Below are 56,035 nucleotides of genomic sequence, written 5' to 3'. Positions count from 1 at the left end.
CGCCGCATCGCGCTCGTGGGTTTCGAGCACCCGGCGCAGTTCGTCGATTTCTTCGACCGTCATGCGTTCAGCCGCCAGACGGCACGCCATGCCTTCCAGGGATTCGCGAATTTCGTAGAGTTCCAGCAGTTCGGCGTGGCTCAGCGACACCACCCGCGCCCCGACGTGCGGCACGCGAACCAGCAGGCGCTGGCCTTCCAGACGGTGAATGGCCTCACGCAGCGGCCCGCGGCTAATGCCGTAGGTGCGCGCCAGCTCCGGCTCGGAGATCTTGCTGCCCGGGGCGATCTCGCCCTTGACGATGGCCGCCTGAATACGTCGGAAGACGTTTTCGGAAAGTGTTTCCGAGTCGTCCTGAATCGTGACCGGGGGATCGAGTTGATCCAGCATATTGTCGACACCTTGAAAACCAATGCCGCAAAAACTAGCGAATATGGCCGTTCACGTCAAAGGATAATTCGATATTGTCGACAATCGTCTAATAACCACGCTGCACCATAAGGAAGCAACACCTCAAGTTATAGCCGCCGGCCAGCGCTGGCGCCATAAACCCACCGTGCTAGAATGCCGCCCGCATTTGCTTGTCATCTGCATTGCCTGTCATAAAAAGCAGATAGGCATACGAGGGAGCTTGTGCAGCAATGCCAGGGCCTTGAATTGAAGAACGGACCGCTGCGCACCAGGATTTATGAGACTCAAGCCCTTCACCACATTCCTTTGTCTTTTTGGCCTGCCAGGTTTCGCCGCGGCAGGGGAAAAGACTGTGTACGGCCTCAATGAGTACGCTTCGCTGGACGGCATCAATCTGGAAGTCGCCGCCAAACTCGACACCGGGGCGAAAACCGCTTCGCTGAGTGCCCGCGACATCAAACGTTTCAAACGCAATGGCGAATCCTGGGTGCGCTTCTATCTGGCTATCGACGCCGCGCATTCGCACCCGATCGAACGACCGCTGGCCCGTGTCAGCAAGATCAAGCGCCGGGCCGGTGACTACGACCCGGAAGAAGGCAAAAAGTACACCGCCCGTCCGGTCATCGAGCTGGATATCTGCATGGGTTCGGCTTTACGCAGCATCGAAGTGAACTTGACCGACCGCAGTGCCTTCCAATACCCGCTCCTGATCGGCTCCGAAGCGCTCAAACGCTTCGATGCGCTGGTCGATCCCAGTCTTAAATACGCTGCTGGCAAACCCGCCTGCGCCACCGACGCACATACCGCAGAGTAATTCCAATGCGCTCTCTTACCCTCCATCTGAAACTGCTGATCGCCATCCTGGTGGTGCTGGGCATTTCAGTTACGGCCTATCAGATTTTCGTGCTCGGAATTCCGGTGACCGAAGACGCTACCGACGACTTGTGGAACATCGACGCCAAGGTCGAGTTCGTCGCCAATGCCAAGGATCCGATCAAGATTCAGATGTTCGTACCACCGTTGAGCCGCGACTACGTGAGCCTCAACGAGAGTTTCATTTCCAATAATTACGGCGTGGCGGTGAACCGTGTCGACGGCAACCGCAAGGTCACCTGGTCGGCGCGTCGGGCCAAGGGCAACCAGACCCTTTATTACCGACTGGTGCTGACCAAGCGCTACAGCGGCGAAAAGTCCAAGGTCAAAGGCCCGACCTTCCGCGACAGCATCGCCGTCGAAGGCCCGGAAAAAATCGCCGCCGAAGCCCTGCTCGCGCCGATCCGCCAACACTCGGCAGACGTTGAAACCTTCATCGGCGAAGCCATCAAGCGCGTCAACAACCTTAACGACGACAACGTGAAACTGCTGCTGGGCGGCGATCCGTCCACCGCGAACAAAGCCAAAATCGTCGAGTTGGTACTGTCCATCGCCCACGTGCCGATCGAAAAGGTCCACACCATCCGCCTGGTGGCCGACCAACCACAGATGCCTGAACTCTGGTTGCGCAGCTTCAACGGCACCGACTGGCTGTACTTCAACCCGGAAACCGGCGAACAGGGCCTGCCCACCGACCGCTTGCAGTGGTGGACCGGCGATGAAAACCTGATCACCGTCGATGGCGGCAAAAAAGCCACCGTCACCTTCAGCCTGAACAACAGCGAAATGAACGCCATTCGCCTGGCCAAGCTGACCGACGAAAATTCCGACGCCAACTTCCTCGAATACTCGCTGTACGGCTTGCCGCTGCAAACCCAACAGACGTTCATGATCATGGTGATGATCCCGATCGGCGTGCTGGTGATCCTGATTCTGCGCAACCTGATCGGCATTCAGACACTCGGCACCTTTACCCCGGTGCTGATCGCCCTCGCCTTCCGGGAAACCCAGCTCGGTTTCGGCATCGTGCTATTTACGATCATCACGACGCTGGGGCTGTCGCTGCGCTCCTACCTTGAACATTTGAAGCTGCAAATGCTGCCGAGGCTATCGGTGGTGCTGACCTTCGTGGTGGTGCTGATCGCGGCGATCAGCCTGTTCAGCCACAAACTCGGCCTGGAACGCGGCTTGTCGGTGGCGCTGTTCCCGATGGTGATTCTGACCATGACCATCGAACGCCTGTCGATCACTTGGGAAGAGCGCGGGGGCGGCCATGCCATGAAAGTGGCGATCGGTACCCTGTTCGCCGCCTCTTTGGCGCACCTGATCATGAGCGTGCCTGAGCTGGTGTACTTCGTGTTCACCTTCCCGGCGATCCTGCTGATTCTGGTGGGCTTCATGCTGGCCATGGGTCGCTATCGCGGTTACCGCCTGACCGAACTGGTGCGCTTCAAGGCTTTCCTCAAGAAGGCTGACGCCTGATGTTCGGTCTCTGGAAAACCTGGAAAGCCCTGGAGGCCCGGGGCATCATGGGGATCAATCGGCGCAACGCAGACTACGTGCTCAAGTACAACAAGCGCAGCCTGTACCCGATCGTCGATGACAAGATCATCACCAAGGAGCGCGCCATCGCCGCCGGCATCCACGTGCCGGAGCTGTACGGGGTGATCTCCACCGAGAAGGAAATCGACAACCTCAGCGAGATCATCGGCGGGCGCACCGATTTCGTGGTCAAACCAGCCCAGGGCGCCGGCGGTGACGGCATTCTGGTGATCGCAGACCGCTTCGAGGGCCGCTATCGCACGGTGTCGGGCAAGATCATCAGTCACGAGGAAATCGAGCATCAGATTTCCAGCATCCTGACCGGCCTGTATTCGCTCGGCGGTCACCGCGACCGCGCGCTGATCGAGTACCGCGTGACCCCGGACCAGATCTTCAAAAGCATCAGCTATGAAGGTGTGCCGGACATTCGCATCATCGTGCTGATGGGCTATCCGGTGATGGCCATGTTGCGCCTGCCGACTCGCCAGTCCGGCGGCAAGGCCAACCTGCACCAGGGCGCCATCGGCGTCGGTGTCGATCTGGCCACAGGCCTGACATTGCGCGGCACCTGGCTGAACAACATCATCAACAAACACCCGGACACCACCAACGCCGTGGACGGCGTGCAACTGCCCTACTGGGACGGTTTCATGAAGCTCGCGGCCGGCTGCTATGAGCTGTGCGGGTTGGGTTACATCGGTGTCGACATGGTGCTCGACCAGGAAAAAGGGCCGTTGATTCTTGAGCTTAACGCCCGGCCCGGGTTGAACATTCAGATCGCCAACGATTGCGGGCTGACGTTGCGTACCCACGCGGTCGAAGCACGGCTGGAAGAATTGAAGGCTCGTGGGGTTGTTGAGACGGTTCAGGAGCGGGTTGAGTTCGTTCAGGAAATGTTTGGGCATATTCCAGCGGTTGAGGGCTGATCCAAAACCGAGTCGCCCCCTTCGCGAGCAAGCCCGCTCCCACATTGGATCTTCGGCGTCACGTATATCCAATGTGGGAGCGGGCTTGCTCGCGAAGACTGACTCCCAAGCACCACAGCCCTCAACCCTGTCGCCAATCTACCAATCCCCGACTTACCCTCTAGGAGCAAATCCTGCAGAGGACTACAATCGCTCCCCCGCCTCGATGGCTGATCTGCCCTGCCCATGCTGACCTGTTCCGTACACCCGCTGCCCTATCGCGCCAACCCCGCCGAATACTTCGCGGCGATTCGTCATGCCCCCGGTGCCGTGCTGCTCGACAGCGGCCGGCCGAGCGCCGAGCGTGGGCGTTTTGACCTGCTCAGCGCCTGGCCGCTGGAACAACTGGCTGTGTTACCGGATGAAAGCGGCAGCCATTTCCTGCAACGCCTTCGCGACACTCTGAAGCGACTCGGTAAAGCCTCTGCTCCTTTCGACCTGCCTTTCGCCGGTGGCCTGATCGGTTATCTGAGCTATGACTTCGGCCGGCATCTGGAAAACCTGCCGAGCCAGGCACGGGACGATCTGCAATTGCCCGACGCACGTTTCGGGCTGTACGACTGGGCTCTGATCAGTGATCACCACCTGGCCACCAGCCAACTGGTGTTCCACCCGGCGCTGATCGACAGCGAGCGGCAGCGGCTGCTCGAATTGTTCACGCAACCTGCACCTCAGAAAATCGAGCCTTTCAAACTGGACAGCCCGATGAGCGCCGACCTGAGCGCCGACGACTATCGACAAGCCTTCGAACGCATTCAACAGTACATTCAGGCCGGCGACTGCTATCAGGTCAACTTCGCCCAGCGCTTTCGTGCGCAATGCCAGGGCGATCCATGGGCTGCGTACTGCGCGCTGCGGGCGGCATGCCCGACACCTTTTTCCGGTTTCCAGAGCCTGCCCGACGGCGACGCCGTGCTGAGCCTGTCGCCAGAGCGTTTCGTCAAAGTCAGCGAACGCCACGTCGAAACCCGCCCGATCAAAGGCACCCGCCCCCGCGGTCTGACTGCAGTTGAAGATGCGGCGAACGCCGCCGAACTGCTGGCCAGCCCCAAGGACCGCGCGGAAAACCTGATGATCGTAGATTTGCTGCGCAACGACCTCGGTCGTACCTGCCGCATCGGCTCGGTGCGGGTGCCGGAGTTGTTCAGCCTGGAAAGCTACCCGAACGTGCATCACCTGGTGAGCAGCGTTACCGGCGAGCTTGCGGATAACAAGGATGCGCTGGACTTGATTGCCGGCAGCTTCCCCGGCGGCTCGATTACCGGAGCGCCAAAGATTCGCGCGATGCAGATTATTGATGAGCTGGAGCCGACCCGTCGTGGATTGTATTGCGGTTCATTGCTGTACCTGGACGTGCGCGGCGAGATGGACAGCTCCATCGCCATCCGTAGTTTGCTGGTCAAGGATGGACAGGTGTGCTGCTGGGGTGGCGGCGGGATCGTCGCGGATTCGGACTGGCAGGCGGAATATCAGGAATCGATAACCAAGGTGAAGGTGTTGCTGGATACTTTGCGAGGCCTTTAAAAGCTTCGCGGGCAAGCCTCGCTCCTACAGGATTTATGTCGTTCGCCGGAAATCCTGTAGGAGCGAGGCTTGCCCGCGAAGACGTCCTCGAAAACGACTACAAATTCAACGCCCGATTCGAAGCCTTGATGAACTCCTGCTTCAACTCCACAAAGCTGTGCACCGCCGGAAACTGTGGAAACTCACGAATCACATTGTCCGGCGCATGGAACAGAATCCCGGCATCCGCCTCGCCCAGCATCGTCGTATCGTTGTAGGAATCCCCCGCCGCGATCACCCGATAATAAAGGCTCTTGAAGGCCAACACTGACTGACGCTTTGGATCTTTCTGACGCAACTGATAGCCCGTGACCCGACCGGCATCGTCGGTAATCAGACGATGACAAAGCAAGGTCGGGAAGCCCAGCTGACGCATCAGCGGTTGGGAGAATTCGTAAAAAGTGTCCGACAGAATCACCACCTGAAAGCGCTCACGCAGCCAGTCGACGAATTCGCTGGCGCCTTCCAGAGGCTTTAGCGTGGCGATCACTTCCTGGATGTCGGAAAGCTTCAGGCCGTGCTCGTCGAGAATCCGCAAGCGCTGCTTCATCAACACGTCGTAGTCGGGAATGTCCCGAGTGGTGGCCCTGAGGGAGTCAATCCCGGTTTTTTCGGCAAAGGCGATCCAGATTTCCGGGACCAGCACACCTTCAAGATCCAGACAGGCAATTTCCACAAGACACTCCCATTTTGTACTGTTTATTGAGTCGAGCGAGCAAAAGGACTGCCGAACTCTAGCGACTCGCCCTGCTCTGTGCAACGCAGAGGGCGCACCAGCCACCGCAGGATTTTGTTACCATCAGGCATATATAGAGCGCCCAGCGCCACCGACCTGTAGGAAGCCGCCCTGATGAGCCCATCGTTCGATGTCGTGGAACTCGCCACGACCTATGCCAACAAATCCGCCCAGGACATCCTGAAACTCGCGTTCGCCGAGTTCGGCGATGACCTGTGGATATCTTTCAGCGGCGCCGAGGATGTGGTGCTGGTGGACATGGCCTGGAAGCTGAACAAGAACGTCAAGGTGTTCAGCCTCGACACCGGCCGCTTGCACCCCGAGACCTATCGCTTTATCGAACAGGTGCGCGAGCACTACAAGATCGATATCGAAGTGGTATCGCCGGACTACACCAAGCTCGAACCTTTCGTGAAGGAAAAGGGCCTGTTCAGTTTCTACAAGGACGGTCATGGCGAGTGCTGCGGCATCCGCAAGATCGAGCCGTTGCGTCGCAAGCTATCGGGCGTGACCGCCTGGGCCACCGGCCAGCGTCGGGACCAGAGCCCGGGCACCCGCAGTGCGGTCGCGGTGCTGGAAATCGATACCGCGTTCTCCACCCCGGAACGCACTCTGTACAAATTCAACCCGCTGGCGCAAATGACCAGCGAAGAGATCTGGGGCTACATTCGCATGCTGGAGCTGCCGTACAACAGCCTGCATGAGCGTGGCTTCATCAGCATCGGCTGCGAGCCTTGCACCCGTCCGGTGTTGCCGAACCAGCATGAGCGCGAAGGTCGTTGGTGGTGGGAAGAAGCCACGCAGAAAGAATGCGGGCTGCATGCCGGGAACATCATCAGCAAATCCAAGGCTTAAAAATCACAGTCTTAAACCGCGTTATCGTTCATCGCGGGCAAGCCACGCTCCCACAGGTTTTGTGTCGTTTACATCATTACTATACGACTCAAAACCCTGTGGGAGCGGGCTTGCTCGCGAAGGCCGCACCTCGGTTCTAAATCAGACTCACAGCGCACTGAACCGCTGCCCCAACCCCTGCTCCGCAAACTGCTCAATGATGAAATCGACAAACGCCCGGGTCTTGCCCGGTAGCAGTTTGTGCTCGGCGTAATAAATGGAGATGTTGCCGTCATCGACGTACCAGTCAGGCAACACCCGCTGCAACGTCCCCGCCTCCAGATAACCCACGGCAAACGGCATGCTCACCAACGCAATGCCTAACCCCTGAGCCGCCGTGGCGCAGGCGGCTTCCGAATCGCTCATGGTCATCCGCGCCTTGAGCGTTAGCGGGCTGTGTTGCCGGGCGCGACTGGTCAACTGCCAGGAACGCACGCGCCCCGTCTGCGGCGAGCGTATCAAGATACCGTCGTGGTGTTTGAGGTCGTCGGGCTCGATGATCGTTTCGTGCCCTGCGAGGTACTCGGCTGAAGCCACCAACACCCGATGGGCGGGCGTCAGCTTGCGCGCCACCACGCCTTGGGGCAGTTCGAATCCGCCACCAATCGCCGCATCGAAACCCTGGCCAATCAGGTCGACCTGGCGGTTATCGAAATGCCAGTCCGGGTTGATCGCCGGAAAGCGCCGCAGAAACTCGCCCAGCAACGGCACGATGTACAAGCGCCCGAACACTGTGCCCATGCTGACTTTCAATGTGCCGGCGGGACGTCCTTCGGCGCTGGCCAGGTTGGCCACGGCATTCTGGATCGTGTGCAGGCTGGCGCTGACTTCGCCGAGAAACAGCTGACCGGCCTCAGTCAGCGTCAGGCTGCGCGTACTGCGCTGGAAAAGCCGCACACCCAGTCGCGCCTCCAGCTTGGCAACGCTCTTGCCCACCGCCGCCGGCGTCAGGCTCAAGCGCCGCGCCGCTTCGGCGAAGCTGCCAACCTCGGCGCTACGCACGAAGCATTCGATACTGCTGAAGGTTTCCATAAGCGTCACTATAAACTTCTGGTTTACACAGACTATAGCAATGACGGTCTACCCGCGAAGTAGTGCGAAGCCGATACTCGACTCCGACAACAAGGCAGCCCGCCTTGAATTTCTGGAGATCGACATGACCACTCAACACCTCAGCGGTAAAGTAGCTCTGATTCAAGGCGGTTCACGCGGCATCGGTGCTGCCATCGTCAAACGCCTGGCCGCCGAAGGCGCTACCGTCGCCTTCACTTACGTCAGCTCCACCGCAAAAGCCGAAGAGTTGCAAAACAGCATCACCAGCGCCGGCGGCAAAGCCTTGGCCATCAAGGCCGACAGCGCCGATGCCGTCGCGATTCGCAATGCCGTTAATGCCACCGTCGAAGCCTTCGGTGGCCTGGACATCCTGGTCAACAACGCAGGCGTTCTGGCCATCGCGCCGCTGGAAGACTTCAAACTTGAAGACTTCGACCAGACCCTGGCGATCAATGTGCGCAGTGTGTTCATCGCCACTCAGGAAGCGGCCAAGCATATGACCGAAGGCGGTCGCATCATCAACATTGGCAGCACCAATGCCGAGCGCATGCCCTTCGCCGGTGGAGGCCCGTACGCCATGAGCAAATCGGCGCTGGTCGGCTTGACCAAAGGCCTGGCCCGCGACCTCGGCCCACGGGGTATCACCATCAACAACGTGCAACCGGGCCCGGTCGACACCGACATGAACCCCGCCAGCGGCGACTTTGCTGAAAGCCTGATCCCGCTGATGGCCGTGGGTCGTTACGGCAAAGTGGAAGAAATCGCCAGCTTCGTCGCTTATCTTGTCGGTCCCGAAGCCGGCTACATCACCGGTGCCAGCCTGACCATCGACGGCGGTTTCGGCGCCTGATACAGGTCACTGTGGGAGCGGGCTTGCTCGCGAAGGCGTCGTATCAGTCGACATTGATGTTGCCTGACACTCCCTCTTCGCGAGCAAGCCCGCTCCCACATCAGATAGGTGTCAAGCCCACTCAAGTGCCGGCAGGCCACATGCGCTGGGCTTGAACGCCTTCAATGTACGAAGAATGCCATCGGCGTGTGCGTACTTTTCGTCGGCCATCGCCGCATCCGGGATCGCAATCGCCGTCATCCCCGCCGCTTTCGCCGCCGTGACACCGAACGGCGAATCCTCGAACACCAGGCAATCCTCAGGCGCGACACCCAGGCGCCGCGCCGCCGTCAGGAAGATATCCGGCGCCGGTTTGGCCGCGCCCACTTCCGGGTCGTCAGCGGTGACGATGAAATCGAACAGCGCAAACCACTCACGGTGCAAGGTGGTTTTCTGGCCGAACGACTGACGTGAAGAACTGGTGCCCACCGCAATAGGAACGTTGTTGGCCTTCAAGTGCCTAACCAGCTCCTCTGCGCCAGGCATCGCCAGCGCCGTCGGAAAACGCTCGCGCATCAACGGTTCGCGGATCACCAGAAACTCTTCGGCTGTAATTGGCAGGTCCAGTGCCTCGACCACATAGCGCGCCAGATCACCCGCGCCACGACCGATGATGTTCTGTTTGACGCTCCAGTCGAAGGTCCGGCCATAACGCCCGGCAATAATGGACGTGACCTCGGTGTAAATGCCCTCGGTGTCCAGCAACAAGCCGTCCATGTCGAAAATCACGGCCTTGATCGGGCCGAACTCATCCAAGGGTGCATTCATCGCATCTGATCCGTTTTCTCATGACATCCCAGGAGCGGCTAAGGCACGCCGGGGCCGTGATGGATTAAAGGGTTCAGCAGCATAGCGAGCGCGGTTGGCAGAGAGCAACGGGCAATGTCTGGCGGACACAAAAAACTGTGTCGGGACGCCCGCGATGATTTAGCGATTTCCCCTACACCAAACACCTCCTTTCCCGACTTCTTTTCTCGTTGATCCCCCGCAAAGTCCTGCGCTCCAGATTAATCAGCGCGAGGGACTGCGAATGTTCGAACCTGACAAGGTCCTGGCCTTGAACAATGCCATCGGCTTACTGGTGGTCGCCGCCATGAACCCGGAGCAGCCGGACGTCGAAGCGTTGCTCGGTGATTTTCGACTCTGCCTCAACGACTACGAGGCCTGGGCGGAAAACTTCTGGACCGGTGGGGCGCTGAATGTCGAGCAGGTATTCAAGGTCGGCAACGAAGTCTGGCTCAGTGCTCCGAAGGACTCCACTACCCCTGTCAGTTCAACGCTCGCCATGTGCCCCGCCAGCGGTCCGTTGACCCTGGTTCATATGTTTGAGGCTGCGCGTTTCGTGCCGATCGGCGATACGCCGGTGATGCTCGAACCGGTTATCTCGCAGCGTAATGGTGAACTGACGTTCGGTGAGCCCGTCCACGAAACCATCGGCCCCAGCGGCATCCTCGAAATCCCCGACTGCTGGCGCGGCCAGCGTTATCGCATCACCTTCTTTCCCACTGTTTGCACTGATCACGTCAAAGCGCTCTATGCCTCCTATCAAGGCGTGATCAGCGAGCTGGAAGGCTGGTTGCGCAATGAATGGTCGAGCGAATTCGAGCCCTTATGGGCAGGTTTCTCCGAGGCAACCTTCACTCAGCGCTACGGCCTGCTGCAACAGGCCGACTGGCGCGGCCTTGAGCGTGCGCTGCAGGGTTTGTGGGATGACGTGAAGCAGGTCTACGCCCTGGTGGCAGATCTGCAAGCCAATAGCGAAAAACTCCTTGAGTACCTGACCCAGGGCGAGCTCGAGACGCTGCTGAATGCCTCGGCTGAAGCCATCGCCAATGTGTTGCTGATGTTGAGCGATGAGCCGTTGATGTTCATCCATCTCGCCGCCTTCATCAGTTGGATGAAGATGTTGCCGCCGCAGTACATCGCTGAAGTCGTGGCGCAAATTCGTACAGAACTGTTGATCAGTTTCCTGCTGGTGCGCCTCACCGGCCCTACGGGCCTGAAGCTCGGCATGAGCGCCAAAGTACTGGACAAGATCAAGTCCCGGCAGGCGCGACAGTGGTTGGCGGCGGCCAGTTTGCGCCTGGCCGAACTAACGGCCAAATCTGACCTGACAGCCCACGCTGGCGTGCTCAAACCGCTCGTGGTCAGCGCGCGGAATGCACCACTGAAACCGGCGCCGACGGTTCCGCTACAGATCCGTGCCGGCGACTCTCCTGTTGTACAGGTGAACAATCCGGTTGCCATCGCTCGCGACAAGTCCAACGCCATGACCCGGCTGGGGCGTCACGAACCTCACGACGATGCATCGAGTCAGGCGAAAAACCCCAACGGCGACAGCGCCGATTGCGCGGCACTGACCTGCACCAACGGCTGCCCGGTGTCGATGGTCACCGGTGAAGAGCTGCTGACCCTCACCGACGGTTCGCTGGATGGGCTTCTGCCGTTTGCCTTTACCCGGTTGTACCGCACCAGCGCGGCGGAGATCGATTGCGGGCTGGGCTGGGGCTGGAGCCATTCGCTGGCACAGCGGTTGGAGCTGAACGATGAACAGGTCGTCTGGATCGACCATGAAAACCGTCGCACCACCTTTCCGTTGCCGAGCGTCGAGCGCCCGGCGATTCATAACAGTCTGTCGCGGGCAGCGATTTTCCTTGGGAATGAGTCGGAAGAGTTGATTCTCGCGTTGGCCGGCGAGACGAGCCGGTTCTATCACTTTCGAGAGGGTCGCCTGACGGCGATCAGTGATGCCTACAACAACCGTATCCACATCACTCGCGACCGTCAGGATCGCATTCAACGCCTCGATAACGGCGCCGGTCGTTCCCTGCTGTTGCGCTACGAGCGCAGGCACCTCGTCGCCATTGAATATCAGTCGTTTCATCCCACCGATGCCGTGGGTGAAGCCTGGCATACAGAGCAGACGCTGGTTTTCTATCGCTACGACGCCCGCCAACGCTTGATCGAAGCGACCAATGCCGCCGGTGAAAGCGAGCGTTACGATTACGACGACCAGCACGTGATTCTGCAGCGGCAACTGGCCGGTGGCGCGAGTTTCTTCTGGGAGTGGGAAAGGTCTGGCAAGGCCGCGCGATGTGTGCGGCATTGGGCGTCGTTTTCCCAGATGGACACGCGTTATGTCTGGGACGACCAGGGCGGCGTCACCGTCCAGAACCTCGATGGCAGCCAAGAGGTTTATGTCCACGATGATCGGGCGCGGCTGGTGCGCCGGGTCGAGCTGGATGGCGGCGAACACCTTAAGGCCTACGATGACAATGGCCGGTTGGTAGCCGAACAGGATCCGCTCGGGGCGATCACTGAATACCGTTACGACGAAGTCGGACGGTTGGTCGCGCTGGTTCCGCCGCAAGACGAGCCAACATCCTACGAATACCGCAATGGTTTCCTGCACGCGCGCTATCGCGGCAAAGCGGTGTGGAAGTATCAACGCAATGCCCAGGGGGATGTTACCGAAGCCACCGATCCGGACGGCCAGGTCACTCACTACCACCACGACGCTCAGGGGCGTTTGCTGTCGATCCGCTTCCCGGACAACAGTCGGCATGTCTTCATCTGGAACAGGCTGGGACAACTACTCGAAGAGACCTTGCCGGACGGCAGTCAGCGGCGCTTTTCCTACGATGCGCTAGGGCGGCAGCTGACCCGTCAGGACGAACACGGTGCGCTCACCCAGTATCAATGGGATGCCGTCGGGCGACTGGTTCAGATGACCCGTCCCACCGGCGCCAGTCGCGCCTTCAGCTACAACGCCTATGGCAAGATCACCGCCGAGCGCGATGAACTGGGCCGCGTCACGCGCTATGAATATGCCGACGATTTGCACCTGGTCAGCCGTCGGATCAACCCCGATGGCACGCAACTGCGTTATCGCTACGATAACGCGCAGCTGCTGCTCACAGAGATCGAAAACGAAGCCGGCGAAAAATATCGCCTGGACTACACGCCCAACGGCCTGATCCGACAAGAAACCGGCTTCGACGGCCGCCGCACCGCTTACAGCTACGATCTCAACGGCCACCTGCAGGAGAAAACCGAGTTCGGTGATGACGACTCGCAGTTGATCACCGGCTATCAGCGGGACTCGGCTGGACGTCTGTTGGTCAAGACCCTGCCCGATGGCGTCAAGGTCAAGTACCGCTATGACCGCCTCGGCCGACTGGTCAGTGTCGATGACGGCCACGACCATCCGCTGGAGTTCGAATACGACGCCCAGGACAGGCTGATCACCGAGCATCAAAGTTGGGGCACATTGCGTTATCGCTACGACGCGTGCGGCCGACTCAATCACCTGCGCCTGCCGGACAACAGCAAACTCGATTATCACCACGCCAAGGGTGGCGCGCTGACGGCCATTGACCTCAATGGCACACGACTCACCACCCACCAGTTTGCATTCGGCCGCGAGCAGCAACGCCAACAAGGTCAGCTCACCAGCGAATACTCCTACGACGATCAGGGCCGACTGAAAGCGCATGCCGTCAGCCAACAGCAACAAGCGCTCTACCGTCGCGACTATGCCTACAGCCCCAGCGGCAATCTCGACCATATTGCCGACACCCGCCATGGCCAACGCAGCTACCAGTACAACTCGCTCGATCGACTGATCCGCGTCCGCCACTCTCGCGACGACCTACCGGAAAGCTTCGCCCACGACCCGGCCGGCAACCTGCTGATGCAGGACCGGCCCGGACCGGCCACCGTCAAAGGCAACCGCCTGTTGATGCAGGGCGACTGCTACTTCGATTACGACGCCTTCGGCAATCTGATCCGCGAACGCCGCGGCACCGCGCAAAAACTCGTCACCGAGTACAGCTACGACGGCCAGCACCGGCTGATCGGTGTCACCCTGCCGGATGGTCGATGCGTGAGTTATCGCTACGACGCCTTCGGTCGCCGCATCAGCAAAACTGTCGAGGGCAAAACCACCGAGTTCTTCTGGCAAGGCGACCACCTCGTCGCCGAACACAGCCAGGACCACCATCGTAGCTACATCTACGAACCCGGCAGCTTTCGCCCACTGGCCATGCTCGACGGCAAAGGCCCGCGCCAGGCCTGCCCGTTCTACTACCAACTCGACCACCTCGGCACACCGCAAGAACTCACCGACTACAGCGGCGATATCATCTGGGCCGCCCGATACACCGCCTATGGCCGCCTCACCCGCCTCAACCGCGACACCCACCAGGTCCTCGATCAACCGCTGCGCTTTCAAGGACAGTACTTCGATGCGGAAACCGGCCTGCATTACAACCGGCACCGGTACTACAATCCGGACATCGGACGGTACCTGACGCCGGACCCGAGCAAGTTGGCGGGTGGGTTAAACGGGTATCAGTACACGCGCAATCCGACGGGCTGGGTTGATCCGTTGGGGTTGAGTGATTGTCCGGGAGGGGATGGGTGTAAGAAGCCGTCGTTTGGGGATGAGGATCCGGCGGGTAAGGTGGGGGTTGATGAGGGGGAGGCAACAACTCCTTCACCTAAAAGAGAAGAGGAGTACTTATACCGTGGGGATGAACGAGAGCCCAATGATGTATTTCAAAACGGTTTTAAAAGCAAAGGTAAAAGTAATGATCTATTGCTCCACTCTATAGATAGTGAAAACCCACCCAGTAATTTCATCAGCACGTCGCCGTCGCGAGATGTTGGCAAGCTTTTCGCAACCGGCTATCACACAAAAGTAGGTTACCTCTATACTCTTCAAAAAATAGATGGATATGATTTACAGAAAGAGCTTGGACAAGCCTACCTTTTCGGATCAGAAAAAGAGATTGCCATAGCTAACCGAATAGAAAATTCCGACGTACTTGGCGCCACCCTGATCATTGATGATGGCAGAGAGCTCGGTTACTCCATACCAAATCCGTATAGGATAATAAAAAAATGATATCCAAGGTTGAAATAACCATAAGCATTGACGGCACAAAGGAAATCGCCAACCTTATATGCGACAACAAAGACGTAACCATAACTTTCACAATGAAAAATGGCTTTAACAAAACATATTCGGACAGTGACTTCTATAGATGCTTCGCACGTGTTCGAGAGGACAACCCCAACATACAATTTCTCTGCAAGGGATCAAAAATCAACGTACATCCTTCCAGCATGTCATCACAAATGTCTCTTGGGTTGAAAGCATATGAATTGACATTGGGTAAAGCCTCGTCACTCAACGATGTAGTTTATATTTTTGATTATGATGACAACAACCTAACAAATGATCCAAATGAACAGCAATCTTTCTATAGATGTTGGATTGAATCAGAAAAGTTCTAATCATCAAAAGCCCGGCTCACATCCGGGCTTAAGGATCTCTAACCTCCAGTACCACCATCTGTCCTATCCGTCCCACCACTCTCAGAACCACCTGACTCTCCAGACCCACTTCCAGAACCACTCCCCATCGAACTTCCACCGCTCATCGACCCACTTCCCTCCCCCGGGCTGGTGCTACTCCCGTTGGCATCACCACCATTCCCACCACCAATGGTGTCCGGTGGTGGCACCTTCCCATCCGAGACGCCCGCATTCATTTCCGAATATGGCGGCATCCCGCCCTTGTCGACCGGCGCATCGCGGCCAGAAGATTGAGCAAACGCCGCCAATGAACTGATCGACAATAAGCCAACCACCGTCAGGGTCGTCAGTTTTGACCTGATCATGGCGCACCTCCTTTAAAGAGTGCTTTACCTGATGTCTGGCAGCGGTCGCTTTTTAAAGGTGCCGCGCAATCGACGAGCGGCGATGGATCGCTGCACAGATTTCAGCTCGGTTCTCCCGATAGATCGTCACCGGCAATGTCCGGGTCATCGGGATTGGCTTCCACATCCCCGCGCTTCACATCATCGGTATCGGTGGGCACCTGCTCCACGCCGGTGTCGTCATCGTCGGGCGGGCGCTGATCGCGACTCAGGGAGTCGGTGGGTGAAGGCAGCGGATATTCGGGGGTATCGTCGTCGATATCGGAGTCTTTTGGATCAGCGTTCATAACGCACCTCTCAATGGACCTGAAAAGCAGATCCTGATATTTCGAGGACAACACGATAGATGCGGTTCGATCAGAAGGACGATCGGTCGGCCGGACCGCAAGGCACGATCACTCGTCGTCTTCCTCGTCGTATTCGTCGTATTCGCAATTGCCCACATCGCCTGCGTCATCGGCATCGTTGAGCGGCACCGTGGCGTCGTCCATCAGAGACCCCGGATCTTCGTTGCCAGGATCATTGATCGGACCTTCATCTTCCATGCCTTCGGTTTCCGGAGTCATGACATGCCTCACAACGTTCAGGGGTGTATGAAGTTCGAGGCGTCCTAGGGGCAAACGTTCCAGAGTCCTGGTGACAGAAACGAAAAACCCGGCACTGGACCGGGTTTCTACTGTCACTCGATATCGAGTTAGCGATGCTTGTACTTATTTTTATGCTTGTGTTTGTGGTTGCCGCCACCGGAATGCGAGCTGCCGCTGTCATTACCCAGGTTGCTGCCCACCGCGCCACCGGCTGCACCGCCCACGCCAGCGCCAATGGTCGAACCGGTGGAGCCGCCCAGACTATTGCCGATCACCGAGCCGCCTGCCGCGCCGATACCGCCGCCAACAGCCGCTTCTGTTCGACTGCCCTTGCGCGCACCGACCGCGCTGCCCGCCGCACCACCGACGCCAGCGCCAACCGCGGCTCCTGTGCTGCCGCCTAGTTGACCGCCGACCACGTTACCCAACGCGCCGCCAAGACCACCGCCCACTGCAGCGGTGCCGTCGCCGGCAGCCATCGCACCCTGAGCAATCAAAAGTCCTAAAACCACCGTGGACAATGTCAAACGCATGATATGAACCTCTAATTTCCGCATCGGGGGAAGATCGTGCCGCGGATAGGCATCAGTCTGGCATCTGCGTCTGTTGAACAGCCAAATCAGATGCCGGCTGTAAGAGATTTGAGCCACATACTGCAGAAACGTTCCAAAACGAAGAAGCCCGGCATTGAGCCGGGCTTCTTCAGCGGATCATCTTGGGATCAGTGGCCTTTTTTGGACAGATTGCTGCCCACGCCGCCGCCCAATGCACCACCCAGGCCGGCACCGATGGTGGAGCCAGTCTTGCCGCCCAGGCTGTTGCCAATCACCGAACCGCCCGCCGCGCCGACACCGCCGCCGATGGCCGCTTTGGTGCGGCTGCCTTTGCGTGCTGCAACAGCACTGCCAGCTGCGCCCGCTACGCCGGCACCAATCGCTGCACCTGTGCTGCCGCCCATTTTCTGACCGACCACATTACCCAGCGCGCCACCCAGACCACCACCGAGCGCAGCGGTGCCATCACCGGCAGCCATCGCACCTTGAGCAACCAAAAGGCCCAGAACCAGAGCAGGCAGTGTCAAACGCATAACGAGAACCTCAAAAAAAGGGGGAAACCGAAAGGCCGGAGATTGAATGCTTTAGAGGAGGCAAAGTCCAGACACAAACACGGAACAACCTCGTCATTGGCGACGGTTGGACAGCATTTATGGAAAAGGTTTTATGACAGGCAAAAAAAAGCCCGCTGGGGAGACGGGCCAGGGTACTGCTTTCTAACGGATGAGCTGAGACTACGTAGGCAGGTGTGAAAAGTTTGTGAAAAAAACCACTAGCGCTCGCAATGTTGTAGGACATTTCCCCGCATTGCCTCCAAGCATGCTTTTTTCCCTTCAAAAACAAGAAACCCCGCTCAATAGCGGGGCTCGTACGAGTCACTGTTTACTTCCTGGAAGGCGCACCCAGCTTGGGCATGAATTTCGACTTCGGCCCTCGAGTTCGAGGTACCGTAGATTTGATTTTGTTGATTTTGATACGGTCTTCACCGAAGCTCGGCACATAGTCCGTCTGACCACACTGCACGCAATTATTGATTGGAAACTCCGCCCCGTCGTCTTCGATATACGGCTCAGTCATATCTTCGCTCCTCTCAACGGGTCGATACCGGCAAGCCCTATTTGCCTGAAAAATATCGACCACCCAGGATTTTGAGACTAGTCGGTCATTCCCGGACTTGTGATTCAGATTGTTACGTGCCCGACGAATGGCCAGCGCGGCGTCCTACCTCAGCTTGACCGCCGTCCCGGTCACAAACACCACCACCATTCCACCTTTACCGGCCGGCATGCTGATCTCATAGTCGAGCCCTACCACCGCATCCGCCTGAAGCGCCCGCGCCCGCTCCTTGATCTCGTCGGTCGCCTGAATCCGCGCATCTTTCAATGCTCGCTCCAACGTTTGAGAGCGCCCACCGAAAAAATCCCGCATGCCAGCGAACAAATCGCGGATCACGTTGACGCCCTGCACCGACTCGGCGCTGACGATGTCCAGGTATGCGGTGATTTGCCGGCCTTCGATGGTGTGGGTTGTGGTGGTGATCATGAGATTTCCTTTTTCATAGAGGCATGCATCATTCCCCAGCGCGGAAATGATGAACACAAAAAGCTCGCCTAGAGCAGCTTGATCATCACAGCAGTAACGGTAGCTACCGTACCAATCAACCCAGTAGCAACCGCCACTGGATACCAAAAGGTTTCACGGGTCATCTTGCCGGCCTCGGCGTTCAGCTTGCGCTGTTCAGCGATCAGTTTGACGATCTCCACGTGAACCTTTTCCAGCTCCGCCTGTTTCATGGTCATTTCCTGCATAACGTGCGAATGTCCCTTCTGGATAATGGGGGTGGCGTCATTTGCGCTGCCCTTTGATTCATTTTGCACTTTGGATGAGCAAAACAAATATCCCTTCCCAAGATGGCCCAGATGAGGTGCTGGAACCAATGGAAGCACCTAACCGCTTGGCTTTCCAGCATTACTTCCCACACGCTTGGCACTTGTCCTACATCATTTTCGGATGCGTCTTTGCTGATACATCCGGGGCAATTCCGTCGCGAGGCATGAAATCCAGATACCAGAAACCACAAAACCCCTGACTTCTCTCGAAATCAGGGGTTTTGTGTACATCGAATTTGGCGGTGAAGGAGAGATTCGAACTCTCGATACAGTTTCCTGTATACACACTTTCCAGGCGTGCTCCTTAAGCCACTCGGACACTTCACCGTATCTCGTCAAACATGTTCTGTCTGTCGAGGCGCGCTAATGTAGTCGAAAGCTTTTCTGATGGCAAACTTTTTTTGCAGAATTTTCATGCGGTTAGCGATTTAGTCGTTCCGCTGGGTGCCGTGCCATGGCAAACCCGCCAATCTCCGGCTTCGCGCCCTCTTCTATATAGAGGGGAATGCGCGGCTGGCGTGGCCGGCAACGCTTCCCGGGAGGGGAAAAGGGTGACCGGGTGGTCAGTCACGGCGCTTTACCTGGCCTACGGCGGTGGGTAACGTCTGCCCTACTTTATTAGAAGGATTGGCGTCATGAGTGAGTTGATTTCTTACCATCTCGAAGACGGTATCGCGACCCTGACCTTGAGCAATGGCAAGGTCAATGCCATCTCACCGAATGTGATTGTTGCGTTTAACGCTGCGCTGGATCGGGCAGTGGCGGATCGGGCGGTGGTGATCATTACCAGTCAGCCGGGCATTTTTTCGGGTGGTTATGACTTGAAGGTGATGACGGCCGGCCCTAAAGAGGCGATTGCACTGGTGGCTGCCGGTTCGACGCTGGCTCGTCGGCTGCTGTCGCACCCGTTCCCGGTGGTCGTGGCGTGCCCTGGGCATGCGGTGGCCAAGGGTGCGTTTATTTTGTTGTCGGCCGACTACCGCATTGGTGTCGATGGCCCGTTCAGCATTGGTCTGAATGAAGTGCAGATCGGCATGACCATGCACCATGCCGGTATCGAGCTGGCGCGTGATCGTCTGCGCAAGTCGGCGTTTCATCGCGCGGTGATTAATGCCGAGATGTTCAATCCACAGAGTGCTGTGGATGCCGGTTTCCTTGATCTGGTGGTGTCGGCCGAAGAGCTGCAAGGCGCAGCGCTGGCGGCGGCTCGTCAGTTGAAGAAGCTCAACATGACCGCCCATAAAAACACCAAGCTCAAAGTGCGCAAGGCGTTGCTGGAGACGCTGGACAACGCGATCATCCTGGATCAGGAGCATATGGGTTAAGCCCGAACGCGCTGTACCGAAAAGCCCGACCGTCGTGTCGGGCTTTTTCTTGCGTGTCTGGTTCAAAACCTTACAACCGCTCTAAACCGCATCTGACCCATAAGTCGGAAACAAGCGCTCAAACATCGGCTATCTCCCACTTCTATAGCGGCAATTGCCGAAAACAGTGCACATCCGTACACTGCGCCACCTTTTGTCCCGGCGGGCCCTTTAAATGCTGTTTGTGTTTCGTATGTTATTGATGGGCTTGCACTTTATTCTGGCCGGCATGCTTGGTGTGATTCTCGGTCTGTGCCGACCGTTCAATCCGGACAACAGCCGTTTATGCGCACGTCTGTATGCGTGGCCGGCGATGTGCATTCTGCGTTTGCGGGTGAAGACCGACGTCGGGCCGTTAATGGATAAGCCTGACAGCTGCGTGATCATTGCCAACCACCAGTCCAACTACGATCTGTTTGTGTTCGGCAACGTGGTGCCCCGCCGCACCGTGTGCATTGGCAAGAAGAGCCTGAAGTGGGTGCCTTTGTTCGGGCAGTTGTTCTGGCTGGCCGGCAATGTGTTGATCGACCGCGGCAATGCACACAAGGCACGCCAGTCGATGCTGACCACGACTCGCACCTTGCAACATGAAGACACCTCGATCTGGGTCTTCCCGGAAGGCACGCGCAACCTCGGCGAAGAACTGCTGCCGTTCAAAAAAGGTGCGTTCCAGATGGCGATTGCCGCGGGCGTGCCGATTGTTCCGGTGTGTGTCAGCAGTTACGTCAAACACATGCGATTGAACCGCTGGCGCAGCGGGAAAATTCTGATCCGTTCGCTGCCGGCGATTCCTACGGCTGGATTGAGTCTGGATGATATGCCGATGCTGATCGCCCAGTGCCGTGAGCAGATGCGCGAGTGCATCGACTCGATGGATCGGCAACTGCAGGCCGCCTGAAAGAAACCCGCCCTGTGCGGGTTTTCTTTTGCCTGCGAACTCTACAGATTTTGCTGACTCTCAAGCAGCAGACAAGGTTAAGCTGAATCCTGCTTGCCACTGCATTTTTGCTAATACAAAGCGCTAATAAGAAGTGAACCAAAATCATGGGTAGAGTCGTTGCTGCTGCGGTTTACAGTGCCGGTAAGAAGGTCACCAATATCACGCTCGACGAAGGCGCTGCCTGGGCTGCCAAGCCCGGCCACTTTGTCTGGATTGGTCTGGAAGAGCCGAACGCCGAAGAGCTGTTCAACCTGCAACGTCAGTTCAACCTGCATGAACTGGCGATCGAAGATGCCCTGGAAAAACACAGCCGACCGAAGCTGGAGACGTTCGGCGACGCGCTGTTTATCGTCACGTATTCGCCAATCCGCAATGAAGGCAAACTGCAGTTCATCGAGACTCATATCTTCGCCGGCAAGGGTTACATCATTACCGCACGCAATGGACATTCGGCGTCCTACGCGTACGTCCGACAGCGCTGTGAGGCGCGGCCGCTGTTGTTGGAGCATGGGGAGGATTTCGTACTCTATGCCATTCTCGACTTCGTGATTGAAAACTACCAGCCGATGGGCGAAGCGATTCATGCCGAGATCGATGAGCTGGAGAGCAATGTCCTCTGCGGTTCACTGAAGGAGCGCGATATCCAGAAACTCCACGGCCTTCGCCGCGATGTATTGCGCTTGCGCCGGTTTGCGGCACCCATGGTGGAGATCGGTGAGGAACTGCAAAAGCTGAGCTTTCCGTTCATCGACAAGAACATGCGCCCGTATTTCCGCGACGTGCAGATTCATGTCACGCGGCAGATGGAAGACCTGACGACCCTGGCGGACATTGCCAGCCAGACCATCGAGGTCGGGGTGTTGCTGGAGGCGTCACGCCAGAGCGTGGTGCAGCGCAAGTTCGCGGCGTGGGCGGCGATTCTGGCGTTCCCGACGGCGATAGCGGGGATTTACGGGATGAACTTCGAGGACATGCCAGAGTTGAGTTGGCATTACGGGTATTTCGGGGTGTTGGGGTTTATTACTATTGGGTGTGTCGGTTTGTGGGCGAGTTTCAAGCGGTCGGGATGGTTGTAGTCAGGACTGAGGCGTCTGAACGAATTCGCGGGCAAGCCTCGCTCCTACAAGAACACCGAACCTCCTGTAGGAGCGAGGCTTGCCCGCGAAGCCTTTAAGGCTTAACCGACTCACCCTCACCCTCAGGCTTGTGCGCCACAAACCGCATCATCCACTCTGCGACGGTCGTGCCGTGATGCTCGTGTTCAAGACTGGCCATACCTTTCGAATAAATCTGCTCGCCCAGCGCTTCCTGACGAATATCCAGCAACGCCCGTGAGTAATCGTGAATGAACTCCGGATGCCCCTGGAAGCACAGCACCTGATCGTTGATGTGGTACGCAGCGAACGGGCAAAAATCACTCGAAGCAATCACCGTAGCGTTTTCCGGTAGCGCGGTGACCTGATCCTGATGGCTGATCAGCAGCGTCAGCTCTTCCCTCAGTGGGCTCATCCACGGCGCCTTGGCGGCGAGTTTGTAGCTATGGGTGCCGACGCCCCAACCCTGGGTCGCTCGCTCGCTCTTGCCACCCAACAGCAGCGCCAGCAGTTGATGGCCGAAGCACACGCCCAGCAGCTTGTCGCCGCGCTGGTAGCGGTCCAGCAGGTAGGTCTTGAGGGTTTGAATCCACGGGTCGGTACCGAAGGAGTCGGCCTTGCTACCGGTGACCAGATATGCATCAAAGATCTGATCATCGCTGGGATAATCGCCCTGCATCACGTTGTACACGGTGAACTCGGCAGCGATGGGTTGCTGCGAAAACAGACGCTGGAACATCTGCCCGTAACCCTGATATTGATCGACCAGTTCCGGACGCAGGATGTCGGTTTCCAGAATGCAGATGCGTAACGACATAAAAAATACCTGACACATGAAGGGAATAATGCACACCCCAGAGCCTGCCTTGAAACACCGTGACAAGGCAAGCCCCGAGCGCGTCATCGGTCCCTTAGAACGTCCCTTAAAACAACGCGTCTTTGGCGGCTTTCTCCAGCAGCAGCGCAGGCGGTGTGAAGCGCTCGCCGTACTGCTCGGCCAGGTACTGGGCGCGGGCGACGAAGTCTTTCACGCCGTACTGATTGATGAACTGCAGCGCACCGCCGGTCCAGGCCGCGAAGCCGATGCCGAAGATCGAGCCAACGTTGGCATCCGCCGTCGAGGTCAGCACGCCCTCTTCCATGCAGCGCACGGTTTCGATGGCTTGGACGAACAGCAGTCGATCGCGTATGTCCTTCGGTGAAATCTGCCCATCGGCTTTCTCGAAGCGGGTTTTCAGCTCTGGCCACAAATGCTTCTGCCCTGTGGCCGGGTAATCGTAGAAACCACCTCCAGCGGCCTTGCCCGGACGCTTGTATTCCTTGAGCAACAAGTCAATCACGGCGAACGCCGGGTGCTCAATCAGCGGTTTCCCTTCTGCTCGCAGGTCTTTGGCGGTTTGTTCGCGGATATGGCTCATGAGGCTGAGGGAAACTTCGTCGGAGATCGCCAGAGGTCCGACAGGCATGCCGGCCTTGCGCGCTTCGGTCTCGATCATTGGCGCGCTCACACCTTCGCCGAGCATGGCGATGCCCTCGTTGGTGAAGGTGCCAAATACTCGTGAGGTAAAGAAGCCGCGACTGTCGTTGACCACGATCGGTGTCTTCTTGATTTGCAGGACGAAATCGAAACCGCGAGCCAGGGTTTCATCGCTGGTATGGGCACCTTTGATGATTTCCACCAGCGGCATTTTCTCCACGGGACTGAAGAAATGCAGCCCGATGAATTTCGTCTGGTCCGGCACGGCGGTGGCCAGGCCGCTGATCGGCAAGGTCGAGGTGTTGGAGGCGATGACCGCATCCGGGCCGACGACTGCTCGCGCCGCCGATGAGACCTTGGCTTTCAGTTCGCGATCTTCAAACACCGCTTCAATAATCAGATCGCAACCGGCCAGATCCGCATCGTTTTCGGTGGCATGGATTCGCGCCAAAATATCCTCGCGCTGCTCCCGGGTTAACTGACCACGCGCAACCTTCTTGTCCAGCAACGCCGCCGAGTGGGCCTTGCCCTTCTCTGCCGCGGCGAGGTTGATGTCTTTGAGCACCACGTCGATGCCGACCGATGCGCTGACAAACGCGATGCCCGCGCCCATCATCCCGGCGCCGAGCACGCCGACTTTCTTCGTCGCGTAAGGCGCTATGCCTTGGGGCCTAGAGCCGCCGGCATTGATCTCATTGAGCTGAAACCAGAACGTACCAATGAGGTTTTTCGACACCTGGCCGGTGGTCAGCTCGGTGAAGTAGCGGGTTTCGATCAGGTGCGCCGTGTCGAAATCCACTTGGGCGCCTTCCACCGCAGCACAGAGGATTTTCTCCGGCGCGGGCAGGCAGCCCTGGGTTTTGCTGCGCAGGATCGATGGCGTGATGGCCAGCATCGGCGCGAGCTTGGGATCCGACGGCGTGCCGCCAGGAATCTGATAACCCTTCACGTCCCAGCGCTGCACAGCGACCGGGTGATCGACAATCCACGCCCGCGCCTTGGCCATCAGTTCATCGCGATCGGCGGCCAACTCGTCGATCAACCGCGCCTGCAACGCCTGTTGCGGGCGGATTTTCTTGCCTTCAAGCAGATACGGCAGCGCTTTTTCGATGCCCAGCATGCGGACCATGCGCACTACCCCGCCGCCGCCCGGTAACAGGCCAAGAGTGACTTCCAGCAGACCCAGCAGCACCGATGGGTTGTCCAGCGCGACGCGGTGATGACAGGCCAGACAGATTTCCCAACCGCCACCGAGCGCTGCGCCATTGATCGCAGCGACCACCGGTTTGCCGAGGGTTTCCAGGGTGCGCAGTTGGCCCTTGAGTGTCAGCACCATGTCGTAAAAGGCTTTGGCTTCGGGTTTGCCGACCTTGATCAGTTCATTGAGGTCGCCGCCGGCGAAGAAGGTCTTCTTGGCCGAGGTGATGATCACACCAATGGCGTCCTTGTCGGCGACCAGTCGGGCGACGCAGGTGGCCATGGCGTCGCGGTAGACCGCGTTCATGGTGTTGGCACTCTGGCCCGGCATGTCGATGGTCAGGACGACGATCTGGTCCTGGCCCTTTTCGTAACGGATGGCTTGGGTCATGGAAATGTTCCTTGAAGTCAGGGCTCAGAGGCGTTCGATGATGGTGGCAATGCCCATGCCGCCGCCGACACACAAGGTCGCCAGGCCATAGCGCAGGCGCCGGGCTTCCAGTTCATCGAGCAGCGTGCCGAGAATCGCGCAGCCGGTGGCGCCGAGCGGGTGGCCCATGGCGATGGAACCGCCGTTGACGTTGACCTTGTCGGGGTCGATGGCCATGTCCTTGATGAACTTGAGCACCACCGAGGCGAACGCTTCATTGACTTCGAACAGGTCGATATCTTCGACCCGCAGCCCGGCCTTGGCCAGCGCCTTGCGGGTCGCCGGCGCGGGGCCGGTGAGCATGATGGTCGGGTCAGTGCTGGTGACCGCCGTGGCGACGATTCGCGCCCGGGGCTGCAAACCCAGCGCCCGGCCCTTCGCTTCGGAGCCGATCAGCATCAGCGCTGCGCCATCGACGATCCCGGAGCTGTTGCCCGGCGTATGAACGTGGTTAATCCGCTCCACTTGGCTGTAAACCCGCAATGCCGTGGCATCGAAGCCCATTTGCCCGATCATTTCGAAGCTCGGCTTGAGCTTGCCCAGGCCTTCCATCGTTGAGTCGGCACGAATGAATTCATCGTGATCGAGCAGAATGATGCCGTTCTGGTCTTGCACCGGCACCAGCGACTTGTTGAACGAACCGTCCGCCCGCGCCCGCGCCGCCTTCTGTTGGGAGTGCAACGCGAAGGCATCGACGTCCTGACGGCTGAAACCTTCAATCGTGGCGATCAGGTCCGCACCCACGCCCTGAGGGGTGAAGTGGTTGTGCAAATTGGTTTCCGGGTCCAGCGCCCAAGCGCCGCCGTCGCTGCCCATGGCCACGCGGGACATCGATTCGACGCCACCGACTACCACCAGGTCTTCGAAGCCGGAACGCACTTTCATCGCGCCGAGGTTCACCGCTTCCAGACCCGACGCGCAGAAGCGATTGAGCTGCATACCGGCCACGCTGACGTCCCAATCGGCCACCTGCGTGGCGGTCTTGGCGATGTCGGAACCCTGATCGCCGATGGGCGTCACGCAGCCAAGCACCACATCATCGACCTGACTGGTGTCCAGGGATGTGCGCTGCTGCAGCGCCGTCAGCAGCCCGGCGACCAGATTCACTGGCTTGACGCTGTGCAAGGCGCCATTGGCCTTGCCTTTACCACGGGGCGTGCGTAACGCGTCGAATATCAAAGCCTGGGTCATGACGTCCTCGAACCTGGTGGTAAATGAAGATCAAAAGATCAAAAGATCGCAGTCTTCGGCGGCTCCTACAGGAGACCGTGTGACCCTGATCTTTATGCCCTCACCTTATGCCCTGCAGCCGTGGATTCAATGACCACAGTGCTCATTGGCGTTGACGGTCACGCTCAGACGAACGGTAGTCTGCTATCGGATAAACCGATTCAAGTCACCAAGCTGTCTAGCAAACGGGCGCCCAAGAAGATGGCCATAAGCCTCATACCTTTTTAAAAGCGATGAGTGCTCAGCACATACGAAATGGATCTAAGCCAATCGTGACGCGGGCCCTAAGGTAAACCTGTACGAAGTTGTCGTCGGGTTTTGCCGAGGCACTCGTCATACAAGGAAGTGCAGCGCTCTGCCGTCATGGAGATAGGCAGGCAGGCATCAGGAAATAACAAAAAAGGCGGTCAAGCCATGTTCAAGCATTCGAAAGTTCGTCAAGCCGGGCTCATTCTATTCGCCACTACACTGTTGTTGATTTTGCCGAACCTGACCAAGGTGATTGGCTGATCGAGCATCAGGGTTTTCATTTCGCCTGATAAAAATGTGATTGGCTCGCTACCCGGGTCAGCGTGGCTGTGCCAACCTTTGCGGCACTTCCACGACATGGACGGCGATCACTTGAAAGCGCTCACTCTATTTGGGGCCTTGCTGCTCAGCATGCCTCTGTCTGCCGCACAGCTGAATCTGGAGCTGGGCGAGAGTTCTCGCACCTGGCAGACCGAGCAATTGCTCAAGCATCCTCAGGTTCAGACCATCACGATCACCAACGACGTTTCCTACAAACGGGACATGAGCTATCGCGCCGTGCCGTTGGCGGCGTTGTTGACGGGCATCAAGCCTGAGGATCATCTGCAAGCCGTTGCCCTGGACGGTTTTGCCGCCGAGCTGGCCGCCGCGCCGTTACTCAGTACCCAAGGCGCGCGGGCCTGGCTGGCGATTGAAGACCCGGCCAAGCCGTGGCCACCGTTGTCAGAGGGCAAGCACAGTGCGGGACCGTTTTATCTGGTCTGGACCGATCCACAAACGGGCAATATCAGCCCCGAGCAATGGCCGTTCGAAGTAGCGAGTATCAAGCGCATGGCCCCGGTGGCCGAGCGCTTCCCTGCCCTGCTGCCCGATCCTGCGCTGAAGGCGGACGATCCAGTGAACAAGGGCTTTGCGCTGTTTCAGAAGAACTGCCTGGCGTGTCATCGATTGAATGGCGCGGGGGATGCGCAGTTCGGGCCGGACCTGAATATTCCGTTCAACCCGACCGAGTACTTCGGCGCGGATTTCCTCAAGCGCTACATTCGTGATCCGCAGAGCTTGCGTCAGTGGCCACAGGCGAAGATGCCGGCGTTCGCGACGACGGTGTTGCCAGAGGGGGATCTGGAATTGTTGGTGGGGTATTTGAAGCACATGGCGGGGCGCAAGGTGCAACCTTGATTGCTTGAGCTTGTGTTGCCAGGGCTGGCCTCTTCGCGAGCAAGCCCGCTCCCACATTGGATCTCCTTTGTGTCACAAATTCTGTGTACGCCAAAGTTCTAATGTGGGAGCGGGCTTGCTCGCGAAGCGGTATCCCCACCCCTACTGCTGTTGCACCGAAATCACCGGCGCAGGCGTCGGCGAGACAAACACCTTCGCATGCATCTGCTCGCACCCGCCACCACGACGCATGCCGCGTACCGGGCAGGCGTCGAGATAATCCAGGCCCACCGCCAGTTTCAGGTGACGCTCCGGACGGGCCAGTTCGTTGGTCACGTCGAAGCTGTACCAGGCGTCATCCAGCCAGGCTTCCGCCCAGGCGTGACTGGCCAGGTGTTCGCTGTTCTCGCTGTACAGATACCCCGACACATAACGCGAAGGAATGCCCAGGCTGCGAGCGCAGGCGAGAAACGCGTGGGTGTGGTCCTGGCAGACCCCGGAGCGCCCGGCGAATGCCTGGGCGGCGCTGGTGTCCACTTCGGTGGAACCCGGCGTGTAGGTCATGTGCTGGTTCAGGCCATGCATCAAATCGATCAGCGCCGTACGATCCCGGCGTTGTTTGCAGGCCTTCTCGGCGAATGCACGCAGCGCTTCGTCGGCCTCGGTCAGGCGCGTAAAGCGCAAGAACGGCAGCGCCGACTGGCTTTCATGCTCGGCTTCGCGCAGTTCGTCGATGTCCACCTGCCCTCGGGCGCCGATGATGATCGCCTCGTGGGGTTCGTCCAGGGTCAGCACATGCAGAATGTTGCCGAACGGATCGAGTTGCGCACGCACCGGGCGTGGCAGGTCGAGTTGCCAGCTGAGCACGTGTTGGCGCTCGCTGTCGTGAGGGGTCAGTCGCAGGTACTGGATGCTCGCCCGCACCTGATCTTCGTAGTGATAGGTGGTCTCGTGGCTAATGGAAAGTCTCATGCAGCCTCCAGGTAGGAACTGTGTATGGCGTTGCCCAACTGGCGCACCAGCGGGATGAACTCGGTCAGCCAGGCATGCAGGCCTTCGTCGAGGATTTCGTTGATACCGGTGTAGCGCAGGCGTGCGTCCATTTCTGCCGCCAAACGCTGGGCAGGACGGCCGTTGGCCCCAGGCAATTGGGCGAGAATCTGGTCGATTTCTTCGGTGCAGGCCCGCAAAGATCGCGGCACGTCGGCGCGCAGCAGCAACAATTCGGCCACATGCCGGGCGCCGGGGGCGTCGCGATAGATCTCGGTATAGGCCTCGAACGACGACAAGGCCCGCAGCAAGGCGCTCCACTGGTAATAGGCATGAGCCGTGCCGTCGCTGACCGCTTCGGCCTGATCGCCGGCCATTTCGTAACGGGCGTCGAGCAGGCGCAAGGTGTTGTCAGCCCTTTCGATAAAGGTGCCCAGACGAATGAAGCGGAACGCGTCGTTACGCATGATGGTGCCGTAGGACGCGCCGCGGAACAGGTGGGAACGTTCCTTGATCCACTCACAGAAACGGCTCATGCCGTAGCGACTCAAGCCCTGCTCGGCGATCCCGCGAATCTCCAGCCAGGTGGCGTTGATGTTTTCCCACATGTCAGCGGTGATTCGCCCACGCACCGCATGGGCGCTGGCTCGCGCGGCACCGAGGCAGCTGTAGATGCTCGCCGGGTTGGCCGCATCCAGGGCGAAAAAATGCAGCAGCCGTTCGGCATGCAGATCGCCGTGGCGCTCCAGGTAATCGTCCAGAGTGCCGGTGATCAGCAACGGCATGGCGAGTTCGTGCAAGCCGTCGCCACGACCATCCTGAGGCATCAGTGACAGCGAATAACTGATGTCGAGCATCCGTGCGAGGTTTTCGGCCCGCTCCAGGTAACGCGACATCCAATACAGATCCGAGGCAGTTCTACTTAACATGGCAGGCTTCCTTCAATCCTCGACCACCCAGGTGTCCTTGGTTCCGCCGCCCTGGGAGGAATTCACCACCAGGGAGCCTTCGCGCAAGGCGACACGGGTCAAACCGCCGGGCACAACCCGGGTTTCGCGGCCAGACAATACAAACGGACGCAGGTCGATATGGCGTGGAGCGATGCCGTTTTCGACAAAGGTCGGACAGGTCGATAAAGACAACGTCGGTTGGGCGATGTACGCGTGGGGTTTGGTTTTGATCCGCTCACGGAAAGATTCGATTTCCGCCGCCGTCGCCGCCGGCCCCACCAGCATTCCGTAACCACCGGAGCCCTGGGTTTCCTTGACCACCAGTTCTGGAAGATTGGCCAGCACGTGGGACAGCTCAGAGGGATTACGACATTGCCATGTCGGCACGTTCTTCAGGATCGGCTCTTCATCCAGATAGAAACGAATCATGTCCGTGACGAAGGGGTACACCGACTTGTCATCCGCGACCCCGGTGCCGATGGCATTCGCCAGCACCACGTTGCCGGAACGGTAGGACGACAGCAGACCTGGAACGCCGAGCATCGAATCCGGGTTGAACGCCAACGGATCGAGGAAGGCATCGTCGAGGCGCCGGTAGATCACGTCGACCGCTTTCGGCCCGTCCGTGGTACGCATGAACACCTTGTCATCACGCACGAACAGGTCCGCGCCTTCCACCAGTTCAACGCCCATTTCCCGGGCCAGAAATGCATGCTCGAAAAACGCGCTGTTGAAGCGCCCCGGCGTCAGCACTACCACGCTTGGGTTGTCGATCGGGCTGGAACTTTTCAGGGTGTCGAGCAACAGGTTCGGATAGTGGTCGATCGGCGCGATGCGCTGGGCTGCGAACAATTCGGGGAACAATCGCATCATCATCTTGCGATCTTCGAGCATGTAGCTCACGCCGCTGGGGGTACGAAGATTGTCTTCGAGCACGTAGTACGTGCCGTCGCCATCACGTACCAGGTCGACGCCGGAAATGTGCGAATAGATATCGCGGTGCAGATCCAGCCCCTGCATCGCCAACTGGTATTGCTCGTTGGCCAGCACTTGCTCGGCCGGGATGATGCCGGCCTTGATGATGCGCTGCTCGTGATAGAGGTCGGCAAGGAACATGTTCAATGCCTTGACCCGCTGAATGCAGCCGCGCTCGACGACCCGCCATTCACTGGCGGGGATACTGCGGGGAATGGTGTCGAAGGGAATCAGGCGCTCTGTCCCTTGCTCATCACCATAGAGCGTGAATGTAATCCCGGCACGATGAAATAACAGATCGGCCTCGCGTCGCCGTTGTGCCAAAAGCTCGTCAGGCGTTTCGGCCAGCCAACGGGCAAACTCCCGATAATGCGGGCGGACCTGGCCGCCGGCATCGTACATCTCATCAAAATAGGTGCGGATCATGCCGTACTCCTTGTCACCCGGACATCCAGGCCTTCGCAAGGCCCGTGCCATCGGCATAAACGCTTTAATATCAATCAGTTGGATAATGGCGCTGCACGCACCGCACCAATCCTGTGCGGTAAATGCCCCAACCTGATTGCCCCCGCTTCATGGCGAAGCAATGCTGTCGCCTATCAGCAGCATAGCCAGAGTTGATTTCACTGCCCGGGGGGCGATGCGGATAATCCGCGCATTCGCTGGAAAACCTGACCGAAACTTCCCTTTAGCCGCCTGCTCAGGCGGTTTTTTTTGTTTTTTTGAAACGTTATGAATCAAAAACCCAGATCAAAAGATCGCAGCCTCGTTTCACCTGTAGGAGCTGTGTAGGAGCTGTCGAGTGAAACGAGGCTGCGATCTTTGGCCTTTGCAAACCGCGAAAACGAAAACGGCCAACCCAAAGGTCAGCCGTTGCTGAGTGTTGTCACTGTTCATAAAGTTATGCGAGTAGCCCTCGTACCTCCTGCTTGACGCCCCATCCTTCGATGATACCGCCCAGAGGCTCGACCACCGCCTCAAAGTCCTGCTCAAAGTCGCCGATACCGTCGTAAGTGGCGTACATCACTTTGCTCAGTTCCAGATGCCACGCGCCGTCATCGCGCACGCTGATCTGGGCATTCAAGGATTCACCACAAAAATGACCTGCCGCCCTGCGTGCCCGCTCCTCGTCCGGGAAAATGGCGTAGAACTCGATGGGATGGAATCGTGAAAAGTCGAAACCGCCTTCTTTCATGCGGCGCAACACGCTGCTGCTGATGTCTTCTTGATAGGCTGTGCTCATGAAACGTCCCCCTCAGACTGATGGATAGACTTTCCGTATTCCCTGCACTTTCAACCGATTGGTGAGAGCGATACGGCAACAGAGGTTGCCGACGGGAAACAAGCATGTAGCTGACAAGACCAGACCTTAGCGAGTCATTCGCTGATCTCGCTTGCAGAGTAGCCCCAAGATAGAGCCGCTGCCAAGGTCTGGGTGTGAATGTGACAAGAGGTGTATCAGATCGGGGTAATACTGATGATTTCAATGCTGTTCTGGGATTTCAGGCTTTTGACGGTCGGATCATCGGTACGACCCTCCAGATCATTGAGATCCAGTTCGGCAGCGATCGGCAGGCGTCGGGCGCGAATGAGTTTGGCGGCTTGCTCGCTATTCGGGCATTCCTCGCACTCGAAGAGTTCGTCCACTGTTTCACCGTGATCATCCACGAAAGTGATTTTCCACTTTTGCATCGGTGCCTCCTCGATAAAACCCATGGATGGGCTTACTTCTATCTGGACTTTAGCCCTGATTGATCGTTCAACGGATTACCGCGTGTCGGCATGAATAAACACAGAACCTGAGGGAGCGGGCTTGCTCGCGAAAGCGGTTTGTCTGTTACATCGATGCTGAATGTGTCGACGTCTTCGCGATGTAAGCCCGCTCCCACAAGGGAAATGCGTTGTGCTTGAGGATGCAGTCAGATCCGCACGTTACCTCGTGGCCCGGCGATGGCCCAGATGATCAGGCCCAGGACCGGCAGCAGCAGGATCAATAGCACCCAGATGATTTTCATCCCGGTCTCGGCGCCACTTTTAAGCACGTTGATGATGGCCCAGATATCCAGGGCAAGAATAATCAGGCCAACCAGGCTGTTGAACGTGGAACCCATGGTGACGCTCCCGAAGAGTGGTATGCCCTCTTAGGATAGTCGGGCCTTGCGAGGGTTCCGTTTTATTACCGTTCTGGGCAGCTTCAGACGTGGATTGCCACTTTCAGGGCTTCCAGCGATGGCGCTGCGGCGATGCCGACTTCGGCGCACATCTCCAGCACCCGGGGCACGTCGTTACCGTAGACCAGCACCACTTGCAGCTCGTCGTCGAGCAACTGGCTGAAGTTCATCAGCGTGTAACCGCCGTTTTCCTTGTTCATGCTGCTCATCTGCACCTGAATGCGATTGAGCGCCGTCAGGGCTTCGGTCTTGGCCAGTTGCTTGGGTTTGATGTTGAAATCGACACCGGGGCCGAATGAAGCGACGATCTGCGCAAACAGGTCCATGTAGGTGTCAGCCTGGAACAGCACGGTTTCCGGCAAGCTGCCGACGACCACCCACTCACCCAACGGGATCGGGAAGGTGTCGTCGTAGTTGATGTCCGGATTGGCCGTCAGAAAAGCTTCTGGATCGGCGTAGGCCTGAACCGCTTCGTCAGCGACTTTCAGGATTTCGTCATCGCTCATGCACCCGGAGCTGATTTTGCTGATGAGTTCGACGAGTGCGGCTTTCATGAGGTGGATCCTGTAGCGAGGGAGATTTGAGGGCGCGAAGGATAGCGCATTACATGTAGGAGCGAGGCTTGCCCGCGAAGAAGATGATGCGGTTTAACTGGGAAACCGGGTTATCGTTCTTCGCGGGCAAGCCTCGCTCCTACGGATTTGAGGTCAGGACAGAAGTTTCTGCAATTGTGCGGTGGTATCCACCGCCCCCATGGTTTTGGCCGCGTCCAGCGCGGATACGCCGTTGGCATCCTTGGCCTTCGGGTCAGCGCCTTTACTGATCAGGTAGTCGATGATTTCGACGCGGTTGAACATTGCCGCCATCATCAACGCAGTGCGACCGTCGAAGGACGAACCTTCCACTTGCGCGCCACCTTCCACCAACGCCTTGACCACCGCCAGATCACCCTTGAATGCCGCGCCGGCAATCGGGCTCTGGCCGTTGTCATTGCGGATTTCAGGATCGGCCTTGTGCTCAAGCAGGACTTTTACCGTCTCGACATGGCCGTGGTACGCGGCAAGCATCAGCAAGGTGTCGCCCTTGTGGTTGCGCAGGTTCGGCGGTAAGCCCTTGGTCAGCAGCGCAGCCATCATGGCCGCATCGCCCTCGCGCGCTTTGTTGAACACCTGTTCGGCAAATTCAGCAGCCTCTTCGGGCGTCATCTGACGGCTTTTGTCTGACATTGGGGACTCCACATTCGGTCAATCGGAAAAGCCGATAGTTTCCCGAGCGGTCTGGAACCTGTCACTTCTTTTTTCTCATGAATGGCCATAGCTACATTTAATAAGAGCCGCATTCAATAAGAGCCACATTCAATAACGGTGCTTGCCGTCCTGGATATCCGCCAGCACCTGCTCGGTGACTTGCACGTAAGTCTGGGTACCCGGCAACCAGGCGTAGATGGGGTCATCGCCGGTTTTGTTCGGGTCGAAGGCTTCGTCCTTGAGCCGGGTTTTCTGGTATTTGAAGGTCCCGGTGGTTTCCATTTTCACTTTCACCCGTAGGAAAAGTGGCACCGCATAGGCAGGCATTTGCTGCCTGGCGAAAGCCAGCAACTCGCTGAAATCCAGGGTCGCCAGGGATTCAGCCGGCGTGATTGCCGCCATCCCGGCACGCCCGTTGGTGTTGTGGATTTCCACGCCATAAGCCACGGCTTCGGCGATCTGCGGATGTTGCAACAGGATGTTTTCGACCTCGGTGGTCGAGACGTTTTCGCCCTTCCAGCGGTAGGTGTCGCCCAAACGGTCGACAAACTGCGCATGGCCAAAACCGATGTTGCGCAGCAGGTCACCGGTATTGAAGTAACGGTCGCCCTTCTTGAACACGTCGTGGAGCACGACTTTTGCGGTCTTCTGCGGATCGGTGTAGCCGTCCAGCGGTGCCTTGTCGTCGATCCTCGCCAGCAGCAAACCCTGCTCGCCCTTGGCCACTTTGCGCATGAAACCCTTGGTATCTCGCGTGGGGGCACCGCTGTCGTGGTCGTACGCCACCAGTTCCCAGGCCATCAGGGAAAAACCGATGGTGTTGTCGAAGTTGAGGATGTTGGTGAAGCCGATATTGCCATCGCTGGCGGCGTACAGCTCGCAGATATGGTCAACGGCAAAACGCGTCTTGAACTCGCTCCACGCGCCGGGGCGCAGACCATTGCCGATCATCTTCGTCACGCTGTGGCGACTGTCGTCGATGCTGCGCGGTTGATCCACCAGGTAGCGACACAACTCGCCGACGTAACCGAGGGTGGTCGCCCGGTATTTGCGCACGTCACTCCAGAACTGGCTGGCGCTGAACTTGCGGCGGATGGCAAACCCCGACGCCCCGCTGATTGCCGAGCCCCAGCACACGCAGAGCCCGGTGGCGTGGTACAGCGGCAAGGTGCAATAGACGACGTCCTGCGGCTGCATGTCCAGGGCAATCAGCCCGAAGCTGGCGGAGCTGCGCATCCAACGGCCATGTTTGAACACCCCGGCTTTGGGCAACCCGGTGGTGCCCGAGGTATAAATGTAGAAACAAGGATCGTCGAGAAAAACCTGCTGGCTGCGGACGGGGTTATCGCTGCACGCTTGGGCGCTAGCCGTCATCAGGTTGATGAAGCCATCGGGCGAATTGCCCGGATCGCGATAAGTGTCTTGATCGGCGACAAACCAGGTGCGCGCAACGTCGATGGACACCCGTTCGCGGACCGCATTGAAGACCGCAACCAGCTCTTCTCCGACCACCATCGCCACCGGCGCCACCAGATTCAGGCTGTGGGCCAGGGTATCGCGGGTCTGGGAGGTATTGAGCAAAGCGCTGATCGCGCCGACCTTGGCCACCGCCAATATCGTCACCAACAGTTCCGGACGGTTCTCGATAAAGATCGCCACCACATCGCCCTTGCCGATGCCTTGGGCAATCAGGTGATGGGCGATGCGATTGGCCCACTGATTGACCTGGGCATAAGTGAGCGCCACCTCGCCCTGCAGCAAGGCCGGGCCCTCGGGGTTGCGCAACGTCGCCTGCTCGAAGCTCCAGCCGAGGCCACACGGTTGGGTCGGGTCCTTGACGTTGGCGGCTTTCATACCCTTCACCACGCGGGGAATGGCTTTGGCAATGGAAGGCAGCTTGCGGAGCATCATGCCCCAGGTAATCGTGTCGTTCAGCGTGCGGCTCATGATGCTCCCGTTCGATCTTCTTATTGTCGGGTGGCGTTGATTGAGGCCGAAAATACGTCAGCGGTTCTTGAGCTGTACACGCGGTTTTTGAAATGTTTTGTATCCGGAACCCTGGCGTAGCGATTGGTTCCATCGAATTCGCGACCGACCACGCAAAATGCAGGATGCACGATGGGCATTCATGCAGATTGCACGAAAGCATAGAAATACAATTTTTATAACTTATTGATTTATAAGTATTTTTAAAAAATCAGGTGCTGGCACAATCACTGCAACTACCTCTCCATGTAGCCCTTCAAAGCACTCACGGAGCTGATAGACATGAGCCTGATCCAGGAAAAATTTTCGTCGCTATTCTCCAACTTCGAAGTGACCACCCAGCCACGGCCTGACGGCGGCATTCTGCTGACCCTGCGCAGTACGGACGGCAAAGTCTTCAAACGTTCGATTTCCTACCAGCAACTGCATGCCGGCGATCAGCTGTCGTGGGTGATCAGCGCGATACGTCGTGACGTCGCCGAACAGGCCAGCGAACTGCCGCAGATCTCCATGCTGCAAAGCCAGCAACGGTTCGCCTTGCCGACCTATCACTCGGTTTAAACGTTACATCGCTACAAACAAACAGGCCGTGAGCGCTTCTGCGTCACGGCCTGAGTTGTTTCTGGCTTTGCACAACCCTTGTAGGAGCAGAGCTTGCTCGCGAAGGCGGAGTATCAGGCGACATTAACGTTGACTGACACTCCGCCTTCGCGAGCAAGCTCTGCTCCTACAGGTTATGTGGTTTACAGGGCAGAAGGCCGGAGCAACGATTGGCCTCTACTCAGTCCTCGAGACGTGGGAAACGGCTGGCGATGTCATCGCCGGTGAAATCAGCCACCCTGCCTTCGGAGTTGTTGAACAGGCGGATGGTCACGAAATGCGGGTGCTCGCCCATGTCGAACCAATGCGGCGTACCGGCAGGCACCAGGATCAGGTCATTTTTCTCGCAGAGCACGGCGTAGACGTAATCGCCGATGTGCAGGGAGAACAAACCACGGCCAGCGACGAAAAATCGTACTTCGTCTTCAGCGTAATGGTGTTCATCGAGGCACCTGGCGCGCAGTTCGGCTTTTTGCGGGTGATCGCTGTTCAAACTGACGACGTCGACAGTGAGGTAACCGCGCTCGGTCATCAATTTATCGATTTGCTTCTGATACGGGGCGATCACTTCTTCCTGGCTGGCGCCGGGCAGGATTTTCGCCGTGGCTTGCCAACGGTCGAAGCGCACGCCCTGCTCGGCCAGGGTCGAGGCGATGTCCTCGAGGTGGGTCAGGACTTTGTTTGGTATTTCAGGGCTGGAGACGTGATAAACGGACAGGCTGCTCATTCTGGGCAACTCCTTAACGGTTCATGCTTCATGGTTCGAGAGCGAGCGCGTCTTCAACTCGCACTCGAACAAAAATTCAAAGGCCTCGATCGGTCGCAGTGCGTCGCTCATGCGCGCGCCCCACGTCGATGTTTTCCCGGGCGAGATAATCGCAGGCCAGGCTCATGGCCTGTCCTCTTGCATACGTGTGGCAATGATAACGGCAGCGGCGAAGGCTGCGAGACTGGCAATACTAAAGGTCAATGTGGCGCCGAGGGCATTCCAGCTGTAGCCGGAATACAACGCGCCCAATGCGCCGCCGGTGCCGGCCAGCGCGGCATACAACGCCTGGCCCTGGCCTTGCTGACGCGCGCCGAAGCTACGTTGCACGAACTGGATAGCAGCCGCGTGAAAGCTGCCAAAGGTGGCGGCGTGCAGCACTTGGGCGAACAGCAACACCCAGAGGAATTCAGCAAACGAACCGAGCAACAACCAACGCAACGCCGCCAGCAGGAAACTCGCCAGCAGCACCCGGCGCACCGAGAAGCGCGCAAGGATCTTGCTCATGGCCAGAAACATCAAGACTTCGGCAACCACACCGACCGCCCAGAGCATGCCGATCAGCCCACGACTGTAACCAAGTTGCTCAAGGTGCAGGGTCACAAAGGTGTAATACGGCCCGTGACTCATCTGCATCAGCGCCACGCAAGCGTAGAACGCCAACACCCCGGGGTTACGCAATTGCTGGAGGAATCCCTCCCCCGCCAACCGTTCACTCTGAACCGGTTGCGCGTTGGGTACCCACAAACTGCTGACGACGATCCCGGCCATGATCAGCACCAGCGCCACCGGATAGATGTCCAGGCTAAGCCACTCGAACAACCGGCCGAGGGCGACCACGGTGATGATGAAACCGATGGAACCCCACAAGCGAATCTGACTGTAGCGAGATGTCTGCCCCTGCAAATGCGCCAGGGTGATGACTTCGAACTGCGGCAACACCGCGTGCCAGAAGAACGCGTGCAAGGCCATGACCATTGCCAGCCACGCGTAGCTTTTGCTGACGAAAATCAGTGAGAAGGTCAGCAGCGTACAGACCGCGCCGAACCGCACGATGGCCAGCCGTCGCCCGGTGTAGTCACCGAGCCAGCCCCAGATGTTCGGCGCCACGCAGCGCATCAGCATCGGGATCGCCACCAGTTCGCCAATGCGCGCACTGGAAAAGCCCAGGTGATCGAAGTACAGCGCCAGGAATGGCGCTGTCGAACCGAGCAAGGCGAAATAGAACAGATAGAAACTGGAGAGCCGCCAGTACGGGAGCGCCGCCAACGTCGTCAGACCCTGGCGGCCATAAGGTCAGCCATTAAAGCTGCCCCAGCACCGGAGTGCTCACGCGCACATCGACGTTCTGCCCGCGGTGACGCAGCAGATGATCCATCAGCACGATGGCCATCATCGCTTCGGCGATTGGCGTGGCGCGGATGCCGACGCACGGGTCGTGACGGCCCTTGGTGACAACCTCAACCGGGTTGCCATGGATGTCGATGGAACGGCCGGGCGTGGTGATGCTCGATGTCGGCTTAAGCGCCAGGTGCGCCACGATCGGCTGACCGGACGAGATGCCACCGAGAATGCCGCCGGCGTTGTTGCTGAGGAAACCTTCCGGGGTCATTTCATCACGGTGTTCGGTGCCGCGCTGGGCGATGCTGGCAAAACCGGCGCCGATCTCAACGCCTTTGACCGCGTTGATGCTCATCAGCGCGTGGGCCAGTTCGGCGTCGAGGCGGTCGAAGATCGGCTCGCCGAGGCCCGGCATCACGCCTTCGGCGACCACGGTGATTTTCGCGCCGACCGAATCCTGGTCGCGACGCAACTGGTCCATATAGGCTTCCAGCTCCGGCACTTTGTCCGGGTCGGGGCTGAAGAAGGCGTTTTCTTCCACCGAATCCCAGGTCTTGAACGGGATTTCAATCGGGCCGAGCTGGCTCATGTAGCCACGAATGACGATGCCTTGGGTGGCCAGGTACTTTTTCGCAATTGCCCCTGCCGCCACGCGCATGGCAGTTTCACGGGCCGAACTGCGACCGCCGCCGCGATAATCGCGCTCGCCGTATTTGTGGTGGTAGGTGTAGTCGGCGTGGGCCGGGCGGAACAGATCCTTGATTGCCGAATAGTCCTTGGACTTCTGGTCGGTGTTGCGGATCAACAGGCCGATGGCGCAACCGGTGGTGCGGCCTTCGAACACGCCAGAGAGGATTTCGACTTCGTCGGCTTCCTGGCGCTGGGTGGTGTGGCGGCTGGTGCCGGGCTTGCGGCGGTCCAGATCGCGCTGCAGATCCTCAAGGGAAATCTCCAGGCCCGGCGGGCAGCCATCGACAATGGCGACCAACGCCGGGCCATGGCTTTCGCCCGCAGTGGTGACAGTGAACAGCTTGCCGTAGGTATTGCCGGACATGCGGGACGCTCCGTGAAATCGAAACTGAAATACGTAATGCGCGCCAGTATACGCAGGCTACCCGACTAGTTCATCCTCGAACCTTATGGGTGCTTGCGAGTCCAACCGGCACCTTGTTGATGATGGCGTGATGATGCTGCGAGTTCTAGCCTTGAGCCTTACCTTGTTTACCGGCTTTGCACAGGCCACTGTCCTACAACGTCCCATCACATTGGACACGGGCAGCGGTGAGCTTTTCGGCTCGCTGTTGCTGCCCAAGTCCGACACGCCAGTGCCGGTTGTCCTGATCATTTCCGGCTCCGGTCCTACGGATCGTGACGGAAACAACCCCGACGGCGGACGCAATGACAGCCTCAAACGGCTGGCCTGGGTGCTGGCCAAACACAATATCGCCAGCGTGCGTTACGACAAGCGCGGCGTGGCGGCGAGCCTGGCTGCGACTCCAGACGAACGTAATCTGTCGGTGGAGGCCTATGTGGCCGACGCCGAAGCTTGGGGCCACAAGCTCAAAACCGATCCGCGCTTTGGCAAACTGATTTTGCTCGGCCACAGCGAAGGTGCGTTGATCGCCAGCCTCGCGGCACCAAACATCGATGCCGCGGCGGTGATTTCCATGTCCGGCAGCGCCCGGCCGATCGATCAGGTACTGCGCCAGCAATTGAGCAATCGCCTGCCGCCACCGTTGATGCTGCGCAGCAATGAATTGCTCGACAGCCTCAAGGCCGGCCACACCGACGACAACGTGCCGCCGCAATTGCAGGTGATTTTCCGCCCCAGCGTGCAGCCGTATCTGATCTCACTATTCCGCCAAGACCCGGCGGCGGCCTTCGGCAAATTGAAAATGCCGGCGCTGATCATCCAGGGCAGCAACGACATTCAGGTCGGCGTGGGTGACGCCAGAGCACTCAAGGCCGCAAAACCGGACGCCGAACTGGCTCTGATCGAAGGGATGAACCACGTGATGCGCATCGTGCCCAACGATGTGAAGCGGCAATTGGCCTCCTATAAAGATCCGCAATTACCACTGGCGGCCGAACTCGGCGCGCGAGTCCTCGAGTTTATTGACGGACTTCGCGCCAGTTAACCGAGGTCAGGGGACGTTCTCAACTAGTTTTCACGCCGCGCCGGGCCCGCTTTAAGGCGACAACGCGGCGTGAAAACTAGTTGAGAACTCCCCCTAGCCCTCCAGTCCTGAAAAAAACGGCCGATAAGCCTTTGTCGCCAGCGCACTGGCTGGCGGCAAGCAGGGCTTGGACAGGATCTCGCCGTTATGACTGATACCCAGACTTCACCCGACACCACCGCTGAAAAAGACGCACCGCCAGCGGTCGAGCTGCCGTGGGCGGACGTCCACGTCGAGCACCACAAAATGCTCCGTCTGGCGCCGCTGCAAACCGACCGCAACACCGGTGGGCGGCCGTTGCGCTTTGTCGAATTCGGTTACGCCGAACGCAATAGCAAGGAACACAGCCTGCTGCGCATGACCATCAAGCTGCCGGGCCAGCGGGTGCGCAAAGAACAGAATCATCTGGATGTCTGGGTTGATCACGCGGCCAAACGCGTGCATTTCGGCCCGGAAAGTGGCTTGCAGATCGAGCCGATGAACCGTGGCATCGGGCGTTATATGGCCGCTCAGGGCATTACGTGGGCGAAGAAAAGATGGCCCGCCTACACCGTCGACGGCACCGACCTGAACAATAAGGATGCGCTGAACGAAGACACTCGCCTGCGCCGCGATCACTTTCTGCGGGTGCACGGTTTTGACGTGGTCTACGCCGACGCCCAGCATTTGAAGGGCAGCGTTAAAGAGGTGTCGGTCGGTGATTTGCTCGGCGACTGGAACAGCGAAAAGTTGCAGCAGGTGGAAATCCTCGAAGCTGCGCAGATGCTCCAGCAAGCCGAGCAGAACCTGGCGGAACAGGAAGTCAAACTGAAGAAGCACGAAGAAAAAGTCAGCAAGTACAAACGCGAAGACGCCGGGCTGCGTTTTACCATTACCTGTCTGGTGGCGTTTGCGGTGTTTCAGGCGGGGTTGTTGATCTGGATTGCTACGCACCGCTGAGGGTTTTAGACCGCGGCGCGGCGATTCGCGGGCAAGCCTCGCTCCTACAGATTTGGTGTGGCCCATCATTTGGACCTGTAGGAGCGAGGCTTGCCCGCGAAGGCTTTCTCAGGTCAGACGCGAGAAGCGAACAGCGCCTGATGATCGCGGCACTGCTCCGCCGTCAGCATGAACACCCCATGCCCACCGCGCTCGAACTCCAGCCAGGCGAAGTCGACTTCCGGGTACAGCGCCTCGACGTGAACCTGGCTGTTACCCACCTCGACAATCAACAAACCTTTCTCGGTCAGATGATCCGCCGCTTCGGCGAGCATGCGGCGCACCAGGTTCAAACCGTCGTCGCCACAGGCCAGGCCCAGCTCCGGTTCGTGCTGATATTCGTCCGGCATGTCGGCGAAATCTTCCGCATCGACGTAGGGCGGGTTCGACACAATCAGGTCGAATCGTTGACCCGGCAAGCCATCGAAACCATCGCCCTGAACAGTGAACACGCGCTCATCGACACCGTGACGCTCGATGTTCTGGTTCGCCACTTCGAGTGCTTCGAACGAAAGGTCCGCCAGTACCACTTCGGCGTTCTGGAACTCGTAGGCACAGGCGATGCCGATGCAACCGGAACCGGTGCACAGGTCGAGAATGCGCGCAGGTTCGGCGCCGAGCCACGGTTCAAAACGCTTTTCGATCAGCTCGCCAATTGGCGAACGCGGGATCAGTACGCGTTCGTCGACAATGAATGACATACCGCAGAACCAGGCTTCACCCAGCAGGTAAGCGGTCGGAATGCGCTCTTCGATGCGACGTTTGAGCAGGCGCTGCAAGTTGACCAGTTCGTCCTCTTCCAGATTGCAGTCGAGGTAGCTATCAGCGATTTCCCACGGCAAGTGCAGCGCACCTAACACCAGTTGACGGGCTTCGTCCCAGGCGTTGTCGGTCCCATGGCCGAAAAACAGATCCTCCCCATGGAAGCGGCTGACGGCCCAACGGATATGGTCACGCAGGGTACGAAGTCGGGAAGTGATCACGGGGCAAACTCCAGAAAAAACGACTGACGATTCTAACAGCCAAAAGACGCCACGACGACGCAGGAAAAACACCGGACCAGATGTAGGACTCTTCTATTTTTTCAGCAAGCTATTGAACAGAACGAGTATCTTGACAAGGCTGCGACCCAACAACGGCGGTGCCTACGATGGTAGCGATTCACAGAAGCGCTCAGCCAGAGGACAATGTCGCAAAAGCCCCACCCGAAGGAGCCCCAGAATGTCCGTTCCAAAAACGATGTTTCAACTCAGCGGCCGTGGTTATGCAGCGGCCAATCTGGGTCATGCGACCCTTGTCATCATCGATGCCCAGAAAGAATACCTCAGCGGCCCCTTGGCACTGAGCGGCATGGATGCTGCCGTCGCGAACATCAAGCAACTGGTGGCCGCTGCCCGTGCAGCCGGTCGGCCGATCGTGCACGTGCGCCACCTTGGCACTGTCGGTGGGCTGTTCGACCCGCAAGGCGAGCGCGGTGAATTCATTCCGGGCCTTGAGCCGCAGAGCGGCGAAACCATCATCGGCAAACTGCTGCCGAGTGCCTTTCACGGCACCGAACTGTATGACCGCCTGCAGGATCTCGGCTCGCTGGACCTGATCGTGTGCGGCTTCATGAGCCATTCCAGCGTCAGCACTACCGTGCGCGCCGCGAAGAACCTGGGCTTTCGTTGCACATTGGTTGAAGACGCGTGTGCGACTCGCGACCTGCCCTACAAGGGTGGCGTCCTGAGCGCCGAGCACGTTCAGCACACCGAGATGGCGATCATGGCGGACAATTTCGCCACCCTCGCCCAGACCCGCGAACTGATCTGATCGACCGTCGATGAGCGGTCCATGCCGCCGCTCATCCGCAAAAGCCTCTCATTTGCTGTAATTGCCCTAGCCTCAGGAACATCCCGGTCAACTCCCGGTCGAAGGGCCGATACCCATTGAGGAAGGTCGGAATGAAGTTATCCGATGGTTTTGATGCACGCCGCTTGCGGCCCAAAGGCCAAAGCAACTGGCGTTTTCGCTTCGGCGCAGCCATTGCCGCTCTGCTGGCGATGTGCGGCGTGCTGCTGGTGATGGCAGGTGCCGCCAGCCTGCTCGGCCAAGCGCCCGCCCTGGGCGAGTTGAATACCAACCGGGTCGGTTCGGCAGTGATTTTGGCAATTGGCCTGTTCGTGCTGTACATCGGGGTGTGGCTGTGGCGCCGCTGCCGCCGCCGTTCGCGTCAATCGCAAGAGCTGAACATGTCCCCGCATTTGATGAAAAAACACGACTGAGCCGAACGCCACGCGTTTTGTCGCGCCCCATTCGCTTCGACTTGGGTAAACTGGCCGCCCTTCGCGGAGGCTGACATGCAAGACGACGATTTTTCCCTGTTCAAAAGCGCGATCCAAGGCGTCAAGCCGATCAAGCACGATCGCGCCGAAACCGGCAAACCCAAGGCCGACCGCGCGCAAATCGCCAAGCTGCGCCAGGCCGCCACTGTGCGCACCGATGCCACCACCGTTGACGGGCTGTCCGATCAGTTCGTCATTGATGTCGGCCCCGAAGATGAGCTGATGTGGGCCCGCGACGGCGTTCAGGAAAGCCAGATGCGCAAGCTCAAGATCGGACAGATTCCGTTCGAAGGCAGTCTCGACCTGCATGGCATGAACGTGGAAAAGGCCCGTGAGACCCTATGGGCCTTTCTGGCCGAAGCGACCAAATTCGAAATCCGCTGCGTACGCGTCACCCACGGCAAAGCGGTGCGCCTGGACGGCAAGCGGCCGATGATCAAAAGCCACGTCAACACCTGGCTACGTCAGCATTCACAGGTGCTTGGCTTCACTTCGTGCCAACCGAAACACGGCGGCGCCGGAGCGGTTTATGTGATGCTCAAACGCACCATGATGGAAGGTCGCGACGAGTGATACCGTCGCTTCACGCTTGCAGCGCCGTGTCCGTCACCGTACCCTTGCCCTTTGCGTAAAATCCCACAGGTAGTTTCATGTCCCTGGAACAGAATTACACCGACATGTTGAGAGGTGTTTTCTAAGTTGTCAGGGTCAATGAAATCAGGGATTTAGCACCTAGGTCAACTCAGAATTTCCTGCCAAAACACAGTCATTGGTATAAAAATTGGTACGGAATTCCCTCCTCTCGTAACACATAAAAAGCCCCGCTCCGGCTGTAACCGTGCGGGGCTTTTTCACAACTTGAGCGGATGTTCTGAACGCTGGCTGAAAGGCAGCCAAAAGAGGCAACCTTTACATCCCAACTGCCTGAACTAATGCCCGTTGGTCACGCCATGAGTGGGTCGGCGGTTGGTAGACGCCTGCATAGCATTTTGATAGCCTCAAAATGATTTTCTACGTGGTGGTTAAGCGGCTCAAGCCAGTATCAGTTCCCGCCTAAAAATAGCTTTCCTCGCCACAATTCGCAGTTTCTGGATATGGATGCGGTCACCAGAATGAGCATCGGCCTGCCGTGAGCTGCAGCAATGAAACATGGAGTTCCCGATTGCGCACCGACACTCAAGTGCAAGAAATTTTGTCTAAATGTGACATCCTCAAGCGAGCAGGCTTGTGGCCGCCCGAACCCAAGCTACGCCCTCGGGCTTGGCTCAGGAATTTTGACGACTCAGACGCCCACATCGCCGCGTTTCTCTTGGATAAGTTCACTTTCTATAATAAAGCGCTCACTGACGCCCTGTTGGTGGCCTCCTATAACTCAATCGGTGACGGGATGGCTAAGGGGCCGTCGGCCCCCCAAGGGGCGGAGCTTGTGGCGAGTATTAGCTCAGCGATCTTGACGCCAGTAAGGGGGGAAAACCCCAACCCTACTGATTCCGGCTACTTTCTATGCCGCAGCGCCCGGCAGCTGTTACACCTGAACGACAGCTTTGTACTGGACTCGGACGCGGCACTTGACCACGCGTACAAGGGTGGCACGGTGATCTTCATTGATGACTTCGTGGGTTCTGGTGATCAGTTTGTCTCGACGTGGAATATGCTTGATAAGCAGAGCAGATCATTTGCAGACGCCCACTCGAAAACCCGTTTCACTGCTATATACGTGACACTAGTCACGACTGATTTCGGCCTTGTTAAAATCAATAATTGCGCTCCTTCTGTTGCGGTATGCGCCACACACATACTGGAAAGAAAATCCACTATAGAAGGCGTGATGGATTCAAACCCCAGCTGGAAATCACCTATTTTGCGATTTTTAGCTAAATACACGCCTCGCCTTACGCCGACAGAGCCCTACATCGCTAATAATCAAAACCACCTGATGTTTGGATACAAAACACGAGGCCTGATGTTCGGCTTTGAACATTCAATACCTGACGCCACCCTGCCGATTTTTTGGTCACCGGGGCGAGACAACTGGGAGCCACTAATTGAGCGAACATAATTCCGCAGGTGTCTTAAGACAGCTTTTTGGTGATAACCGAGCAGAATGGCCATCTGCCAATTTCAAAGAATTATTTGTCAAACCAGCTTACCTGGGAAAACTCGAAGTAATGCGTCCATGCTTCCTTGTTGGTGGACGCGGAACAGGTAAGACAACAGCACTGCAGTCGTTACGCTACGATTCGATGCTAGAGCGCCTGGAAGGTAGCGGTCAATCCTTCGCAGACCAAGAGTATTTGGGTGTGCTTGTTCGAATGAACAAGAATCGGGTTCGTGCTTTTGCAGGTAGCGGCATCGGAGAAGAAAGGTGGGCAAAGCTATTTGCACATTACTTCAACCTGTCAGTCTGCAGCGAAATGGTAAATCTGGCACTCTGGCTGGAAACGAAGCAGGGCTTAAAGCTACAGCCGGAGCACTTGGAAACAATTGCGCTAGAGCTAGGGCTGGAATGCTGTGAAACGCTTGATCAACTGAAAGTTTTGATAAAAAAGGCGATTTCATCCCTACAGCTCCAAGTTAACAATCCTATGAAGGATCTTGGGATAACGCTATCAATGGCGGAGTCTCCTCTACGAACATTTGCCGAAGCTATTCAATCTCAAAACCTGCTCGGTGACAGAGTCATATTTTGCTGCATTGATGAATACGAAAATCTGCTAGATTATCAACAAGCGATACTTAACACATACATCAAGCATGCTGAACCACCGCTATCTTACAAGGTAGGCGTCCGAAAAAACGGACTCAGGAATAGGCAGACCTTGGATGGGCAGGACTTGCTGCGAGTGCCAGACGATTGTCTGGAAATTGAGATCGCTGACGAGGGCTTCGAATTCTTTGCGAAAGCCGTTGCGGAGTTAAGACTGAAGTACGCCCAAGGCGTCGGGGCGCAGATTTCCGACAATCTTCGCGACTTCTTGCAAGAGCTGTCGCTTGCTGAGGAGGCTGTCGTTTTAGGAGCGGATCGTGTCGCTGCTGCAGTGCTCGACGAACTTAAAACTGACAAGCACTACAGCTACTTCAGTCAAAAGTCTCAGGCTGAGCTTTCCTTTCTTAAGTACTGGCAACAAAGTGAAGGTGGTTCATTACAAGAACTGGCAAATGACTGGTTTGACAAAGAGGCAGAATGGAAAACTAGACTAGGCAATCACGGCTACGCCAGTCTTTTTTGGCTTTCAAAAGGCCGAAAAGGCGCGAGAATTAGAAAGTACTATTGCGGTGAACGGACGCTGCTCTCACTCGCCGCTGGAAACATACGATACTTCTTGGAGCTGATCGATACCGCAATCGGTTACCAGCTCGATGAGGAGGGAGCCAACCAGCGACCTCTGATTATTTCCGCAAAATCCCAAACTCTCGCGGCTAGAGAGGTTGGGAAACGGCGCCTCAATCAGCTAGAGGGACTCGCAGACCATGGCGTACAGCTTAAGCGCCTGGTTCTAGCTATAGGCAAGGTGTTCTTTGAGCTCGCGAGAGAACCAAGCGGTAAAACTCCAGAAGTTACATCCTTTGTCCTATCAGGCAACCAATCGGAAACAGCTAGGATTCATCGCTTGCTGCAGGAAGGCGTCGGTCACCTCGCATTCGAATCAGACCCCAGAACAAAATCCACCAGCAGCGTCGAGCTCAGGGATGACGAATACCGCTTGCATAGAATCTTCAGCGCCTTTTTTGAGATCTCACATCGTAAAAAAAGACGTATGTCTATCGAGGCCTCGACCCTGATAAGTGTGCTAGAGGATCGCCCTGCGCGAGCAATTTCTGCGCTTCTTGATGAGAGACCGCAAACAACGGAAGACGATCTGCCAGAACAATTGGCACTTTTCTCTGCATTTTATGATGACGGGCAAAAAAAATGATCAGATTGCCTTTGCCGTCGCTCCATACTAAGCGTTTCAAAAACTTTACGATTAGCGATTTAAAGCCGGAAGAGACAATAATACTTGCCGGTGACTTGGCGGAAAATAGGGACAGGCTCGATGCATGGGAAGAAATTCAGCGCACTGCTCCTGAGCGAATCGTATCGATCAAGAGCTTAGACAAAGAGACCATAGTCGTACGTCATAAAGACCAAGAATTGCGCGTCTCTCTTAGAGATGAAGACTCTATAAACTCCATTTTTAATTCTCGAGACTTCTTAATTGATGTCACGGGACTTTCCCATGATGTATGGGCGCCACTGTTGAAAAGTGCTTACTCGCAAAAAATCAACACGCGCTTGATGTACGTTGAACCAGAGTCTTATACCCCTCATCCCAGCCCAGCGTCCTCTGCCATTTTCGACTTAAGCGTCACATTTGGTGGGTTAGCCCCATTGCCAGGCTTCGCCCAGCTGGCAGGACCAGATGATGAAGACAGGTGTCTGTTTATAGCAATGTTGGGGTTTGAAGGTAATCGTCCTGAACACCTTGCTGCGCAGCTTGACCCAGTTCCGAAAGTCATCCCTGTGGTGGGGGCACCAGGATTTCAACTCGAATACCCGGCGTTCACGGTCGGTTGCAATCGAATGTTCCTGGATGAGTACAAAGCCCATTCGGAGGTCAGATATGCTCGTGCAAGCTGTCCATTCGAGGCGTTCGAAGCACTGACCAAGATCCGTAGAGATTACCCAGAGCACTATATATACTTGGCGCTTGTCGGCACCAAGCCGCACGCTATTGGCTCTGTTCTATTCGCGATGAAGCATGCCGAAACGACCGAAATATTATTCGACCATCCCGTGAAGAAAAGTGGACGAACGTCAGGTGTGGGGATAGTCCATGTCTACGATTTTGAGGACTTCCATGCCTATTGACTTGGATAGGTACTACACGCCGGAAGACGTTGCGGTTAGCGCCCTAGAGCGCGGCGTGTTTCCTTTTGTGCCTAAGGTATGCGCCGACTCCACGTGTGGATCAGGGCGGCTTCTAGATGCCGCGAACGCGGTCTTTGGCTCAGTAGAATCTATTGGAATTGACCGTGATGTGGAAGCGATCAGTCAGCTACGGCTGAGAAGGCCTGACTGGCATTTGTCCGTAGGTGACTTGCTTCATCCCAGTACCAGCGAAACCTTGCATAGGCGGCAGCCTGTCGACTTGCTGGTGCTAAACCCGCCATTCAGCCACGGACATAAGAAATTCGTAGAGATCCAGTTTGCCGGAAAAGAAATGAGGGGAAGCATCGCAATGGCCCACCTGCTGCGAAGCTTCGACTTGTTCCAGCCCAGCTTGGGCGCCATCGTGATAGCGCCAGAATCTCTTCTCTACTCTGAAACTGATCAGGACGCCCGGCAAGCGCTTGCGGAAGACTATCAACTTACAAAATTGGCAGACTTGCAACGATGCACATTTCGCGGCGCCAGAGTTCAGGCATCCGTCGTCCAGATTCTGCCGGGAGGCCATCAGCAGTCTCATCAAGAAATCAGGCATTACAACGGCGTCATCCAGGCCAGGCTCGTGCGAGGCAGCCTTTCAGTCCATCTGAATGTCTCTGATCCATCTGGGGTACCGTTTGTACACTCCACAGATCTTAAGAACATTGCGGATGCAGGCAAAATTGAAGGTCTATCCAAAACCGGCAATGTGGCTAAGGGAAGGACAAAAGGATGGGTCATTTTAGTCCCTAGAGTCGGGCTCCCGGACTGTCAGGCCGTAAAAGCAATTAAGCTCGAGCAAACCGTGCAGCTTTCCGACTGCGTCATCGCGTTGGAGTTCTCTACCAAGGCGGCGGCAACGAAAGCGGAGAAACGGATTCACTCTCGCTGGCTGGAATTCAAGGGCCTGTACCGAGGTACAGGTGCTCGTTACATCACCATGGCAAGATTGAGCCTTTGGCTTCCGGTTATAGCGGTGTCCCCTAATCATCTATTGAACTCCTGAGATCGCCGCTAACGTTCGCTTCTGGCCGTGGACTCAATCGGTCACCACAGGCAGCTTTTGGCCCGATAGCTGTCAGTCACGAATGCCCGCCCATAGTCGCTGCTATGCTTGAGCTCTCACGAAAGGAATCGACACAATGCCAAGCGATTATTCACTGCCAGATGTACTGGAAAGGCTGTACGAAAACCAGCAGGCCCTGGAGGCGGCCATTATGGAATTGACGCTGTTGGTTGAGGAGCAAGGGGCACGGGAAGTGGGCGGAAATGTCCGTGGCGCACTGTGGACCATGGCTGAAAACGCTGGCCATATCAAACAAGGCCTGGCTCGATTGAAAAAATTGGACATTGGTTAACCGATTGCATACGCAAGGCTCAGTAGCTTGTGGCCGCGGTTGCCATCCTGCTTCAACCGAGTACTCACATTCATAAACGGTGGATCGATACCCCCGTTTCAAATCACGGGCGGCGCCATGGATGAAAAATACTTCATTGGCATGTTATTGGCGCTTGGCTTGGTATGGATTGCGGTTGTCCTGTGGATCGTGGGTCCGTATGTGGGAGGCACCTTCTAGTGACAGGATGTGAAATGGGGCCAGTATCGCGCGGCTAGACGATATCCTGCCGCTCGGTCTCGATTTGCCGCCATAAGGCTTCTTCAATGAACTCAGAATATTGTTCGGCCAGCGCCGCGCAGGCATTGCGTCCGGCGTCGGTGGCCACGCCGTTTTCGTCATATACCTGGCCCGACACCACGCGAAACTCCAGTTCACGATAGCCATATGCATCCCAGTCACTGGTGGTGACCTCCGGATTGGGCGGCACATCCAGCAACGAGGTCACTTCGCATTGCAGGCAGTATTGGTCGATGTTCACCTCATACGGCATATGCGCCTCCCGCTGCCGCTGGATGTGGTGCGCATAGCTATTTTGAACGTTAGCCTGGACGAAAGTGCAGGGACAAGATCAAGCGATTGCTATTTTTCTGATCGTCATTTCAGCTCGAAACTCCCCCAAACTCGGCAGCTCGTCGACTCCCCCTCGCCAGAATACTAGCTCTTCGATTACTGTACATAAAACCAGTACCCGTACAGTGAACCCGTCTCGATGAATTTTGAACAGGCTAAAGCGCTGAGGCTTCAGCAGTGGCGCTCGACCCTCGACAATCACGATTTCCGATTGCAAAACCCCGAAGCGCACCGGCAGCACCTTCACTCCATGACCAACGCTCTGATGGTCGAAGGGCTGATCGATACGTTCGAGCAATTCGATATGAATGAAATAGCCAATGCGGCGTACTGGCATGCCGTTGAGGAACTACAGAGCCATCCTGTCCGCTATTGCGGCGCATCGTGCTATGACGTCGTGGCCTGCGACGGCTCCCTGACACTCGGGAAAATCGGGCAAACCATTTTTAACGCAAGAAGAGACAACCAGGACGAAGTTCGAACCACCTACGATGGCAAGGTCTATCGCGACGGCATCGGAGCAAGTCTTGTTTTCAACCCATCGGGCGTCACGGCACGTATCGAAGGCCTTACGCTGACCCTGCCCGATGGTCGACAGTTCGATCTCATCGAGACAGGCCGGATGATTCTCGGGGTAATCTACAAGCCGATTGAAGACCCCGATATTTATCGTGCCCTGGTCGACACGGCGCAGATCGCGCTGGAAGGTCGCGACCTGGCCGCCTACGAAAAGATGCGACCGTTTATTGACCTGGCCAGGTTCATAACCTGCCCCGCTTGCCTCGATCGCTTTGACCGAAAAGACGATTGCGCTGCCTGCTCCGGGCAAGGCTTCGTCATCAAGTAGCCGAGGTCTGAACTACGCTGAGAGCAGGCCGGAGGATCTGCCCCATGTGTGGACGTCTATCCCAATACAGTGGCATTCACGACTTTGTCGCAGCGCTGAGCATGCCCAACACCCTGATCAACTATGTAGGCGACCAGCCTTTTGAGCTCTACAACGCCGCGCCAACCACCCAGCTCGCCCTCTTTCACCAGGAAGGTCAGTTTCTCCGGGCTGACATGGTGCGCTGGGGATGGCGGCCGCACTGGGCCAAAGACCGCGCCGCGCCGATCAACGCCCGGGTTGAAAAAGTCGCCCACGGACCGTTCTTCAAAGCGATCTGGCCGCACCGGACGATCATCGCCATCGACAACTGGTTTGAATGGGTAGATGAAGGCGGCCCAAAGAAACAACCCTACCTAGTTCGGCACCATGACCGAACTCCGATCCTCTGTGCCGCGATCGGCCAATATCCCACCGCCGAGCATGAGCCAGGCGAGCACGATGGCTTCGTCATCATCACCGCCGACAGCGCCGGCGGCATGGTGGACATCCACGACCGGCGACCGGTAACGCTGTCGCCTGAACTGGCCCGGGAATGGTTGGATCCGGCCACGCCCAATGAGCGCGCCGAACAGATGGTATTGCTGCTGAGTGAACCAACCGAAGCATTCGAGTGGTTCAGGATCGACCGGGCAATCGGCAACGTGCGGAATCAAGGTCCGCACCTGATAGTGCCCATCAGCGATGATAGGAATGATTCCTGAGCCTAGACGACCGACAGCTTGCGCAGGATGCTCTGTCATTTTAGGAGCCTGGATAAGGACCCAGATCGGAATGTGGGAGTGAGCTCATTGCCAGTCGCGTGGAATCTCTGAGTACTATCAATATAGAGCTAACCACACCTAAAAATGGCATAGGTTATGTACAAACTAGATCGATAGCATAACGCTATCAGCCATGCAATATCTATTAGCTTGATAGCACAGGATGTATAGCCAAAAATGGCAAAAATCTCTGCTAGTATCGTCGATATTAATTGATGATAGCCACTTGACACCGCTAGCAAAATAAAGCTATCAAAATGCCTTCTTTGCCGAGAAATGACATCATTTCAATATCGCCACTGATATCACCTCCTACGCCCTCTCCCCTCCCTCCAGCCCAGCGTTTCCAAGGCTTTTTTCTCTAAAACGCTGTCAAGGGCTGTTCCTTTTATTACTAACAAAGTCTACTAACTTTCTAATTACAAATAGTAAAAAGACCAATCCACTAGCTAACCCACTAGCTAACAAATCTAAGACAACAAGCTTCCTTAGTAAGTATTCACTAGCATCTAAACACGACATATATACCTAGCCACTTAAGTAATTACTTACGTAAAACACATATACTCAAGTAGCTACGCATCTCTTAATAATTCACTCTAAATTGTATTAGTGGCATTTTCGTATTGCACGCTCTCCTATGCACGGGAAGGGAAGATTGCCACACCCCTGCTGGGACAAGCCTTTCAGCTTGTCATAGCCATTCCCCCAACCAATCACCCCTTGCATGGGCATCGCAAACTTGGCGGCAAAAAACACTCAAAGAAACTCGTGCTTGACGAACGGTCAGTATGCACTTTAATGTAACGAGACTTCTAACAGACGCACCACTCGTTCCGGCAACTTTTGCAAGGGCAACGGCCTTCGCGCGAACAGTATATTGCCTGCGATAGTTAGAAGAGGGGGCGCTAGAAAGCAAAAAAGGCAGATGGGGTTGCACCCCCATCTGCCTCGAAGCTAACAGCGCAAAAAAATAAACATTGGCGAGGTTTTGCCTCTCCGGTCCTTTGCGCAGTTGTTCGCTCACCACAACGTTAGCATATGGGACCAGAGAGACCAAGACTGGCGGCCACACCATAAGGCATTGAGTATGACGCCATCTCTCCTGGAGCTGCTCCTCGAGCTAGTACGCATGACTACCGAATTGCTGAAGTTTTTACAGATAGTCTTCGCGTAGTAACACCGGCAGGGTCGAAAGGCCCTGCCGCTTCGTAAAGTCAGAATAGTCCTCCCAACCCGGCAGGCTCCCAATTCATGATCACCAGCTCGCCGCTGATCCCTGCCGTCCCCTGCCGCTGATTCGTATTGCAGTAGCGGATGTCCAGCGTCTCGAAGTGAAAACCTTCGAACACCCTCCGGATGTCCCAATGATCATTGATGCTGACCATCACCTTGCCTTTGCAACGGCGCATGAAGTCCGCCATCCGCTCGTAGTTCTCAAACGGAAAGTCCACCCCATAACCAGCTGTCTGCCAGTAAGGCGGGTCCATGTAGTGGAAGGTGTGAGCGCGGTCGTAGCGCTCGGCGCATTCGAGCCAGGGAAGGTTTTCGACATAGGTGCCGGACAGGCGCTGCCAAGCGGACGATAGGTTTTCCTCGATCCGTAGCAGGTTGATGGCCGGGCCGGTGGTGGCGGTGCCGAACGTCTGCCCAGTGACCTTGCCGGCGAAGGCATGGTGCTGCAGGTAGAAGAATCGGGCGGCGCGCTGGATGTCGGTGAGGGTTTCAGGGCGAGTCATCTTCTGCCACTCGAACACCTGTCGCGAGCTCAGCGCCCACTTGAACTGGCGCACGAATTCTTCAAGGTGGTTCTGCACGACGCGGTATAGCGTGACCAGGTCGCCGTTGATGTCGTTGAGGACTTCAACCGGCGCCGCCTGGGGTCGCATGAAGTACAGAGCAGCACCGCCGGCAAAGACTTCGACGTAGCATTCGTGGGGTGGGAACAGCGGAATGAGGCGATCGGCCAGGCGGCGTTTGCCGCCCATCCAAGGGATGATGGGTGTAGACATTGAGAGCAAGACCTTTACTGTATGGATAAACAGGTGCTAGGCTCGCCGCGCTTCGTGCACGGAGTAAGAGCCTTGGCTGGACTTGCAGGGACAATCTGCAGGGACGGCGGCCGGGTTGGATGTTGACGCATTCACCCCGGTCGCTCTTTTTCACTTCGGTGTTGAGACTTCTCTGGCGTAGGCCTGACAGGCTGCCAAGGCGATCAGTCCTTGGTCGCCGGTATCGGTGATGCCGATAATTCGTTGAGCATGCGCTGGGTCAAGTCGGGCGCGCGCTCCGTCATGAACCACGCTACCGGCTGCGGTACCGGCTGGCACTGAACTGCCACCGGCTGGACCTTCGGTAAGGAGGACTGACAGCCGCAGATCAGCAGTGGCAAGCCGATCGCGCAGGCGAGCCTGGTTGGTTTGAGCATCGCTCAGTTCCTTGTAGTGAGATTGTTCGCTGGTAGACAAGCGCTGCTCCAGGGCCAGGCGCTTTTCCTGATCGGCTCGGACTTGGCCCGCGACTGCATTACTGATGGCGGTCAAATCGTCTTTGTGCAGGCCAGCCTGTTCCGCCAGCTGCTTGCCGTACCGCCAGTCCTGCACCTTCCAGGTAACTCCAGTCGTCAGCAGCATTAGGACCAGTACGCCTACGGCCGCCAACTTCAGCGACGCGGGGCTCACGGCACATCCCTGAAAAAGACGTGGTGGCCGAGTCGGAATGTTTGTTTCGCTCCCACAGTCCATGCCGGTGCTTTCGGCAAAGTGGTCGCGTAGTAATGCGTGGCCCCACCGGTGGGATCCGGAACCTTGCCGGTCATCACCTGTTCAGCGGCGATCTGCGCTTGAGCAAACTCGCGGAACGGGATCGGCTTAGCACCGCTCAGGTAGACGAAGTTCGGATCGTTCTTGTTCCAGCAGCTGAACTGGTAGGGTTTCTGGCACACACCGACATAGCCCTCGCCCCACCAGGATCTGGCCTTGCCATCGTTCACCCGGTTGCGGATGGTCCAGGCCACAGCGATCTGGCCAGCCAGCCCCTCCCCTCGAGCTTCACCCCACAGCGTGCGCGCAAAAATGTCTCGGTCTATTTCGGTTGCAGTCATAACTTTTCTCCAGGCGAAAAAAAGCCCGCACTTGGCGGGCAATAGATGACGGGAATTGATCAGGCACTTAGGCCATAG

At 57.4% G+C, this 56,035-nt stretch carries 58 protein-coding genes, 1 tRNA gene and 1 pseudogene (2 of these 60 running past the window's edge); 25 read left to right on the top strand and 35 right to left on the bottom strand.

Translation table 11 applies throughout. The annotated features are described in order from the left end of the window. Positions 1–387, bottom strand: partial view of a GntR family transcriptional regulator gene (locus KW837_RS01940; RefSeq protein WP_177319500.1) — the 5' portion only. 333 nt of this gene lie to the left of the window's left edge; 387 of the gene's 720 nt are visible here — the first part of the coding sequence; it begins with the start codon at positions 385–387; its stop codon lies off the left edge, out of view. 301 nt (positions 388–688) lie between these two features. Here KW837_RS01940 and KW837_RS01935 point away from each other — a divergent pair, with 301 nt between their 5' ends. The 4 genes from KW837_RS01935 (at position 689) to pabB (ending at position 5,315) form a co-directional block, all read left to right on the top strand. Beyond that, positions 689–1,225, top strand: a complete 537-nt coding sequence (locus KW837_RS01935) for an ATP-dependent zinc protease (RefSeq protein ID WP_007902103.1) — start codon at positions 689–691, stop codon at positions 1,223–1,225. A 5-nt stretch (positions 1,226–1,230) separates the two neighbouring features. Then, positions 1,231–2,766 carry an inactive transglutaminase family protein gene (locus tag KW837_RS01930; RefSeq protein WP_123496383.1) on the top strand — a complete coding sequence of 512 codons (1,536 nt, stop codon included), beginning with the start codon at positions 1,231–1,233 and terminating at the stop codon, positions 2,764–2,766. Beyond that, positions 2,766–3,752, top strand: coding sequence for an alpha-L-glutamate ligase-like protein (locus KW837_RS01925; protein WP_218394325.1), 987 nt, complete (start codon positions 2,766–2,768; stop codon positions 3,750–3,752). The genes KW837_RS01930 and KW837_RS01925 overlap by 1 nt, the downstream gene beginning before the upstream one ends. A 225-nt stretch (positions 3,753–3,977) precedes the next feature. Beyond that, positions 3,978–5,315 (top strand): aminodeoxychorismate synthase component I, encoded by a 1,338-nt coding sequence (pabB, locus tag KW837_RS01920; protein ID WP_218394324.1) that lies wholly within the window; start codon positions 3,978–3,980, stop codon positions 5,313–5,315. Between the two features lie 97 nt (positions 5,316–5,412). On the opposite strand, the gene thrH is transcribed toward pabB, so the two are convergent. Continuing rightward, on the bottom strand, positions 5,413–6,030 hold the full coding sequence (thrH, locus tag KW837_RS01915) for a bifunctional phosphoserine phosphatase/homoserine phosphotransferase ThrH (RefSeq protein ID WP_218394323.1): 618 nt from the start codon (positions 6,028–6,030) through the stop codon (positions 5,413–5,415). A gap of 174 nt (positions 6,031–6,204) precedes the next feature. Here thrH and KW837_RS01910 point away from each other — a divergent pair, with 174 nt between their 5' ends. After that, positions 6,205–6,945, top strand: coding sequence for a phosphoadenylyl-sulfate reductase (locus KW837_RS01910; protein ID WP_008074131.1), 741 nt, complete (start codon positions 6,205–6,207; stop codon positions 6,943–6,945). 147 nt (positions 6,946–7,092) lie between these two features. Here the strand turns inward: KW837_RS01910 and KW837_RS01905 are convergent, their stop codons facing one another. After that, entirely contained in the window at positions 7,093–8,016 is a 924-nt protein-coding gene (locus KW837_RS01905) for a LysR family transcriptional regulator (protein WP_218394322.1), read from the bottom strand. Between the two features lie 124 nt (positions 8,017–8,140). Between KW837_RS01905 and KW837_RS01900 the strand changes: the two genes are divergently transcribed. Next, positions 8,141–8,887, top strand: coding sequence for a 3-oxoacyl-ACP reductase family protein (locus KW837_RS01900; protein WP_218394321.1), 747 nt, complete (start codon positions 8,141–8,143; stop codon positions 8,885–8,887). Positions 8,888–8,998: 111 nt separating this feature from the next. Here the strand turns inward: KW837_RS01900 and KW837_RS01895 are convergent, their stop codons facing one another. Continuing rightward, positions 8,999–9,694, bottom strand: a complete 696-nt coding sequence (locus KW837_RS01895; protein ID WP_218394320.1) for an HAD-IA family hydrolase — start codon at positions 9,692–9,694, stop codon at positions 8,999–9,001. A gap of 262 nt (positions 9,695–9,956) precedes the next feature. On the opposite strand from KW837_RS01895, the gene KW837_RS01890 reads away from it, so the two are divergent. After that, a complete protein-coding gene (locus KW837_RS01890) occupies positions 9,957–14,834 on the top strand; it encodes an RHS repeat-associated core domain-containing protein (protein WP_218394319.1) in 4,878 nt (1,625 codons plus the stop codon). Beyond that, entirely contained in the window at positions 14,831–15,226 is a 396-nt protein-coding gene (locus KW837_RS28665; RefSeq protein ID WP_063342997.1) for a hypothetical protein, read from the top strand. The genes KW837_RS01890 and KW837_RS28665 overlap by 4 nt, the downstream gene beginning before the upstream one ends. 38 nt (positions 15,227–15,264) lie before the next feature. Here the strand turns inward: KW837_RS28665 and KW837_RS28660 are convergent, their stop codons facing one another. From KW837_RS28660 to KW837_RS01855, 9 genes are all read right to left on the bottom strand, one after another. Next, positions 15,265–15,612, bottom strand: coding sequence for a hypothetical protein (locus KW837_RS28660; protein ID WP_256348509.1), 348 nt, complete (start codon positions 15,610–15,612; stop codon positions 15,265–15,267). A 101-nt stretch (positions 15,613–15,713) separates the two neighbouring features. Then, a complete protein-coding gene (locus tag KW837_RS01885) occupies positions 15,714–15,938 on the bottom strand; it encodes a hypothetical protein (protein ID WP_123360066.1) in 225 nt (74 codons plus the stop codon). A 108-nt stretch (positions 15,939–16,046) separates the two neighbouring features. Further along, complete coding sequence (locus KW837_RS01880; protein WP_007902135.1) at positions 16,047–16,217, bottom strand: hypothetical protein; 171 nt, start codon at positions 16,215–16,217, stop codon at positions 16,047–16,049. A gap of 128 nt (positions 16,218–16,345) precedes the next feature. Continuing rightward, positions 16,346–16,771 carry a glycine zipper domain-containing protein gene (locus tag KW837_RS01875; protein ID WP_123496365.1) on the bottom strand — a complete coding sequence of 142 codons (426 nt, stop codon included), beginning with the start codon at positions 16,769–16,771 and terminating at the stop codon, positions 16,346–16,348. A gap of 188 nt (positions 16,772–16,959) precedes the next feature. Beyond that, complete coding sequence (locus KW837_RS01870) at positions 16,960–17,325, bottom strand: hypothetical protein (protein WP_007902140.1); 366 nt, start codon at positions 17,323–17,325, stop codon at positions 16,960–16,962. Between the two features lie 349 nt (positions 17,326–17,674). Further along, positions 17,675–17,869 (bottom strand): hypothetical protein, encoded by a 195-nt coding sequence (locus tag KW837_RS28655; RefSeq protein WP_008072999.1) that lies wholly within the window; start codon positions 17,867–17,869, stop codon positions 17,675–17,677. Positions 17,870–18,013: 144 nt separating this feature from the next. Further along, on the bottom strand, positions 18,014–18,334 hold the full coding sequence (locus KW837_RS01865; protein WP_007902143.1) for a YbjQ family protein: 321 nt from the start codon (positions 18,332–18,334) through the stop codon (positions 18,014–18,016). 68 nt (positions 18,335–18,402) lie between these two features. After that, positions 18,403–18,585 carry a hypothetical protein gene (locus KW837_RS01860; protein ID WP_008073001.1) on the bottom strand — a complete coding sequence of 61 codons (183 nt, stop codon included), beginning with the start codon at positions 18,583–18,585 and terminating at the stop codon, positions 18,403–18,405. Positions 18,586–18,918: 333 nt separating this feature from the next. Beyond that, a tRNA-Ser gene (locus tag KW837_RS01855) sits at positions 18,919–19,008 on the bottom strand. 308 nt (positions 19,009–19,316) lie between these two features. Between KW837_RS01855 and KW837_RS01850 the strand changes: the two genes are divergently transcribed. The 3 genes from KW837_RS01850 (at position 19,317) to KW837_RS01840 (ending at position 22,061) form a co-directional block, all read left to right on the top strand. Further along, entirely contained in the window at positions 19,317–20,006 is a 690-nt protein-coding gene (locus tag KW837_RS01850) for a crotonase/enoyl-CoA hydratase family protein (protein ID WP_218394318.1), read from the top strand. A 214-nt stretch (positions 20,007–20,220) separates the two neighbouring features. Next, positions 20,221–20,943, top strand: coding sequence for a 1-acyl-sn-glycerol-3-phosphate acyltransferase (locus KW837_RS01845; protein ID WP_218394317.1), 723 nt, complete (start codon positions 20,221–20,223; stop codon positions 20,941–20,943). 146 nt (positions 20,944–21,089) lie between these two features. Continuing rightward, entirely contained in the window at positions 21,090–22,061 is a 972-nt protein-coding gene (locus KW837_RS01840; RefSeq protein WP_218394316.1) for a magnesium and cobalt transport protein CorA, read from the top strand. 94 nt (positions 22,062–22,155) lie between these two features. Here the strand turns inward: KW837_RS01840 and KW837_RS01835 are convergent, their stop codons facing one another. The 3 genes from KW837_RS01835 to KW837_RS01825 form a co-directional block, all read right to left on the bottom strand. After that, positions 22,156–22,896, bottom strand: coding sequence for an amidotransferase (locus tag KW837_RS01835; RefSeq protein WP_218394315.1), 741 nt, complete (start codon positions 22,894–22,896; stop codon positions 22,156–22,158). Positions 22,897–23,002: 106 nt separating this feature from the next. Next, positions 23,003–25,144 carry a 3-hydroxyacyl-CoA dehydrogenase NAD-binding domain-containing protein gene (locus KW837_RS01830; RefSeq protein WP_218394314.1) on the bottom strand — a complete coding sequence of 714 codons (2,142 nt, stop codon included), beginning with the start codon at positions 25,142–25,144 and terminating at the stop codon, positions 23,003–23,005. A gap of 24 nt (positions 25,145–25,168) precedes the next feature. After that, on the bottom strand, positions 25,169–26,374 hold the full coding sequence (locus KW837_RS01825) for an acetyl-CoA C-acetyltransferase (protein WP_218394313.1): 1,206 nt from the start codon (positions 26,372–26,374) through the stop codon (positions 25,169–25,171). A 645-nt stretch (positions 26,375–27,019) separates the two neighbouring features. Here KW837_RS01825 and KW837_RS01820 point away from each other — a divergent pair. Then, a complete protein-coding gene (locus tag KW837_RS01820; RefSeq protein ID WP_218394312.1) occupies positions 27,020–27,841 on the top strand; it encodes a cytochrome c in 822 nt (273 codons plus the stop codon). A 141-nt stretch (positions 27,842–27,982) separates the two neighbouring features. Here KW837_RS01820 and KW837_RS01815 read toward each other — a convergent pair whose 3' ends face one another. The 9 genes from KW837_RS01815 to KW837_RS01775 all read right to left on the bottom strand — a co-directional run bounded on the left by KW837_RS01815 (position 27,983) and on the right by KW837_RS01775 (position 36,100). After that, a complete protein-coding gene (locus KW837_RS01815; RefSeq protein WP_048394414.1) occupies positions 27,983–28,792 on the bottom strand; it encodes a transglutaminase family protein in 810 nt (269 codons plus the stop codon). Next, positions 28,789–29,739, bottom strand: coding sequence for an alpha-E domain-containing protein (locus KW837_RS01810; protein WP_010456611.1), 951 nt, complete (start codon positions 29,737–29,739; stop codon positions 28,789–28,791). The genes KW837_RS01815 and KW837_RS01810 overlap by 4 nt, the downstream gene beginning before the upstream one ends. Positions 29,740–29,751: 12 nt before the next feature. Beyond that, positions 29,752–31,161 carry a circularly permuted type 2 ATP-grasp protein gene (locus KW837_RS01805; RefSeq protein ID WP_218394311.1) on the bottom strand — a complete coding sequence of 470 codons (1,410 nt, stop codon included), beginning with the start codon at positions 31,159–31,161 and terminating at the stop codon, positions 29,752–29,754. A gap of 475 nt (positions 31,162–31,636) precedes the next feature. Continuing rightward, positions 31,637–31,978 (bottom strand): ribonuclease E inhibitor RraB, encoded by a 342-nt coding sequence (locus KW837_RS01800; protein WP_007902188.1) that lies wholly within the window; start codon positions 31,976–31,978, stop codon positions 31,637–31,639. 215 nt (positions 31,979–32,193) lie between these two features. Then, a complete protein-coding gene (locus KW837_RS01795) occupies positions 32,194–32,427 on the bottom strand; it encodes a hypothetical protein (RefSeq protein ID WP_008073014.1) in 234 nt (77 codons plus the stop codon). A 227-nt stretch (positions 32,428–32,654) separates the two neighbouring features. Then, positions 32,655–32,846, bottom strand: coding sequence for a PLDc N-terminal domain-containing protein (locus KW837_RS01790; RefSeq protein WP_007902193.1), 192 nt, complete (start codon positions 32,844–32,846; stop codon positions 32,655–32,657). 83 nt (positions 32,847–32,929) lie between these two features. Further along, positions 32,930–33,460 (bottom strand): hypothetical protein, encoded by a 531-nt coding sequence (locus KW837_RS01785; RefSeq protein WP_218394310.1) that lies wholly within the window; start codon positions 33,458–33,460, stop codon positions 32,930–32,932. 153 nt (positions 33,461–33,613) lie between these two features. Continuing rightward, a complete protein-coding gene (locus KW837_RS01780) occupies positions 33,614–34,132 on the bottom strand; it encodes an ankyrin repeat domain-containing protein (protein WP_192346953.1) in 519 nt (172 codons plus the stop codon). A gap of 129 nt (positions 34,133–34,261) precedes the next feature. Beyond that, complete coding sequence (locus KW837_RS01775) at positions 34,262–36,100, bottom strand: long-chain-acyl-CoA synthetase (RefSeq protein ID WP_218394309.1); 1,839 nt, start codon at positions 36,098–36,100, stop codon at positions 34,262–34,264. 321 nt (positions 36,101–36,421) lie between these two features. Between KW837_RS01775 and KW837_RS01770 the strand changes: the two genes are divergently transcribed. Beyond that, positions 36,422–36,700, top strand: a complete 279-nt coding sequence (locus tag KW837_RS01770) for a DUF3509 domain-containing protein (protein ID WP_007898807.1) — start codon at positions 36,422–36,424, stop codon at positions 36,698–36,700. 220 nt (positions 36,701–36,920) lie between these two features. Here the strand turns inward: KW837_RS01770 and KW837_RS01765 are convergent, their stop codons facing one another. From KW837_RS01765 to aroC, 4 genes and pseudogenes are all read right to left on the bottom strand, one after another. Then, a complete protein-coding gene (locus KW837_RS01765) occupies positions 36,921–37,466 on the bottom strand; it encodes an acireductone dioxygenase (protein WP_218394308.1) in 546 nt (181 codons plus the stop codon). A gap of 21 nt (positions 37,467–37,487) precedes the next feature. Further along, positions 37,488–37,592 (bottom strand): annotated as a pseudogene (locus tag KW837_RS28650) (hypothetical protein); the annotation flags it as partial. Between the two features lie 36 nt (positions 37,593–37,628). Continuing rightward, entirely contained in the window at positions 37,629–38,774 is a 1,146-nt protein-coding gene (locus tag KW837_RS01760; protein WP_218394307.1) for an MFS transporter, read from the bottom strand. A 34-nt stretch (positions 38,775–38,808) separates the two neighbouring features. Continuing rightward, positions 38,809–39,900 carry a chorismate synthase gene (gene aroC, locus KW837_RS01755; protein WP_030131637.1) on the bottom strand — a complete coding sequence of 364 codons (1,092 nt, stop codon included), beginning with the start codon at positions 39,898–39,900 and terminating at the stop codon, positions 38,809–38,811. An 85-nt stretch (positions 39,901–39,985) separates the two neighbouring features. On the opposite strand from aroC, the gene KW837_RS01750 reads away from it, so the two are divergent. Together KW837_RS01750 and KW837_RS01745 are read left to right on the top strand one after the other, a co-directional pair. Next, positions 39,986–40,984 carry an alpha/beta hydrolase gene (locus KW837_RS01750; protein WP_218394306.1) on the top strand — a complete coding sequence of 333 codons (999 nt, stop codon included), beginning with the start codon at positions 39,986–39,988 and terminating at the stop codon, positions 40,982–40,984. A 186-nt stretch (positions 40,985–41,170) separates the two neighbouring features. Beyond that, the gene (locus KW837_RS01745; RefSeq protein WP_192346965.1) at positions 41,171–41,962 is read left to right on the top strand and encodes a hypothetical protein; all 792 of its coding nucleotides are present in this window, start codon (positions 41,171–41,173) and stop codon (positions 41,960–41,962) included. 113 nt (positions 41,963–42,075) lie between these two features. On the opposite strand, the gene prmB is transcribed toward KW837_RS01745, so the two are convergent. Beyond that, entirely contained in the window at positions 42,076–42,984 is a 909-nt protein-coding gene (gene prmB / locus KW837_RS01740; protein WP_008005645.1) for a 50S ribosomal protein L3 N(5)-glutamine methyltransferase, read from the bottom strand. A gap of 238 nt (positions 42,985–43,222) precedes the next feature. Between prmB and KW837_RS01735 the strand changes: the two genes are divergently transcribed. The 8 genes from KW837_RS01735 to KW837_RS01700 all read left to right on the top strand — a co-directional run bounded on the left by KW837_RS01735 (position 43,223) and on the right by KW837_RS01700 (position 50,592). Then, a complete protein-coding gene (locus tag KW837_RS01735; protein WP_218394305.1) occupies positions 43,223–43,813 on the top strand; it encodes a cysteine hydrolase family protein in 591 nt (196 codons plus the stop codon). Positions 43,814–43,944: 131 nt separating this feature from the next. Continuing rightward, positions 43,945–44,265 (top strand): hypothetical protein, encoded by a 321-nt coding sequence (locus KW837_RS01730; protein ID WP_007898816.1) that lies wholly within the window; start codon positions 43,945–43,947, stop codon positions 44,263–44,265. 75 nt (positions 44,266–44,340) lie between these two features. Then, positions 44,341–44,898 carry a Smr/MutS family protein gene (locus KW837_RS01725; RefSeq protein ID WP_007898817.1) on the top strand — a complete coding sequence of 186 codons (558 nt, stop codon included), beginning with the start codon at positions 44,341–44,343 and terminating at the stop codon, positions 44,896–44,898. Positions 44,899–45,487: 589 nt separating this feature from the next. Continuing rightward, positions 45,488–46,384, top strand: a complete 897-nt coding sequence (locus KW837_RS01720) for a hypothetical protein (RefSeq protein WP_218394304.1) — start codon at positions 45,488–45,490, stop codon at positions 46,382–46,384. Next, positions 46,371–48,242 carry a hypothetical protein gene (locus KW837_RS01715; RefSeq protein WP_218394303.1) on the top strand — a complete coding sequence of 624 codons (1,872 nt, stop codon included), beginning with the start codon at positions 46,371–46,373 and terminating at the stop codon, positions 48,240–48,242. Before KW837_RS01720 ends, KW837_RS01715 begins: the two co-directional genes overlap by 14 nt. After that, complete coding sequence (locus tag KW837_RS01710; protein ID WP_218394302.1) at positions 48,239–49,177, top strand: hypothetical protein; 939 nt, start codon at positions 48,239–48,241, stop codon at positions 49,175–49,177. The genes KW837_RS01715 and KW837_RS01710 overlap by 4 nt, the downstream gene beginning before the upstream one ends. Next, entirely contained in the window at positions 49,167–50,240 is a 1,074-nt protein-coding gene (locus KW837_RS01705) for a hypothetical protein (protein ID WP_218394301.1), read from the top strand. The genes KW837_RS01710 and KW837_RS01705 overlap by 11 nt, the downstream gene beginning before the upstream one ends. Positions 50,241–50,376: 136 nt before the next feature. Further along, entirely contained in the window at positions 50,377–50,592 is a 216-nt protein-coding gene (locus tag KW837_RS01700) for a hypothetical protein (protein ID WP_218394300.1), read from the top strand. Positions 50,593–50,845: 253 nt separating this feature from the next. Here the strand turns inward: KW837_RS01700 and KW837_RS01695 are convergent, their stop codons facing one another. Then, on the bottom strand, positions 50,846–51,124 hold the full coding sequence (locus KW837_RS01695; RefSeq protein ID WP_218394299.1) for a hypothetical protein: 279 nt from the start codon (positions 51,122–51,124) through the stop codon (positions 50,846–50,848). 219 nt (positions 51,125–51,343) lie between these two features. Between KW837_RS01695 and KW837_RS01690 the strand changes: the two genes are divergently transcribed. Both KW837_RS01690 and KW837_RS01685 read left to right on the top strand, forming a co-directional pair. Then, the gene (locus KW837_RS01690) at positions 51,344–52,051 is read left to right on the top strand and encodes a hypothetical protein (protein ID WP_218394298.1); all 708 of its coding nucleotides are present in this window, start codon (positions 51,344–51,346) and stop codon (positions 52,049–52,051) included. A 44-nt stretch (positions 52,052–52,095) separates the two neighbouring features. Then, the gene (locus KW837_RS01685; RefSeq protein WP_218394297.1) at positions 52,096–52,794 is read left to right on the top strand and encodes an SOS response-associated peptidase family protein; all 699 of its coding nucleotides are present in this window, start codon (positions 52,096–52,098) and stop codon (positions 52,792–52,794) included. Between the two features lie 1,277 nt (positions 52,795–54,071). Here KW837_RS01685 and KW837_RS01680 read toward each other — a convergent pair. From KW837_RS01680 to KW837_RS01665, 4 genes are all read right to left on the bottom strand, one after another. Continuing rightward, positions 54,072–54,866, bottom strand: a complete 795-nt coding sequence (locus tag KW837_RS01680) for a DNA adenine methylase (RefSeq protein WP_218394296.1) — start codon at positions 54,864–54,866, stop codon at positions 54,072–54,074. Between the two features lie 150 nt (positions 54,867–55,016). Continuing rightward, positions 55,017–55,535 carry a lysis system i-spanin subunit Rz gene (locus tag KW837_RS01675; RefSeq protein WP_032830996.1) on the bottom strand — a complete coding sequence of 173 codons (519 nt, stop codon included), beginning with the start codon at positions 55,533–55,535 and terminating at the stop codon, positions 55,017–55,019. Beyond that, complete coding sequence (locus KW837_RS01670; protein WP_218394295.1) at positions 55,532–55,957, bottom strand: cell wall hydrolase; 426 nt, start codon at positions 55,955–55,957, stop codon at positions 55,532–55,534. The genes KW837_RS01675 and KW837_RS01670 overlap by 4 nt, the downstream gene beginning before the upstream one ends. 59 nt (positions 55,958–56,016) lie before the next feature. Further along, positions 56,017–56,035, bottom strand: the 3' portion of a protein-coding gene (locus tag KW837_RS01665) for a hypothetical protein (RefSeq protein ID WP_028939662.1). Its footprint extends 743 nt past the window's final position; only the last 19 of its 762 coding nucleotides appear in the window; its start codon lies beyond the right edge, outside the window; the stop codon is at positions 56,017–56,019.

Origin of the sequence: Pseudomonas sp. PDM24, assembly GCF_019218905.1 — a bacterium.
GTDB lineage: Bacteria > Pseudomonadota > Gammaproteobacteria > Pseudomonadales > Pseudomonadaceae > Aquipseudomonas.
The sequence above is the reverse complement of the archived record's forward strand: the minus strand, read 5'-3'. Positions and strand labels throughout refer to the sequence as shown.

Bases quoted from the DNA above. Each gene is read 5' to 3' on its own strand.
- KW837_RS28665 (WP_063342997.1), top strand. From the start codon at position 14,831: ATGATATCCAAGGTTGAAATAACCATAAGCATTGACGGCACAAAGGAA.
- KW837_RS01930 (WP_123496383.1), top strand. From the start codon at position 1,231: ATGCGCTCTCTTACCCTCCATCTGAAACTGCTGATCGCCATCCTGGTG.
- KW837_RS01925 (WP_218394325.1), top strand. From the start codon at position 2,766: ATGTTCGGTCTCTGGAAAACCTGGAAAGCCCTGGAGGCCCGGGGCATC.
- KW837_RS28655 (WP_008072999.1), bottom strand. From the start codon at position 17,869: ATGACTGAGCCGTATATCGAAGACGACGGGGCGGAGTTTCCAATCAAT.
- KW837_RS01885 (WP_123360066.1), bottom strand. From the start codon at position 15,938: ATGAACGCTGATCCAAAAGACTCCGATATCGACGACGATACCCCCGAA.
- KW837_RS01895 (WP_218394320.1), bottom strand. From the start codon at position 9,694: ATGAATGCACCCTTGGATGAGTTCGGCCCGATCAAGGCCGTGATTTTC.
- KW837_RS01870 (WP_007902140.1), bottom strand. From the start codon at position 17,325: ATGCGTTTGACACTGCCTGCTCTGGTTCTGGGCCTTTTGGTTGCTCAA.
- pabB (WP_218394324.1), top strand. From the start codon at position 3,978: ATGCTGACCTGTTCCGTACACCCGCTGCCCTATCGCGCCAACCCCGCC.
- KW837_RS01735 (WP_218394305.1), top strand. From the start codon at position 43,223: ATGTCCGTTCCAAAAACGATGTTTCAACTCAGCGGCCGTGGTTATGCA.
- KW837_RS01900 (WP_218394321.1), top strand. From the start codon at position 8,141: ATGACCACTCAACACCTCAGCGGTAAAGTAGCTCTGATTCAAGGCGGT.
- KW837_RS01830 (WP_218394314.1), bottom strand. From the start codon at position 25,144: ATGACCCAAGCCATCCGTTACGAAAAGGGCCAGGACCAGATCGTCGTC.
- KW837_RS01820 (WP_218394312.1), top strand. From the start codon at position 27,020: ATGGACGGCGATCACTTGAAAGCGCTCACTCTATTTGGGGCCTTGCTG.
- KW837_RS01850 (WP_218394318.1), top strand. From the start codon at position 19,317: ATGAGTGAGTTGATTTCTTACCATCTCGAAGACGGTATCGCGACCCTG.
- KW837_RS01910 (WP_008074131.1), top strand. From the start codon at position 6,205: ATGAGCCCATCGTTCGATGTCGTGGAACTCGCCACGACCTATGCCAAC.
- KW837_RS01775 (WP_218394309.1), bottom strand. From the start codon at position 36,100: ATGAGCCGCACGCTGAACGACACGATTACCTGGGGCATGATGCTCCGC.
- KW837_RS01860 (WP_008073001.1), bottom strand. From the start codon at position 18,585: ATGAAACAGGCGGAGCTGGAAAAGGTTCACGTGGAGATCGTCAAACTG.
- KW837_RS01810 (WP_010456611.1), bottom strand. From the start codon at position 29,739: ATGTTAAGTAGAACTGCCTCGGATCTGTATTGGATGTCGCGTTACCTG.
- KW837_RS01880 (WP_007902135.1), bottom strand. From the start codon at position 16,217: ATGACTCCGGAAACCGAAGGCATGGAAGATGAAGGTCCGATCAATGAT.
- KW837_RS01730 (WP_007898816.1), top strand. From the start codon at position 43,945: ATGAAGTTATCCGATGGTTTTGATGCACGCCGCTTGCGGCCCAAAGGC.
- KW837_RS01680 (WP_218394296.1), bottom strand. From the start codon at position 54,866: ATGTCTACACCCATCATCCCTTGGATGGGCGGCAAACGCCGCCTGGCC.
- KW837_RS01840 (WP_218394316.1), top strand. From the start codon at position 21,090: ATGGGTAGAGTCGTTGCTGCTGCGGTTTACAGTGCCGGTAAGAAGGTC.
- KW837_RS01835 (WP_218394315.1), bottom strand. From the start codon at position 22,896: ATGTCGTTACGCATCTGCATTCTGGAAACCGACATCCTGCGTCCGGAA.
- KW837_RS01750 (WP_218394306.1), top strand. From the start codon at position 39,986: ATGGGTGCTTGCGAGTCCAACCGGCACCTTGTTGATGATGGCGTGATG.
- KW837_RS28660 (WP_256348509.1), bottom strand. From the start codon at position 15,612: ATGATCAGGTCAAAACTGACGACCCTGACGGTGGTTGGCTTATTGTCG.
- KW837_RS01695 (WP_218394299.1), bottom strand. From the start codon at position 51,124: ATGCCGTATGAGGTGAACATCGACCAATACTGCCTGCAATGCGAAGTG.
- KW837_RS01905 (WP_218394322.1), bottom strand. From the start codon at position 8,016: ATGGAAACCTTCAGCAGTATCGAATGCTTCGTGCGTAGCGCCGAGGTT.
- KW837_RS01785 (WP_218394310.1), bottom strand. From the start codon at position 33,460: ATGAAAGCCGCACTCGTCGAACTCATCAGCAAAATCAGCTCCGGGTGC.
- KW837_RS01800 (WP_007902188.1), bottom strand. From the start codon at position 31,978: ATGAGCACAGCCTATCAAGAAGACATCAGCAGCAGCGTGTTGCGCCGC.
- KW837_RS01670 (WP_218394295.1), bottom strand. From the start codon at position 55,957: ATGACTGCAACCGAAATAGACCGAGACATTTTTGCGCGCACGCTGTGG.
- aroC (WP_030131637.1), bottom strand. From the start codon at position 39,900: ATGTCCGGCAATACCTACGGCAAGCTGTTCACTGTCACCACTGCGGGC.
- KW837_RS01710 (WP_218394302.1), top strand. From the start codon at position 48,239: ATGATCAGATTGCCTTTGCCGTCGCTCCATACTAAGCGTTTCAAAAAC.
- KW837_RS01725 (WP_007898817.1), top strand. From the start codon at position 44,341: ATGCAAGACGACGATTTTTCCCTGTTCAAAAGCGCGATCCAAGGCGTC.
- KW837_RS01890 (WP_218394319.1), top strand. From the start codon at position 9,957: ATGTTCGAACCTGACAAGGTCCTGGCCTTGAACAATGCCATCGGCTTA.
- KW837_RS01790 (WP_007902193.1), bottom strand. From the start codon at position 32,846: ATGGGTTCCACGTTCAACAGCCTGGTTGGCCTGATTATTCTTGCCCTG.
- KW837_RS01685 (WP_218394297.1), top strand. From the start codon at position 52,096: ATGTGTGGACGTCTATCCCAATACAGTGGCATTCACGACTTTGTCGCA.
- KW837_RS01765 (WP_218394308.1), bottom strand. From the start codon at position 37,466: ATGAGCAGCCTGTCCGTTTATCACGTCTCCAGCCCTGAAATACCAAAC.
- KW837_RS01875 (WP_123496365.1), bottom strand. From the start codon at position 16,771: ATGCGTTTGACATTGTCCACGGTGGTTTTAGGACTTTTGATTGCTCAG.
- KW837_RS01780 (WP_192346953.1), bottom strand. From the start codon at position 34,132: ATGTCAGACAAAAGCCGTCAGATGACGCCCGAAGAGGCTGCTGAATTT.
- KW837_RS01745 (WP_192346965.1), top strand. From the start codon at position 41,171: ATGACTGATACCCAGACTTCACCCGACACCACCGCTGAAAAAGACGCA.
- KW837_RS01690 (WP_218394298.1), top strand. From the start codon at position 51,344: ATGAATTTTGAACAGGCTAAAGCGCTGAGGCTTCAGCAGTGGCGCTCG.
- KW837_RS01805 (WP_218394311.1), bottom strand. From the start codon at position 31,161: ATGATCCGCACCTATTTTGATGAGATGTACGATGCCGGCGGCCAGGTC.
- KW837_RS01845 (WP_218394317.1), top strand. From the start codon at position 20,221: ATGCTGTTTGTGTTTCGTATGTTATTGATGGGCTTGCACTTTATTCTG.
- KW837_RS01700 (WP_218394300.1), top strand. From the start codon at position 50,377: ATGCCAAGCGATTATTCACTGCCAGATGTACTGGAAAGGCTGTACGAA.
- KW837_RS01825 (WP_218394313.1), bottom strand. From the start codon at position 26,374: ATGACCCAGGCTTTGATATTCGACGCGTTACGCACGCCCCGTGGTAAA.
- KW837_RS01815 (WP_048394414.1), bottom strand. From the start codon at position 28,792: ATGAGACTTTCCATTAGCCACGAGACCACCTATCACTACGAAGATCAG.
- KW837_RS01865 (WP_007902143.1), bottom strand. From the start codon at position 18,334: ATGATCACCACCACAACCCACACCATCGAAGGCCGGCAAATCACCGCA.
- KW837_RS01795 (WP_008073014.1), bottom strand. From the start codon at position 32,427: ATGCAAAAGTGGAAAATCACTTTCGTGGATGATCACGGTGAAACAGTG.
- KW837_RS01935 (WP_007902103.1), top strand. From the start codon at position 689: ATGAGACTCAAGCCCTTCACCACATTCCTTTGTCTTTTTGGCCTGCCA.
- KW837_RS01770 (WP_007898807.1), top strand. From the start codon at position 36,422: ATGAGCCTGATCCAGGAAAAATTTTCGTCGCTATTCTCCAACTTCGAA.
- KW837_RS01705 (WP_218394301.1), top strand. From the start codon at position 49,167: ATGCCTATTGACTTGGATAGGTACTACACGCCGGAAGACGTTGCGGTT.